The organism is Bacteroides rodentium JCM 16496 (assembly GCF_000614125.1).
GTDB lineage: Bacteria > Bacteroidota > Bacteroidia > Bacteroidales > Bacteroidaceae > Bacteroides > Bacteroides rodentium.
In genome coordinates this window covers 1-57,671 of sequence record NZ_BAKJ01000028.1, presented here as the reverse complement: position 1 = coordinate 57,671, position 57,671 = coordinate 1, and the positions used below count along the sequence as shown (strand labels likewise).

The 57,671-nt window shown below is 47.4% G+C and carries 49 protein-coding genes, 1 tRNA gene and 11 pseudogenes (1 of these 61 running past the window's edge); 40 read left to right on the top strand and 21 right to left on the bottom strand.

The window, feature by feature from the left end:
* From JCM16496_RS21930 to JCM16496_RS13165, 3 genes and pseudogenes are all read left to right on the top strand, one after another.
* Positions 1–699: pseudogene (locus tag JCM16496_RS21930) on the top strand (Na+/H+ antiporter NhaC family protein) (it extends 246 nt beyond the left edge of the window).
* A 66-nt stretch (positions 700–765) separates the two neighbouring features.
* Positions 766–1,356 carry a DUF4251 domain-containing protein gene (locus JCM16496_RS13170; RefSeq protein WP_025834828.1) on the top strand — a complete coding sequence of 197 codons (591 nt, stop codon included), beginning with the start codon at positions 766–768 and terminating at the stop codon, positions 1,354–1,356.
* A gap of 90 nt (positions 1,357–1,446) precedes the next feature.
* On the top strand, positions 1,447–2,109 hold the full coding sequence (locus JCM16496_RS13165; protein ID WP_025834827.1) for a response regulator transcription factor: 663 nt from the start codon (positions 1,447–1,449) through the stop codon (positions 2,107–2,109).
* On the opposite strand, the gene mnmA is transcribed toward JCM16496_RS13165, so the two are convergent.
* On the bottom strand, positions 2,100–3,164 hold the full coding sequence (gene mnmA, locus JCM16496_RS13160) for a tRNA 2-thiouridine(34) synthase MnmA (RefSeq protein ID WP_025834825.1): 1,065 nt from the start codon (positions 3,162–3,164) through the stop codon (positions 2,100–2,102). The genes JCM16496_RS13165 and mnmA overlap by 10 nt on opposite strands.
* 22 nt (positions 3,165–3,186) lie before the next feature.
* On the bottom strand, positions 3,187–4,473 hold the full coding sequence (locus JCM16496_RS13155) for an O-acetylhomoserine aminocarboxypropyltransferase/cysteine synthase family protein (protein ID WP_025834823.1): 1,287 nt from the start codon (positions 4,471–4,473) through the stop codon (positions 3,187–3,189).
* 184 nt (positions 4,474–4,657) lie between these two features.
* On the opposite strand from JCM16496_RS13155, the gene JCM16496_RS13150 reads away from it, so the two are divergent.
* Positions 4,658–6,079, top strand: coding sequence for a S41 family peptidase (locus tag JCM16496_RS13150; RefSeq protein WP_128809600.1), 1,422 nt, complete (start codon positions 4,658–4,660; stop codon positions 6,077–6,079).
* Between the two features lie 13 nt (positions 6,080–6,092).
* Entirely contained in the window at positions 6,093–6,998 is a 906-nt protein-coding gene (locus JCM16496_RS13145; RefSeq protein ID WP_025834820.1) for a DUF4595 domain-containing protein, read from the top strand.
* 8 nt (positions 6,999–7,006) lie between these two features.
* Here JCM16496_RS13145 and JCM16496_RS13140 read toward each other — a convergent pair.
* Positions 7,007–7,818 (bottom strand): annotated as a pseudogene (locus tag JCM16496_RS13140) (alpha/beta hydrolase).
* Between the two features lie 94 nt (positions 7,819–7,912).
* On the opposite strand from JCM16496_RS13140, the gene JCM16496_RS13135 reads away from it, so the two are divergent.
* Together JCM16496_RS13135 and JCM16496_RS13130 are read left to right on the top strand one after the other, a co-directional pair.
* Positions 7,913–9,205, top strand: coding sequence for a hemolysin family protein (locus JCM16496_RS13135; RefSeq protein ID WP_025834819.1), 1,293 nt, complete (start codon positions 7,913–7,915; stop codon positions 9,203–9,205).
* 44 nt (positions 9,206–9,249) lie between these two features.
* On the top strand, positions 9,250–9,729 hold the full coding sequence (locus JCM16496_RS13130; protein WP_025834818.1) for a copper resistance protein NlpE N-terminal domain-containing protein: 480 nt from the start codon (positions 9,250–9,252) through the stop codon (positions 9,727–9,729).
* Positions 9,730–9,804: 75 nt separating this feature from the next.
* On the opposite strand, the gene JCM16496_RS21925 is transcribed toward JCM16496_RS13130, so the two are convergent.
* Genes JCM16496_RS21925 through JCM16496_RS13120 form a run of 3 tightly spaced genes read right to left on the bottom strand, consistent with a single transcriptional unit; the run spans position 9,805 to position 14,589 of the window.
* The gene (locus tag JCM16496_RS21925; protein ID WP_128809599.1) at positions 9,805–11,361 is read right to left on the bottom strand and encodes an HI_1054 family type III restriction endonuclease; all 1,557 of its coding nucleotides are present in this window, start codon (positions 11,359–11,361) and stop codon (positions 9,805–9,807) included.
* Positions 11,362–11,411: 50 nt separating this feature from the next.
* Complete coding sequence (locus tag JCM16496_RS21920) at positions 11,412–12,551, bottom strand: DEAD/DEAH box helicase family protein (RefSeq protein ID WP_128809598.1); 1,140 nt, start codon at positions 12,549–12,551, stop codon at positions 11,412–11,414.
* Positions 12,552–12,555: 4 nt separating this feature from the next.
* Positions 12,556–14,589, bottom strand: a complete 2,034-nt coding sequence (locus JCM16496_RS13120; protein ID WP_025834816.1) for a site-specific DNA-methyltransferase — start codon at positions 14,587–14,589, stop codon at positions 12,556–12,558.
* A 758-nt stretch (positions 14,590–15,347) separates the two neighbouring features.
* On the opposite strand from JCM16496_RS13120, the gene JCM16496_RS13115 reads away from it, so the two are divergent.
* The 8 genes and pseudogenes from JCM16496_RS13115 to aat all read left to right on the top strand — a co-directional run bounded on the left by JCM16496_RS13115 (position 15,348) and on the right by aat (position 21,488).
* Complete coding sequence (locus JCM16496_RS13115) at positions 15,348–15,587, top strand: AAA family ATPase (RefSeq protein WP_025834814.1); 240 nt, start codon at positions 15,348–15,350, stop codon at positions 15,585–15,587.
* A gap of 57 nt (positions 15,588–15,644) precedes the next feature.
* Positions 15,645–15,815 (top strand): annotated as a pseudogene (locus tag JCM16496_RS24950) (DUF4276 family protein); the annotation flags it as partial.
* Position 15,816: 1 nt separating this feature from the next.
* Positions 15,817–16,607 (top strand): annotated as a pseudogene (locus JCM16496_RS13110) (M48 family metallopeptidase).
* 50 nt (positions 16,608–16,657) lie between these two features.
* A complete protein-coding gene (locus JCM16496_RS13105; protein WP_025834812.1) occupies positions 16,658–17,515 on the top strand; it encodes an SDR family NAD(P)-dependent oxidoreductase in 858 nt (285 codons plus the stop codon).
* 42 nt (positions 17,516–17,557) lie between these two features.
* A complete protein-coding gene (locus JCM16496_RS13100; protein ID WP_128809596.1) occupies positions 17,558–18,247 on the top strand; it encodes a glycine zipper 2TM domain-containing protein in 690 nt (229 codons plus the stop codon).
* Positions 18,248–18,279: 32 nt separating this feature from the next.
* Entirely contained in the window at positions 18,280–18,591 is a 312-nt protein-coding gene (locus JCM16496_RS13095; protein ID WP_008663802.1) for an ATP-dependent Clp protease adaptor ClpS, read from the top strand.
* A gap of 15 nt (positions 18,592–18,606) precedes the next feature.
* Positions 18,607–20,846, top strand: a pseudogene (locus tag JCM16496_RS13090) (AAA family ATPase).
* 4 nt (positions 20,847–20,850) lie between these two features.
* Positions 20,851–21,488: pseudogene (aat, locus tag JCM16496_RS13085) on the top strand (leucyl/phenylalanyl-tRNA--protein transferase).
* A gap of 7 nt (positions 21,489–21,495) precedes the next feature.
* On the opposite strand, the gene JCM16496_RS13080 reads toward aat, so the two are convergent.
* Positions 21,496–22,836: a sensor histidine kinase gene (locus JCM16496_RS13080; protein WP_025834808.1), complete on the bottom strand. Its 1,341-nt coding sequence runs from the start codon at positions 22,834–22,836 to the stop codon at positions 21,496–21,498.
* A 348-nt stretch (positions 22,837–23,184) separates the two neighbouring features.
* Here JCM16496_RS13080 and JCM16496_RS13075 point away from each other — a divergent pair, with 348 nt between their 5' ends.
* The 6 genes from JCM16496_RS13075 (at position 23,185) to JCM16496_RS13050 (ending at position 29,079) form a co-directional block, all read left to right on the top strand.
* Positions 23,185–24,396 (top strand): site-specific integrase, encoded by a 1,212-nt coding sequence (locus JCM16496_RS13075; RefSeq protein WP_025834806.1) that lies wholly within the window; start codon positions 23,185–23,187, stop codon positions 24,394–24,396.
* A gap of 13 nt (positions 24,397–24,409) precedes the next feature.
* Complete coding sequence (locus JCM16496_RS13070; protein ID WP_025834804.1) at positions 24,410–24,799, top strand: virulence RhuM family protein; 390 nt, start codon at positions 24,410–24,412, stop codon at positions 24,797–24,799.
* Positions 24,800–25,154: 355 nt separating this feature from the next.
* The gene (locus tag JCM16496_RS13065) at positions 25,155–26,396 is read left to right on the top strand and encodes a primase-helicase family protein (protein WP_128809602.1); all 1,242 of its coding nucleotides are present in this window, start codon (positions 25,155–25,157) and stop codon (positions 26,394–26,396) included.
* A 275-nt stretch (positions 26,397–26,671) separates the two neighbouring features.
* Complete coding sequence (locus tag JCM16496_RS13060) at positions 26,672–27,610, top strand: DUF8464 domain-containing protein (RefSeq protein WP_025834800.1); 939 nt, start codon at positions 26,672–26,674, stop codon at positions 27,608–27,610.
* Between the two features lie 168 nt (positions 27,611–27,778).
* Positions 27,779–28,141: a MobC family plasmid mobilization relaxosome protein gene (locus JCM16496_RS13055; RefSeq protein WP_025834799.1), complete on the top strand. Its 363-nt coding sequence runs from the start codon at positions 27,779–27,781 to the stop codon at positions 28,139–28,141.
* Complete coding sequence (locus JCM16496_RS13050) at positions 28,138–29,079, top strand: relaxase/mobilization nuclease domain-containing protein (protein WP_025834797.1); 942 nt, start codon at positions 28,138–28,140, stop codon at positions 29,077–29,079. The genes JCM16496_RS13055 and JCM16496_RS13050 overlap by 4 nt, the downstream gene beginning before the upstream one ends.
* A gap of 163 nt (positions 29,080–29,242) precedes the next feature.
* On the opposite strand, the gene JCM16496_RS13045 is transcribed toward JCM16496_RS13050, so the two are convergent.
* Together JCM16496_RS13045 and JCM16496_RS13040 are read right to left on the bottom strand one after the other, a co-directional pair.
* A complete protein-coding gene (locus JCM16496_RS13045) occupies positions 29,243–29,644 on the bottom strand; it encodes a GNAT family N-acetyltransferase (protein WP_025834795.1) in 402 nt (133 codons plus the stop codon).
* A 14-nt stretch (positions 29,645–29,658) separates the two neighbouring features.
* Positions 29,659–30,540, bottom strand: coding sequence for a helix-turn-helix domain-containing protein (locus JCM16496_RS13040; RefSeq protein ID WP_025834793.1), 882 nt, complete (start codon positions 30,538–30,540; stop codon positions 29,659–29,661).
* 212 nt (positions 30,541–30,752) lie between these two features.
* Between JCM16496_RS13040 and JCM16496_RS13035 the strand changes: the two genes are divergently transcribed.
* The 3 genes from JCM16496_RS13035 to JCM16496_RS13025 all read left to right on the top strand — a co-directional run bounded on the left by JCM16496_RS13035 (position 30,753) and on the right by JCM16496_RS13025 (position 34,824).
* Positions 30,753–31,058 carry a hypothetical protein gene (locus JCM16496_RS13035; protein WP_128809595.1) on the top strand — a complete coding sequence of 102 codons (306 nt, stop codon included), beginning with the start codon at positions 30,753–30,755 and terminating at the stop codon, positions 31,056–31,058.
* A 138-nt stretch (positions 31,059–31,196) separates the two neighbouring features.
* Positions 31,197–33,503 (top strand): hybrid sensor histidine kinase/response regulator, encoded by a 2,307-nt coding sequence (locus tag JCM16496_RS13030; RefSeq protein WP_025834788.1) that lies wholly within the window; start codon positions 31,197–31,199, stop codon positions 33,501–33,503.
* Positions 33,496–34,824: a sigma-54-dependent transcriptional regulator gene (locus JCM16496_RS13025; RefSeq protein WP_025834787.1), complete on the top strand. Its 1,329-nt coding sequence runs from the start codon at positions 33,496–33,498 to the stop codon at positions 34,822–34,824. The genes JCM16496_RS13030 and JCM16496_RS13025 overlap by 8 nt, the downstream gene beginning before the upstream one ends.
* 189 nt (positions 34,825–35,013) lie before the next feature.
* Here the strand turns inward: JCM16496_RS13025 and JCM16496_RS23880 are convergent.
* A pseudogene (locus JCM16496_RS23880) lies at positions 35,014–35,193 on the bottom strand (hypothetical protein); the annotation flags it as partial.
* A 451-nt stretch (positions 35,194–35,644) separates the two neighbouring features.
* On the opposite strand from JCM16496_RS23880, the gene JCM16496_RS13015 reads away from it, so the two are divergent.
* The 3 genes and pseudogenes from JCM16496_RS13015 to JCM16496_RS24945 all read left to right on the top strand — a co-directional run bounded on the left by JCM16496_RS13015 (position 35,645) and on the right by JCM16496_RS24945 (position 38,192).
* The gene (locus JCM16496_RS13015) at positions 35,645–37,273 is read left to right on the top strand and encodes an RluA family pseudouridine synthase (protein ID WP_167332300.1); all 1,629 of its coding nucleotides are present in this window, start codon (positions 35,645–35,647) and stop codon (positions 37,271–37,273) included.
* A gap of 38 nt (positions 37,274–37,311) precedes the next feature.
* Positions 37,312–37,791: a GNAT family N-acetyltransferase gene (locus JCM16496_RS13010; protein WP_025834781.1), complete on the top strand. Its 480-nt coding sequence runs from the start codon at positions 37,312–37,314 to the stop codon at positions 37,789–37,791.
* Positions 37,792–37,803: 12 nt separating this feature from the next.
* A pseudogene (locus JCM16496_RS24945) lies at positions 37,804–38,192 on the top strand (VOC family protein).
* A gap of 4 nt (positions 38,193–38,196) precedes the next feature.
* Here JCM16496_RS24945 and nfo read toward each other — a convergent pair.
* From nfo to JCM16496_RS12985, 4 genes are all read right to left on the bottom strand, one after another.
* Complete coding sequence (gene nfo, locus JCM16496_RS13000) at positions 38,197–39,039, bottom strand: deoxyribonuclease IV (RefSeq protein ID WP_025834779.1); 843 nt, start codon at positions 39,037–39,039, stop codon at positions 38,197–38,199.
* A gap of 4 nt (positions 39,040–39,043) precedes the next feature.
* Positions 39,044–39,361: an MGMT family protein gene (locus JCM16496_RS12995; RefSeq protein WP_025834777.1), complete on the bottom strand. Its 318-nt coding sequence runs from the start codon at positions 39,359–39,361 to the stop codon at positions 39,044–39,046.
* A 58-nt stretch (positions 39,362–39,419) separates the two neighbouring features.
* Complete coding sequence (locus JCM16496_RS12990) at positions 39,420–39,902, bottom strand: PepSY-like domain-containing protein (RefSeq protein ID WP_005835865.1); 483 nt, start codon at positions 39,900–39,902, stop codon at positions 39,420–39,422.
* 79 nt (positions 39,903–39,981) lie between these two features.
* On the bottom strand, positions 39,982–42,075 hold the full coding sequence (locus JCM16496_RS12985; protein WP_025834773.1) for a sensor histidine kinase: 2,094 nt from the start codon (positions 42,073–42,075) through the stop codon (positions 39,982–39,984).
* 151 nt (positions 42,076–42,226) lie between these two features.
* Here JCM16496_RS12985 and JCM16496_RS12980 point away from each other — a divergent pair, with 151 nt between their 5' ends.
* From JCM16496_RS12980 to JCM16496_RS12970, 3 genes are read left to right on the top strand one after another with little or no spacing between them, the layout of a single operon-like run.
* Entirely contained in the window at positions 42,227–42,685 is a 459-nt protein-coding gene (locus JCM16496_RS12980) for a GNAT family N-acetyltransferase (protein WP_025834771.1), read from the top strand.
* Positions 42,686–42,721: 36 nt separating this feature from the next.
* On the top strand, positions 42,722–43,000 hold the full coding sequence (locus JCM16496_RS12975) for a zinc ribbon domain-containing protein (RefSeq protein WP_005835861.1): 279 nt from the start codon (positions 42,722–42,724) through the stop codon (positions 42,998–43,000).
* Positions 43,001–43,002: 2 nt separating this feature from the next.
* A complete protein-coding gene (locus JCM16496_RS12970; RefSeq protein WP_025834768.1) occupies positions 43,003–43,308 on the top strand; it encodes a nitrous oxide-stimulated promoter family protein in 306 nt (101 codons plus the stop codon).
* A gap of 144 nt (positions 43,309–43,452) precedes the next feature.
* Here the strand turns inward: JCM16496_RS12970 and JCM16496_RS12965 are convergent, their stop codons facing one another.
* The gene (locus JCM16496_RS12965) at positions 43,453–43,917 is read right to left on the bottom strand and encodes a MaoC family dehydratase (RefSeq protein ID WP_025834766.1); all 465 of its coding nucleotides are present in this window, start codon (positions 43,915–43,917) and stop codon (positions 43,453–43,455) included.
* 22 nt (positions 43,918–43,939) lie between these two features.
* Positions 43,940–44,686: an SGNH/GDSL hydrolase family protein gene (locus tag JCM16496_RS12960; protein WP_025834764.1), complete on the bottom strand. Its 747-nt coding sequence runs from the start codon at positions 44,684–44,686 to the stop codon at positions 43,940–43,942.
* Positions 44,687–45,264: 578 nt separating this feature from the next.
* Here JCM16496_RS12960 and JCM16496_RS12955 point away from each other — a divergent pair.
* The 4 genes and pseudogenes from JCM16496_RS12955 (at position 45,265) to JCM16496_RS12940 (ending at position 48,130) form a co-directional block, all read left to right on the top strand.
* Positions 45,265–45,675 (top strand): secondary thiamine-phosphate synthase enzyme YjbQ, encoded by a 411-nt coding sequence (locus JCM16496_RS12955; protein ID WP_025834762.1) that lies wholly within the window; start codon positions 45,265–45,267, stop codon positions 45,673–45,675.
* A 12-nt stretch (positions 45,676–45,687) separates the two neighbouring features.
* Positions 45,688–46,412: pseudogene (locus tag JCM16496_RS12950) on the top strand (SDR family NAD(P)-dependent oxidoreductase).
* A 43-nt stretch (positions 46,413–46,455) separates the two neighbouring features.
* Complete coding sequence (locus JCM16496_RS12945; protein ID WP_025834760.1) at positions 46,456–47,436, top strand: lytic transglycosylase domain-containing protein; 981 nt, start codon at positions 46,456–46,458, stop codon at positions 47,434–47,436.
* 25 nt (positions 47,437–47,461) lie between these two features.
* Positions 47,462–48,130, top strand: a complete 669-nt coding sequence (locus JCM16496_RS12940) for an MgtC/SapB family protein (RefSeq protein WP_025834758.1) — start codon at positions 47,462–47,464, stop codon at positions 48,128–48,130.
* A 6-nt stretch (positions 48,131–48,136) separates the two neighbouring features.
* Here the strand turns inward: JCM16496_RS12940 and JCM16496_RS12935 are convergent, their stop codons facing one another.
* The 3 genes and pseudogenes from JCM16496_RS12935 to JCM16496_RS12925 form a co-directional block, all read right to left on the bottom strand.
* On the bottom strand, positions 48,137–48,910 hold the full coding sequence (locus tag JCM16496_RS12935; RefSeq protein WP_025834756.1) for a TIGR03915 family putative DNA repair protein: 774 nt from the start codon (positions 48,908–48,910) through the stop codon (positions 48,137–48,139).
* Positions 48,907–50,171: pseudogene (locus JCM16496_RS12930) on the bottom strand (putative DNA modification/repair radical SAM protein). Before JCM16496_RS12930 ends, JCM16496_RS12935 begins: the two are co-directional and overlap by 4 nt.
* 94 nt (positions 50,172–50,265) lie before the next feature.
* On the bottom strand, positions 50,266–50,442 hold the full coding sequence (locus JCM16496_RS12925) for a BF3379 family histone-like protein (RefSeq protein WP_005826447.1): 177 nt from the start codon (positions 50,440–50,442) through the stop codon (positions 50,266–50,268).
* A 148-nt stretch (positions 50,443–50,590) separates the two neighbouring features.
* Between JCM16496_RS12925 and JCM16496_RS12920 the strand changes: the two genes are divergently transcribed.
* The 6 genes and pseudogenes from JCM16496_RS12920 to JCM16496_RS12895 all read left to right on the top strand — a co-directional run bounded on the left by JCM16496_RS12920 (position 50,591) and on the right by JCM16496_RS12895 (position 56,613).
* Positions 50,591–51,232, top strand: a complete 642-nt coding sequence (locus tag JCM16496_RS12920) for an AlbA family DNA-binding domain-containing protein (RefSeq protein WP_025834754.1) — start codon at positions 50,591–50,593, stop codon at positions 51,230–51,232.
* Positions 51,233–51,476: 244 nt separating this feature from the next.
* A complete protein-coding gene (locus tag JCM16496_RS12915) occupies positions 51,477–52,865 on the top strand; it encodes an alanine/glycine:cation symporter family protein (protein WP_025834753.1) in 1,389 nt (462 codons plus the stop codon).
* An 86-nt stretch (positions 52,866–52,951) separates the two neighbouring features.
* Positions 52,952–53,578 carry a DUF8491 family protein gene (locus tag JCM16496_RS12910; protein ID WP_005826441.1) on the top strand — a complete coding sequence of 209 codons (627 nt, stop codon included), beginning with the start codon at positions 52,952–52,954 and terminating at the stop codon, positions 53,576–53,578.
* A 162-nt stretch (positions 53,579–53,740) separates the two neighbouring features.
* Positions 53,741–55,835: pseudogene (locus JCM16496_RS12905) on the top strand (KamA family radical SAM protein).
* Positions 55,836–55,889: 54 nt separating this feature from the next.
* The gene (locus JCM16496_RS12900; protein ID WP_025834751.1) at positions 55,890–56,465 is read left to right on the top strand and encodes a uracil-DNA glycosylase family protein; all 576 of its coding nucleotides are present in this window, start codon (positions 55,890–55,892) and stop codon (positions 56,463–56,465) included.
* A 75-nt stretch (positions 56,466–56,540) separates the two neighbouring features.
* Positions 56,541–56,613: transfer RNA gene (locus tag JCM16496_RS12895), tRNA-Trp, on the top strand.
* Between the two features lie 57 nt (positions 56,614–56,670).
* Here the strand turns inward: JCM16496_RS12895 and JCM16496_RS12890 are convergent.
* Together JCM16496_RS12890 and queD are read right to left on the bottom strand one after the other, a co-directional pair.
* Positions 56,671–57,216, bottom strand: a complete 546-nt coding sequence (locus JCM16496_RS12890; protein ID WP_025834749.1) for a 7-carboxy-7-deazaguanine synthase QueE — start codon at positions 57,214–57,216, stop codon at positions 56,671–56,673.
* Positions 57,203–57,535, bottom strand: coding sequence for a 6-carboxytetrahydropterin synthase QueD (gene queD, locus JCM16496_RS12885; protein WP_005826426.1), 333 nt, complete (start codon positions 57,533–57,535; stop codon positions 57,203–57,205). The genes JCM16496_RS12890 and queD overlap by 14 nt, the downstream gene beginning before the upstream one ends.
* Positions 57,536–57,671: the final 136 nt, after the last annotated feature.

Genomic DNA, 57,671 nt, shown 5'->3' with positions numbered 1-57,671 from the left:
TGATCGTTCCCGTGGCAACGGGAATACTGATTGCACGAAGAATCCCCTCCGTCATTACACTTTTTCTCTCCACTCTGCTGGCGGGTATATTTGCATTCATCTGCCAGCCGGAACTGCTGAATGAAATAGCGGAAGGTGGAAATATGTTCAAAGGGATAATGATGACATGCTATGGCAGTACCAGTCTGCAAACCGACAGTGACATGTTGACAGAACTGATTGCCACACGAGGTATGGCAGGAATGATGAATACCATCTGGCTCATCATCTGCGCCATGTGTTTCGGCGGAGCATGACGGCAAGCGGCATGCTGGGAAGCATCACTTCCCTATTCGTCCGCTTTATGAAGAACACAGCCAGTATGGTAGCATCCACCGTATGTTCCGGATTGTTTCTGAACCTTGCCACGGCAGACCAGTACATCAGCATTATCCTCACCGGAAACATGTTCAGCAACGTTTACGCAAAGAAAGGCTACGAAAGCCGGCTACTTAGCCGTACCACGGAAGATGCCGTCACCGTCACCTCCCCGCTTATCCCATGGAATACCTGCGGCATGACGCAAGCCACCATCTTGAGTGTACCCACACTGACCTACCTTCCTATTGCTTCTTCAACCTTATCAGTCCGGTAATGAGCATCTTTATTGCTGCTATCGGATATAAAATAATTAAAAAACCGGTGAACAATCCTGGATAGGCATTGTTCTTGCAATAAACTTATAACGAACAATTTATTTAAACCTAAACAAAAAAAGATTCGATTATGAAAAAGTTTATTGCATTAGCAGCAGTAGTATTGGTAAGCATGGCAACAACGACCATGTATGCACAAGAGAGTAGAGCAGAAAAGCGCGCAGACCGTAAAGCCCAAAGAGACGCAGAACGTGCACGCCTGAAAGCTGAAGAACAAGCACAGGATGCCATTTCGTACGATGACGCAATGGCGGCCTTGAAAGCTCACCAGTTCGTAATGGAGGCAGACCAAGTGATGTTCCGCAACGGACAGACCGCATTTGTAAATTCCAACACCAACTTCGTATTGGTCAACCAAGGACGTGGCACCGTGCAGGTAGCCTTCAACACCGTATACCCGGGTCCTAACGGCATTGGCGGTGTAACAGTAGACGGAACCGTATCGGACATCCAAATGACTACCGACAAACGGGGCAACGTGAATTGCAACTTCAGCATCCAGGGTATCGGCATTTCCGCCCAGATATTCCTTACGCTGACCAATGGCGGGAACAACGCAACCGTAACCATCAGCCCGAACTTCAACTCCAACACCATGACTTTGAGCGGGAACCTGGTTCCACTGGAACAATCCAACATATTCAAGGGACGTTCCTGGTAAAACCCTTATATAAATATATATATTCCCACTCCGCCACAAATCACACTAAAAAGTGTACATTTGTAGCGGAGTTTTTTATATACCAATGTCATGAGAGAATTTATCATTGCAGACAATCAAGATATCACCAAAGCAGGCATGATGTTCCTATTGGGCAGACAGAAAGACACCTCCCTGCTGCTGGAAGCCGACAACAAGGCAGAACTGATACAGCAACTACGCCTGCACCCCGCTGCCGTTGTCATTTTGGACTATACCCTTTTTGATTTTTCGGGAGCCGAAGAGCTGATAGTACTCCACGAACGCTTCAAGGAAACCGATTGGCTCCTCTTTTCCGACGAATTGAGCCTACCGTTCCTGCGCCAGGTATTGTTCAGCAGCATGGCATTCGGCGTAGTGCTGAAGGATAATTCCAAAGAAGAGATACTGACCGCACTCCAATGCGCCTCACGCAAGGAGCGATTCATCTGTAATCACGTCAGTAACCTGCTGCTCGCAAGCAACGGTTCCTCCTCCCCCACTCATCCTACCATCAAAGATGATTTACTGACTACTGCCGAACGGAGTATCCTGAAAGAGATAGCTCTGGGGAAAACAACCAAAGAAATAGCCGCCGAACGAAACCTCAGCTTCCATACGGTAAACAGCCACCGGAAGAATATCTTCCGGAAACTGGGTGTAAACAATGCGCACGAAGCCACCAAATATGCCATGAAGGCAGGCATCGTAGACTTGGTGGAGTATTATATATAAATCTCCCCGCTCCCGACACACAGCCGGGCATCAGCATCATACACCACTCCGAACTGGCCCGGAGCAATGCCTTGCAGCTTTTCTTCCGAAACAATGCGGTAACCCTCCGCCTCCTTTTGCAACCTGCCTTTGACAAACTCCGGCGCATGGCGTATCTTGAAAGTCACCTCCACCTCTTCCTGCGCTCCCTTCCAGGGATTATCCGTAATGAAATGAAAATCGTGCATACGGAATTCATAGCCGTATTGCAATGCCGTATCACATCCGCGGGACACGTAAATCACATTCTCCTCCACATCCTTACGGACAACAAACCACGGTCCTCCACCCAACCCCAATCCTTTACGCTGGCCGATGGTATGAAACCAATAGCCCCGATGCTTGCCCAACTTCCTACCCGTTTCCAACTCCACAATATCCCCTTCCCTTTCGCCAAGGAAACGACGCACAAAATCATTATAATCAATCTTTCCCAGAAAGCAGATACCCTGACTGTCACGACGTTTGGCGCTGGGCAATCCGGCACGCAGGGCTATGTCACGAACCTCATTCTTCATCAGTCCGCCCAATGGAAACCTCAGTTTGGAAACTTGCAGATAATCTATCTGTGCCAGAAAGTCGGTCTGGTCTTTCACAGAATCGGCGGCGGTACCGAGCCATGTCTTTCCATCCCTCAACACCGTAGTGGCGTAGTGCCCGGTTGCCGTTACATCGAAATCCTTCCCCACACGTTGTTCAAAGCATCCGAACTTTATCAGCTTGTTGCACATCACATCCGGATTGGGAGTCAAGCCACGTCTTATTTTATCAATGGCATAAGCCGCCACCCGGTCCCAATACTCCCGGTGCAGGTCCACTACTTCCAACGATAATCCATAACGCCGGGCAATGGCAGAAGCCATCTCCATATCCTCTTCCGCAGAGCAGTCCATATAATCGGCATCGTCCCTCCCTATTTTGATATAAAATAGAGAAGGACGGTAACCTTGTTCGCAAAGGAGATGTACCACCACGGAGCTGTCTACACCTCCCGACAATAATACAGCAATATTCATTCTATCGTATACTGTTATTCTTTTAAACTCTGTCAAACGCCTGGGACAAGTCGTCCAGCAAATCATCGATATGTTCTGTCCCGATGGAGAGGCGGACCGTGCCCGGTTTGATGCCTTGCTCCTCCAATTCCCGTGCACTCAATTGGGAGTGGGTAGTGGTGGCAGGATGGATAACCAGGGATTTCACATCGGCCACATTGGCAAGCAACGAGAATATCTGCAAACTGTCAATAAACGTCTGCGCTTCCTTCACACCGCCCCGCACCTCAAACGTAAAGATAGAGCCGCCTCCATTCGGAAAATATTTCCCGTAAAGCGCGTGGTCAGGATGCTCAGGCAGGGACGGGTGGTTCACGGCTGCCACTTTGGGATGCTTCTTCAGGAATTCAACCACTTTCAAGGCATTCTCCACATGACGTTCCACGCGAAGTGACAACGTCTCCAATCCCTGCAACAGAATGAAAGCATTGAAAGGACTGATTGTGGCACCGGTATCACGCAACAATACGGCACGGATACGGATGGCATAGGCAGCAGGACCGGCAACGTCAACGAAACGTACTCCATGATAACTCGGGTCCGGCTCCGTCAGTTGGGGAAACTTCCCCGAAGCCACCCAGTCGAACTTGCCGCTATCTACAATAACACCACCCAAGGAGGTACCATGCCCTCCGATGAACTTCGTTGCCGAATGGACTACAATATCCGCCCCATGCTCTATGGGACGAATCAAGTAAGGAGTACCGAAGGTGTTATCTATAATCAGAGGAATCCGGTGACGGTGTGCTATTTCAGCAACGGCATCAATGTCAATGATGTTGCAATTCGGATTGCCCAGCGTTTCAATGAATACCGCCTTGGTATTCTCCTGAATCGCTTTCTCGAAATTGTCCGGATTCTCCGGGTCCACAAAAGTAACGGTAACCCCGTAGGCAGGCAATGTGTGGGCCAGTAGATTATACGTTCCGCCGTAGATGGTCTTAGCCGCCACGATATGGTCGCCTGCACGGGTGATATTCTCAAAGGCATAAGTGATGGCTGCCGCACCCGAGGCTACGGCCAATCCGGCAACACCGCCTTCCAAAGCCGCCACACGTTTCTCGAACACATCCTGTGTGGAATTCGTCAACCGCCCGTAAATATTCCCCGGGTCCTGCAAGCCAAAGCGGGCTGCCGCATGGGCCGAATTACGGAATACATACGAAGTTGTCTGATAGATAGGTACGGCGCGGGCATCAGTTGCCGGGTCGGGTTGTTCTTGTCCAACGTGAAGTTGTAGAGTCTCAAAGTGCAATTTCTTTGTTTCCATTGTCGTTTGTATTTTAGATGAATAAACCGTTTCTCATTCGGATGTTGCAAAGATAGAGCGATAAGCCGGGGCAGACAATGACACAGATTAGGGAATTTTATACCACAATTGTGGTAGATAAGCAAGCTATTTTCTATTTTTAGATAAGACAGGCTGCATTTCGGCAAAACTTTTTCATGCAAGCATGAAAGTTCTGCACTCAATTTGCACTATCTTTGCCCCCATGAAAGCAAGAAATACACTGATACTCATATTGGGAATCTTTATTCTTCCCATCTATCTGACTTCCTGCGGGGTGGACCGCTGGAAGGAGTATGCCGGACAGACCCAGACAGACCGCTGGATTGACGATACCATGCGTGTGTGGTACTATTGGGTAGACGACATTCCCCATACCAACGACCTGAACTATTTCCAGGCCCCTTTCACTTTCTTTGCCTCGCTCAAATCCAAAGAGGACAAGTTCTCCACCATCGACAGCCTGGTCAGCGTCACCACTACCCGCAGCATCCCCTATACGGATTACAGCTACGGATTCCAGTTCACCACCAACCGGATAGAAGTAGAAGGAGAAGATAATGCCATTGTTGCACAGATTCTTTACGTTGCCGACGGAAGCCCGGCCTCGGAAATCGGGCTGAAACGGGGTGACTGGATTATGAAGATGGACGGGAACTTCATTACCGAACAGAATTATAAGAAACTGTATGGAAGTAGTGCCATGGAGCTGACAGTAGGTTATTACGACGTGGAGAAAAATGCCATTGTTGCTTACGACAAACCCAAGCAGATAGCATCGGCGCGTCCCGTCAACGACAACCCGGTGCACTATAAGAATGTATATACATCGGGCAGCAAGAAAATAGGTTATCTGGTCTACAACCATTTCAGTTCCGGCCCCACGGACAACAGCAATGAATATGACAACGACCTGCGCAGCGCATTCCAATATTTCGCATCACAGCAAGTCAACGAATTCATCCTTGACTTGCGCTACAACAACGGTGGATTATTGAGTTGCGCAGAATTGCTGTGTACCATGCTTGCACCTTCCTCCGCCTTGGGGCAAGAGTTGGGATACCTGGAATTCAGCAACCGCTTCAACCCGCAGATAGTGCCGTTCACCCTGAACTCCGGACTCATCGGAAACGGAGCAAACCTGAACCTGAACACTCTCTACGTACTTACCAGCAGCCAGACTGCCTCTGCCTCCGAAATGGTGATTAACTGTCTCGACCCGTATATGGATGTTGTCATCATCGGCGGCACTACCGTAGGCAAGAATGTAGGTTCCAGGAATTTCTCCAGCCCCGAACTGATGATAACGATGAATCCCATCGTCTGCAAGATATACAATTCGGAAGGGAAATCTGATTATGAATCCGGATTCCAACCGGCCTACTCGGGATATGTAGTGAATGAGATGAGCGACATGTCACGTTTCCTGCCCTTTGGAGATACCAACGAAGCCTTATTGAGCACTGCACTCGGTGCCATTGACGGAAGCATACAACCGCCCGCACAAGAAGATACCCGTTCTTTAAAAGTGACCACCCTCGCAAACTCCATTGAACGCCGGGCAAGCCATGCCGTACGTATCCAATAAAAAGACAAACAGGATGAAACTAAACAGAAGAGTTACAATCACCACCCGATTTTCGGGAATCATCTTCAGCCTGCTGCTTCTCTGTGGACTGGCAGCTTGCAGCGATGATAACAATGGCAGTGATACGCCAGAACCGGAGCCGTCAACCTACCCCACCACTCCTTTCTCCAAAATCGAGCTAAAAGAAGTGATAGAGAGCGATGCGCAACCGGTTACTGCCACCCACACCTACCTTTACAACAGTGCAGGCAGGCTGACCGGCTACACCGGCAAACAGAGCTTTACAGCAGGAGATGAACTCTTCGAGATAGAAAATACCACTACCGTCGAATACAAGGACCATCAAGCCGTGATAACCGACGAAGCGGGTACAGTATCAACCTACACACTGAATGACAAAGGCTATGCCACCACTTGTACCAGTCAGGATATGGCAGGAAATACCCGTACTTACACCTTCTCCTACCTCATCAACACCGAAGACAAATACTATCTGGAAAACATCACAGAAAAGCTGGACGACGGAAAAGAATACTCATCCATCACAATAGACTACAGCAACTTCCGGGCATTGCGCATACAGCAAAAGGTAGACACTTTTGAGCACAATAGTACGGCTACCACACCATCAGGCGATGAAATTGCAAATATCTCCGAAATACCAAGCCTATTCATTACGGACATGTATCCGCTTTCCATGCATGCGGTTGCCATATACGGGAAGATATTGGGAGAACCTACAAACTATCTGATTACCCAACTCATCCCGGACAGCAACGGAGAAAGTGAAGAGACCACCACCTATACTTATACGTTGGATAACCGGGGTATCGTCACTTCCTGCCATGCAGTCGTCAGGCATATAAGGAACGGCTACGAGCAGAACTACACGCGCACCGTGAACTATACCATCGAATAATAAGTTACTTACTTCTTGAAGAACTTGTCGAAGAAAAGGACGTGATAGTCTATGGAGTTGTTCCAATACGTTCCGGAATGTCCACCGGGACGGGTAATGAAGTCATGGTCTATCTTGTGTTCCAATAGGCGCTTGTGCAGGTCCTTGTTCACTTCAAGAAAGAAATCGGCCTCACCGCAGTCGATGATTAGCGCCAAGTCTCCATTTACAATCTTATCCAGCTGGTTGACCACCGTATGCGCATCCCAAGATGCCTTGTTGGCAGCAAACTCTCCCAACTGCTTGCTCATTTCCCAATTCTGGGGGAACGGCCGTATATCCACTCCTCCACTCATACTGCCCGCCGCACCGAACACATCCTTATGGCGGATAGCACTCCACAAAGCACCGTGGCCGCCCATACTGAGGCCACTGATGGCACGTGCCTTTCTATCGGGAATGGTAGCATAATGTCCGTCAGTATACTTCACCAGTTCCGAGGTGACAAAAGTCTCATAACGGTAGGCAGGATTCTTCGGACTGTCCCAATACCAACTGTTCTTGCCGTCCGGACATACAAATATGATTCCTTTCTCATCCGCCATCTGCGGCAATTCCGGTTTCAGCTGTACCCAGCTCCGCGCATTGCCGCTATAACCATGCAACAGATAAACCACCGGACAAGCCTGCTTGCCGATACCTTATCAGGCAATACATACACAACTTTTACATCCTTATTCATGGCTGCACTTCTCACCAGTACCGTGTCTACACGTGCCGCCTGCAACATTACGGCAGACAGACACCACAAAAGCCCCAAGGCAATAATTCTTTTTTTCATCTATTTATTGTTTATTTTTTCTAACGGATGGCAATATTAACAATAAATACTGAAAAATCATTATCTTTGCCTCACAAACTATTCAAAATCCACTATGGAATTTATTATCATTTTACTTTTACTTATTTTGAACGGCATTTTTGCCATGTATGAAATCGCCTTAGTCTCCTCAAGTAAAGCACGTCTTGAAACTCTTGTCGGAAAAGGAAACAAAAGAGCCAAAGGAGTATTGAAACAACTGGAAGAGCCCGAAAAGTTCCTCTCTACCATCCAAATCGGTATTACCCTTATCGGTATCGTATCCGGTGCCTATGGTGGTGCCACCATCGCTGATGACGTAGAACCGCTGTTCCTCCTCATTCCGGGAGCAGCCGCCTATGCCAAGACTCTCGCCATGATTACCGTAGTAGCCATCATCACCTATCTGTCGCTCATCATAGGCGAGCTGGTGCCCAAGTCCATCGCCTTGAACAATCCGGAACGATGGGCCACCATGCTCAGCCCCTTCATGATTGTGCTGACCAAGATTTCCTATCCGTTTGTATGCCTGCTGAGCGCTTCCACCAAACTGATGAACAAACTCATCGGACTGAACAGCGGCGAGGAACGCCAAATGACACAAGACGAACTGAAGATGATTCTGCACCAAAGCTCGGAACAAGGCGTCATCGACAAAGACGAAACGGAAATGTTGCGTGACGTGTTCCGCTTCTCGGACAAAAGAGCGAATGACCTGATGACCTATCGCCGCGACATCGTTGTACTCCATCCCACAGACACACCGGAAGAGGTGCTGCGTATCATCCACGAAGAACACTTCAGCAAATATCTCCTGGTGGAGCGAGGAAAAGACGAGATTATCGGTGTGGTTTCCGTAAAGGATATCATCTTGATGATGGGCGGCGAACAACCCTTCAACTTACGTAGTATTGCACGCCCTGCTTTGTTTATTCCGGAAAGTTTGTATGCAAAGAAAGTTTTAGAGCTGTTTAAGAAGAACAAAAACAAGTTCGGAGTTGTTGTAGACGAGTATGGAAATACAGAAGGTATCATCACCCTGCACGATTTGACGGAAAGTATCTTCGGAGACATCCTCGAAGAGAATGAAACGGAAGAAGAGGAAATCGTTGTCCGTCAGGACGGTTCCATGCTGGTGGAAGCTTCCATGAATCTGGATGACTTTATGGAGGTGATGGGCATTATGAATTATGATGACCTGAAAGAAGAAGACTTCACCACCTTGAGCGGTCTTGCCATGTTCCTGATAGGACGGGTGCCGAAAGCCGGAGACTTGTTCAGCTACAAAAACCTGGACTTCGAAGTGGTGGATATGGACCGCGGACGGGTGGACAAGCTGCTCGTCATCAAGAAAGAAGAAGATGAATAACAAACGCTATTGCGTCTTTATAATTAACTTAAACCATTAAAGCAATGAAAAAAGTAATGATGATTGCAGCCCTTGCCGCTGCATTGGTATCCTGCCAATCAAAAGGAACTCAGAACAATGACGCCGTCGCCATGGACGAAAGTGTAATGGCTGTTGCCGGCAATGACTCGTCTGCCGTAGCCGTATACGAAGGAATCCTTCCTGCCGCCGACGGTCCGGGCATCCAGTATGTATTGAGCGTAGACAGTGTAGGTCCCGACGGAGAAAGCGGCTACACGCTGGTAACAACTTATCTGGATGCCGAAGGCCCCGGAAAGAACAAGAGCTTTACTTCCAAAGGGAAGAAAGAAGTTATCCAGAAAGACGTCGACAACAAGAAGAAAACAGCCATCAAGCTGACCCCGAACGACGGGGACACTCCGGTGTACTTCGTAGTAGTGAACGACACGACCCTGCGCCTTGTCAACGACAGCCTGCAGGAGGCAGTGAGTGACTTGAATTATGACATCATCCAGGTGAAATAGTCCATCCTTACTTATAAGAAAGAACGGTACAGCCGGAATTACTGGATTCAGTGGTTCCGGCTTTACCTCACGAATCTACAAAAAGCCTAATGTTTGTTCAAACTCTCTTGTAAACTCCTCTTTCTTATGGTTTGCATTATAAAAAGGTAACCCTATCAGCACATAGTCGTTGTTGCTTTCCACTACAACATGCTTCATTCCATATCTGGCGGTGATGTCGGCCAAGAACCGTTCTTTCCACGCATCCTTTTCCAGCAATCCGTCACCCTTCGGTTCTATGAACACCTGCATATAGAGTTTGCGCCCGTCCAGTTTGTTGAGCAGCAAGAGGAAGTCCGGCTCGAAAGCTTCTCCCCGGTCGTTGTAAATCTTATAGACTTCCTCATTGCGCAACAAAGTCACATGGTCGTAGCTGCTCTTCAAATTGCCTATATAGCCTTTGATGAGTTCTATTAACGAACGCTCCTCACTGGTACCCCAAAAGTTGTCCAAAGCATACCACTCTTTTTCTTTCAAGTCTTGGGCCAACCGAAGGTTCTCCTCTCTTCCCTCCTTGTTCTCGTCTATCAGCTTCTCTTTTGTATCGGGAAAACAATCACTGAGCCGTTTTAGATGGAATTTGCTCCCCACATAAGGCTGGTCGAAAACGTCTATCTCCGCCTCCACCTTTTGGAAGAACCGGATAAGGATTTTCAGTTTGTCCTTGTTCGATATTTGATGGAGGGACGATGTCTCTTTTCCGCATACGATGCTGATGCTCAGGTTGCCTAGGTATTGCCCGAAGAACTCTTTCATGCCTTGCACCCGGAATCGTTGGCGCAGATGGTCGAACTTCAGCAGGGAATCGGCTTTCATCGTTGCCACCCGCCAAGCCTTGTAGGCGATGTGCCGCTCAAATTGGGAAAATGCGCGGGTAATCGTAGTGCTGTCGGTTGTAGTGACCATGCGTATTTCGCGCTCGTCACTTTCCGATTCAAAGTCAGGTTTCGACTCTTCCACGGTATCAGAATCCAACCGATAGACAAACGACCAGTTATCTGATGGAAACTCTGCCCGTTTTCGATTGGGATTTTCTATGCGTTCGTTTACGAATAGGAGAGTGTTCTCCAAATCTTTCTTCACATCAGGCTTGATGCTGAAGCGGTAGTTCTTGCGTCGGTCTGTCACGATGCCTTTTTCCTTCAGTCCCCTTATCAACTCGCTGATGTAGCGGTGCTCGTTTTCGCTATGGAAATAAAACTCTTCGAGCACACGAAGCTCGTTCGTCAAGTCATCATCAAACCTACGCCTATTACCCGTCACCCCATTTACCGGAAACGGGAAATAGCGCACGCCACGACCTATGAGCTGTATCTCCGAAGTGGTGTTGCTGCCGCTTTTCCGCGCTCCGGTCTTGGTGGTGGTCTCATCGCGCCCGTTGTAGAGGCGCACTATGTCGTAGAGGTTCTTCACATCCCATCCCTCGGTGAGGCGTTGCACGGTGAAGATGCCCCGGATGGGATTGGTTCGCTCCTCCAGACTGTTGAGCAGGCGGTTGATGTCCTCATCGGTTTTCTCCGTCTTGGTCTTGTTGCTCTTGCTGTTGGTCACCAGCACATTACGTCCAGTAAAGTTGTCTTGCAGATATTCCACTATCTCCTGCTTGGAGATGCCCTCCTCCCTTATGAAGCGGCGAATGTCTATCAGCTACTGGCACCGCGCCTGTAGGTTTCTTCGCCATCAAAGAGGTCAGCCTTCACGATAGGCTCGTCCACAAAGCAGAAATCCTGCGGCTGAAGTTCCTTTATCAGTTTCAAGAAATCGGTGTATGCTTGGTTGGACTCCTCGATGGTGCGGCTACGGAAAAGCATTACGGGTTTGAAATTTTCTATCCCGTATTTCAATGCGATGCGGTGGCGATACCAGTTGAAAAGCAATGCCTGCAAGATGCGTTTCCTCACATCGTAGGAAGAGGAAATCAAGTTCAGCTCCTTGGTACCCTTCTTCAGTACGAAGTCTTTGAGGTCGAACTTGGCAATCAACTTGTCCTCGTATTTCTTTCGGACGGCTTCATCGGCAGGGATGGTGGCGGTAAATTCGAGCAGCACATTGCGGTTGCCGTGTTGTTGTTCCTTTTCTTGTCCTTTCCAGCCTTTGTACAGCAGATGCCAGCTCACGGTGGCCTCCCACGAACGCTCCACGTCACCGGCGGCACTCCGGTCGGTCAGTTCCTTTTCAAAAGCATCGCTCAAAACATTTGCCCTCGTCAGGCTGTTCAGGTGGTGGGCTTCATCGCCCATCAGCACAATGTCCCTACGCTGGAGGTCACTGAGGATCAAAGCGTTTTCTCCCTCCTTATAGATTTCGTTGTGGAGTTTCTGAATGGAAGTGAACTTTATTTGCAAATCATCGGTATAACTGCTGAACACGTCCACCCCGCGGATGTTCACCACCTGTCCGTCTATGTGAATCGTATCGCTGAACAAATACTTGGGATGAGACTTCTGTATGAAGTTCTCCTGCGTTTTGCCCACTATCACCGTTTGGTTCACAAAGAAGATGAAGTTGCGGTAGCCCTGCTTGTAGTAATAGAGCAGTAAGGCGGCCATCAGCAAGGTTTTTCCCGAACCGGTGGCCATGTTGAACATCAGATGATTGGGCGTGTCCGCCTCGCCTTTCTGCTTGCGGATTTGCTCATTGAGCAGAAAGTTTTCCAAAGCCGTGCGTTGCCATTCAAAGAGAGGATAACGCAGGTTGTCGGTGATATAGGCGTAATCCTTGGGGTGCGGCTTGGTGAGTCCCAAGTCGAATGCCTTTTCCTTCAAGGTTTGATAGAGTACCATACGCTTATAATTGTTTGTAGAAGTTATCTGTCAACACGATGTCTTCGGAGGTAAGCCCGAATTGCTCATCATTCATCTCGTCACGGTTCACCCACATTTGGTTGAGGTCGAGCATACGGGCAAAGATTTCTTTCTGCCGTTCCAAAGGCAAGGCTTTGAAGGTATCTTCGCGCATCACCCGTTCTTCAAACTCTTTCACGTTGAGGTTGTAGTGCAGGAAATAGCGTTGACTCAGGGTGGTGAACAACGCAACCAGTTCATCGTAGCTCCGTGTGGCGGTAATCAGTTCCATGGCCTGCTCGTTCTTCTTGGCAAGTTCCAGATAGACAAAGGAACCGCCGCCTTGCCAATGGACGGATTTGGAAATGCCGCCCTGCTCGCCAGAGATGACTTTTTGGAGACGGGTAAGACATAGGCTTTCAATATAGTCCATTTGTTCAATTCCGATATATTGTCGGTTGAGCTTGTGGGCAACGGCGGCGGTGGTGCCGCTGCCTAAGTGATAATCCAGTATTATATCATTTTCTTCTGACATTGAAAGAATGATATTACCGATTAATAACTCTGGTTTTGGATTATCAAATGCCTTTTCATCATTATCGATGTTGAACAATTTTCGCAATTCATCTGTTGCATCTTGATTTTGCCCCCAATCCAATAACAAATCCGTGATGGTCTTTCCTGACAATTCCTCTTCCTTTGTTTTGAATCGCCTAAAAGAGCATCTTTCTGTTATGTACATCAAATCATTAGAACAAAATTTATCAATTTCTTTCTGACTGACCCGATATTTTGCCTTTGCACGAAATGAGTTGATAGTCCTACCATTTTTAATTACTACATCATCCAAAAATGTGGTAGTCATTGTTTTGTTTTTATAATCTCCTGATTTGATGAAGTAGTTATCAACACCCATAAACCGGATTCCAGCAGGTATTTCTCGTATTGATATATTATTGTCCGCATTATCTATACGTTTAGTACTATCTGAAGTCTGTCCTAATTGTAATTTGTCGACACATGATTCATCTTTTGCATAAATAAGAATAGATTCCATTACTCCTGCAATTCTAGATAAAAAAGAAGGCTGTTTCTTTTTCTTCCAATGCAAGTTTCCTATAAAATTCTTACGACCAAACACCTCATCTAGTAAGATATGCAGATATGGCATCTCTGGTGTACCAACAATCCCATTGGCGTTACTTCTACTTGTATCAATAGACAATACTATCAACCCATCATTACTTAATAAGTTTTTGGCTATTTCAAGTCTGTTCTTCATGAAGGATAACCATGAAGAATGGCTAAAGGAATCATTATATTTAAAACCATCTTTCCCCGTATTGTACGGCGGGTCAATATAAATCAGCTTCACCCTCCCCGCAAACTCCTTTTGCAGGGAGTGCAGAGCCAGCAGGTTGTTCCCTTTGATAAGCAAATTGTCGGTAATCATCCCGTTTTCATCCCGATGAAAATCCGTTACGGGATGCTCGCCCTCGCTATCATAACACCGGGCATGGGTAAACGCTTTGGGAGCAAAGAGCTGGTCTATCTCATCGCGAGCCAGCACTTCGTTGTAAAACACTTCACGCCGTTTGTTCAACGTCTCTTTGTAATCCTTGCTACCGGCATCGAAACCGAATGAAGCATCCGTGCCCTCCTCGGTGCTTTGACCGCCTTCGAGTACGCAATCTTTGAAAGGGAAGTTCAGCACCACTTCTCCCCTATCCATCAGGGAGCTGTCGCCCAGATACAACCCGATTTGTTGACCCAAATATGCAGAATAAGAGTTATGGGATGAACTGTAGTTGATGAATTCCTTGAAGGCGCGTTCGTTGAACACCGTTGCTTCGCCTATCTGTTTGAAGAAGGCGGCGCGAGTTTTTTCGTCTGCCAAGAGCTTGGCAATCAGTTCGGGCTTCAAGGCGTTGACATCTTCCAGCAATTGGGGGATGCGCAGACCGTAGCCGTCTTCGGTGGCATAGCCGCCCTGCTTGAGCAACTCTTCGGTGTAGGCTTTCAATCCGTTGTTTTCCATGTGGGACTGTTGTTTATCATGGAGCAGCAGCCATCAAATCCCATACACGCTTCTTATGCCCCGCATCTGTCTATACTATAAGATATAAGAAGGGTGTGAGCCTTCTTATTGCGTTCTGCGAGGTAGCGTAGGAAATGAAACCTCTCCACTCTAAATAAGATACCCACACCCAATCCAGGTTGTGAGCACTTCTATAATTAGAGTGGACGGTTCATCCTATACGGAATGTCCCTTACCTATTATCTTCGGTTGTTCTTATATCTCTTAAAAGTTTCCTACGCTTTTAGCAGAACGCGAAATAATAGCTAATGCTTCACTATGTTACTAATACGTTGTTTTTAAATTCACTAATTTATGGAAGGCGGGCGTTGCCGCCAGCCTTCACTCCAGCGGCAAAGATAATGCTTTTTGGGATAAACTTCATATAAATCACCCGTCAAACTATGGCAAAAAACTTCTGAAGTATCAATGAAAAACATTCCAAGTGCAGGGGATAAAGTTGGAGAAGATAGGGAAATAGTTCTGTTTTAGCCCTTGGTTTTTCTATCCCAAGGCTTGGGATAGAAAACCAAGGCTTGGGACGCATATCCCCAACCTTGGGACACACTTTGTGCAACGACCGTCTATTCCTACGACTCTAACTACCACTAATTCAAAGGATATTAGGCAAGAAATCTTCCGAAGGGCTTGACTTTTTATCACAACTAACGTAAAAATCGAAGATTTTTATCTATGTTTGTGGAATAAAAGCATTGAGTATGATAGAACAAATCTTTATAGAAAACTACAAATCTATCCGTAAAGCAAAGATTAAGTTAAACAACCTGAACGTATTGATAGGCTCCAACGGTGTAGGAAAGAGTAACTTCGTCTCTTTCTTTGAGTTGGTGCAAGCCATGCTGAACCAGCGTTTGGGGAGCTACATTCTCAGCCGAGGAGGCATCGAACGTATGCTATACCAAGGAAGAAAACAAGCAAACCGTATTCCACAGACTTGATACAGAAGAACTGGCAGCTTGGATTGATGAGCACAATATCGACGACATCTCAATACAACTCCCAAAGGTGCGCCTTCCAAACGAATCATAACAATCAAGGATGATTATGACAAGGTATTGGAGGGTAACTTAATTGCATTGGAAGTCGGATTTGCCAAGATAATAGAGAAATGTCCACGGTTCAAAGCATGGATAGAAAGACTGGTTGAATCGTGTAAAAACAATTGATATGAAGAAACAAATTGCAGTATTGGCCGCTTCACTGCTTATGCTGGCAGGATGTGGCTCCGTACCCGTCACCGGACGGAAACAAGTGCTTTTAGTGTCGGACCAGGAAGTATTGACCTCCAGCCTGACGCAGTATAAGGACTATATGAAGAGTGCTCCCAAGTCAAACTCCGCGGCACAATCGGCTATGGTGACACGCGTTGGAAAAAGGATTGCAGCCGCCACCGAGCAATACCTGAAACAGAACGGACTGGCCGATGAAGTGAAAAACTTCTCATGGGAATTCAATCTGGTAAAGGATAATCAGGTAAACGCTTTCTGCATGCCCGGTGGAAAAATCGTAGTATATGAAGGACTGATGAAATTGGTTTCCTCGGACGACGAACTGGCGGTAGTCATCGGCCACGAAGTGGCACACGCCGTAGCTAAACATAGCAATGAACGCATGAGCCAACAAATACTGGCACAATACGGTGCACAAATATTGAACCAATCGCTGTCACAAAAAAGTGCCGCTATGCAGACCATTGCCAATCAAGTATATGGCGTCGGTGCACAATACGGAGTAATGCTGCCTTTCTCCCGCAAACACGAAACGGAAGCCGACTACATGGGACTCATTTTCATGCGCATGGCAGGATATAATCCAGACGTAGCAATCAAGTTCTGGCAGAAGATGTCGGCAGGCAGCAGCGCCAAAGTGCCCGAACTGATGAGCACACACCCCAGCGACACACGCCGCATCAGCGATATACAGAAGCATTGCCGGAGATTAAGGCTAAATACAGATAGCAGTTACAAAGGATATATGGAAACGTTAAACAATAAAACCGGAAACATATATGGCCGATAATTATCTTGAAAATCAGTACGAACAATACCAGGCACGCAAAGCAGCTTGGGAGAAAGCGAAAAAATCCGGTAAGGCACAAACGCTACATAAGCCGACACTTCCCCTCAAAAAAGACGGAAAGAAAGTTTTCGTTACCGGAGGTGCAGGGGGTATTGGCAAAGCCATTGTAGAAGCCTTCTGCAAGCTTAATTACCAAGTAGCCTTTTGTGACAAGAATGAACTGAAAGGGCAGCAAACCGCCCAAGCCACCGGAGCACAATTCTATCCCGTCGACCTAAACAGCAAAGAAGCATTGGAACTGTGCCTGCAAAATATTTTCAAGGAATGGGGAGATATTGACATTATTATAAACAATGCCGGCATCAGTGAATTCTCTCCCATCACAGAAACGAGTGTGGAGACGTTCGATAAAATATTGTCTGTGAATTTACGTCCGGTATTCATTACTTCACATGCGTTGGCAGTACACCGCAAAAGTCAAAACAACACGAATACCTACGGAAGAATCATTAATCTCTGTTCTACGCGCTATCTGATGAGTGAACCGGGCAGTGAAGGATATGCAGCTTCCAAAGGAGGCATCTATTCGTTGACGCATGCGTTGGCTTTATCGCTTGCAGAGTGGCATATCACGGTCAACTCCATCTCTCCGGGCTGGATTCAGACACACGATTATGAACAATTACGGGCAGAAGACCATTCGCAACACCCCTCCGGACGGGTTGGCAAACCGGAAGATATTGCCCGTATGTGCGTATTCCTATGTCAAGACGAAAACGACTTCATCAATGGCGAAAACATAACCATTGACGGAGGCATGACCAAAAAGATGATTTACTGGGAATAGCCCTTTTATAAAACAATCTGTCCAACATAATAATTATAGGATATGCACATGAAAAAGTCTTTTATAGGAATCCTGGCAGCAACCATCATCCTCAGCGGATGCGGCACAAGCCAGATGGCTGCAGGCGACCCTAACGCAGTGCTCGCAGGAGCTGCCATCGGAAGTAATGTAGGCGGTGCCATCGGCGGGCTGATAGGTGACAGTAACGGAGGCTGGCGAGGAGGATACCGGGGTTCCGCCATCGGCACCATCATAGGAACTATTGCGGGAGCTGCCATTGCCAATGCAGCCACAGCCCCCAAAAAGCAGGAGGAGTACAGCTACCGGATAGAAAGGACACAGCCCTATCCCCCGCAATCCGGAAGACAGCCGCAAGCATCGGCCATCGACCACCTGAGGATACGGAATATACGTTTCATTGACGACAGCCGCGACCACGTCATCAATTCGGGCGAAAACTGTAAAGTGATTTTTGAAATCATGAACGAAGGAAACAAAACAGCCTACAACGTAGTGCCGGTGGTGGCGGAAACCACGGGCATGAAGCGTATTTACATATCGCCGTCGGTCATGATAGAGCAAATAACTCCGCACAACGGTGTGAAATACACCGCCAACATCAGTGCCGGAGAACGGATAAAGACGGGTAACGTCACCATACGCATAGCCATAGCCGACGAGTACGGAGACGAATATGACTGGCAAGAGTTTTCGTTGCCCACACAACGGTAGAACAATGTCTTAATAGTAGTTTTTAAAAAGAAATGGAACAACAGCAATCTTCTTTCAAAGAAAAAGAACGCATAGAATTACGGGAACCCCGACGCTTCAAAGTCACCATCTACAATGATGACTTCACCACCATGGAGTTTGTGGTAAAGGTACTCACCACCGTCTTTTACAAATCATCGGTAGAAGCGGAAACACTGATGCTGCAGGTGCACAAGAGCAACTCCGCGGTAGTGGGCATCTACTCATACGACATCGCCCACTCCAAAGTACAGAAAGCCACCCGCATGGCACGCAATGAAGGTTTCCCCCTCCGGCTCACCGTCACCCCGGAGGAAGAAGAATAAGAAGAAAGAAACAATATGGATATAAAAAATACGATATTCGTAAACCAAGCATTCGCTTCCGCACAAAGAAAAGCCGAGTCTTACCGGCACGAGTTCATCATGCCCGAACATCTGCTGAGCGCATCATAGAGCAAGACCCATTCATCCACACCCTGCAAGATACCTTCTACAATTATGTGGAGCTCAGCATCTCGCTGGAAAACTATCTGACGGAAGAAGTGGAAACTATCCCCGATAATGTGGAATACGAGTTGGGACTTTCCGCCCAGCTCAGCTCACTCCTGCAACATGCCTACATGGTGACAGAGTATTCCAGCGCCGAAGAGCTGGGTGTTCCCCATCTGATACAAGGCTTGCTGCAACTGGAAGATTCCTGGGCATGCCATTTCCTGAAGGAAGCAGTCGGCGGCGACCTGCCCGAATTCCTCAGTCTGCTCATTACCCACTACGAGGAAGCTGAGCTGGCAGAAGAAGCAGGCGGTGTACAATCCCCCGATGAACAAGAGAAAACAGAACCGTGGCGTAACTACGTGACCTGCCTCAACGACCGCCTGGCAGACCACAACCCGCTTATCGGCAGGGAGATGGAGTTGGAGCGAACCATACAAGTGCTCTGCCGCAAAGAAAAGAACAACCCGTTGCATGTGGGCGAACCCGGCGTAGGCAAAACAGCCCTTGCCTATGGGCTTGCCGCCCGTATCGAAGCGGGCAACGTTCCCGAACGGCTTGCCGGCTTCCGCATTTATGAGCTGGACTTGGGCAGTCTACTGGCAGGCACACAATATCGCGGCGATTTCGAGAAGCGGCTGAAAAGTATCATGGAAGGCATCGGTCGTGAGGGAAATGCCATCGTCTACATCGACGAGATACACAACCTGATAGGCGCCGGACGCACGGGCGAAGGCTCCATGGATGCCTCCAACATGCTGAAGCCCTATCTGGAAACCGGGGCAATACGTTTCATCGGCTCCACCACCTACGACGAGTACAACCGCTACTTCGCACGCAGCAAGGGACTGGTACGCCGCTTCCAGCAGATAGACATACTGGAACCGAGCATTGAAGAAGCCATACATATCGTAGAAGGTCTGAAAGAGAAATACGAAACCTACCACGGCGTCACCTACGAGCTCGACGTCATCCCCTACGCCGTAAAGGCAAGCGCCCGCTACATCAGCGACCGTTTCCTGCCCGACAAAGCCATCGACCTGGTGGACGAAGCAGGAGCTTACCGGGAAATACATCCCACAGACTCCGGAGAACAGACCGTGGACAAGGCACTGATAACCGACATACTGGCACGTACCTGCAAAGTCAATGCCCTTGCCATGAAAGAGGACGACACCGTCGCCTTGGAAAGCCTGCACGAACGCATCAGCTCCCGCATCTACGGGCAGGAAGAAGCCGTCCGTCAGGTGGTGGAAGCTGTACAAATGTCCAAAGCAGGACTGCTGGACGAAAACAAACCGCTGGCAAGCCTGCTCTTTGTAGGCCCCACCGGAGTAGGAAAAACCGAAGTAGCCAAAGTGCTCGCCGCCGAGCTGGGCATCGCCCTACAACGTTTCGACATGAGCGAATATACCGAAAAGCATACCGTAGCCAAACTGATTGGCTCGCCTGCCGGCTACGTGGGTTACGAGGACGGCGGCCTGCTGACCGACGCCATACGCAAGACCCCAAACTGCGTGTTACTGCTCGATGAAATAGAAAAAGCGCATCCCGACGTATTCAACATCCTGCTGCAAGTAATGGACTATGCCGTACTGACCGACAACAAAGGGCGGAAAGCCGACTGCCGCCACGTAGTCCTCATCATGACCTCCAATGCCGGAGCACAATATGCCCGCCAAGCGTCCATCGGCTTCAACAGTCAGGTCACCGCCGGAGAAGCCATGCTGAAACAAGTAAAGAAAACCTTTAAGCCCGAATTCATCAACCGCCTCTCTGCCACGGTAGTCTTCCATGACATGGACCGCCCGATGGCATCACTTATCCTCGACAAGAAACTCGGAGAACTAGGCAGCAAGCTGTCTTCCCGCCAGGTGGAAATGGAATTGAGCCAGGAAGCACACGAATGGCTGCTCCAACGGGGATTTATCCCCGAATACGGCGCCCGGGAGATGGACCGCGTGATAGCTGCTCACCTGAAACCCTTGTTGATGCGAGAAATTCTGTTCGGCACATTGAAGGCAGGAGGAAAAGTCCGCGTGCAAGTGGAAAACGGAGCATTGAAACTACAACCCGCAACCGAATAACGATATGGTCTTTCAACTGACGGATAAACTTGCTTTCCCCGACCCTCACTACGGCGACCCCGACGGATTGCTCGCCGTGGGCGGTGACCTATCCATCGACCGCCTTATCCTGGCGTACTCCAACGGCATATTCCCCTGGTACGCCTTTCGGGAAGAACTGATACAATGGTGGTGCCCGATGGACCGTTTCGTCATCTTTCCGGACGAAATCCATATCTCCCACTCCATGCGTACGCTCATCAACAAAGGAAAGTACGAGGTCACCTTTAACGAAGCTTTCAGTGACGTCATACAAGCCTGCGGGGAGTTACGGATGGAACAAGAAGGCGCCTGGCTCGGAAAGGAGATGATGAAAGCCTATACACACCTGCACGAACAAGGATTCGCCGCCAGCGTGGAAGTATGGGAAGAAGAGCAATTGGTAGGTGGGCTGTACGGAGTGACCCTGGGACGTTGTTTCTTTGGAGAGAGCATGTTCTCACTCGTTCCCAGCGCCTCGAAGCTGGCCCTCATCCATCTGGCCCAATTCTTCAGGGAACATGGAGCGTCATGATAGATTGCCAGTTCGAAACCCCTCACCTCAAAACAATGGGAGGCAGGCATATCAGTTACGACGAATATATGACATACATCGAACAATAAAACAAAATCATTCGGCACACGGATGCCTGAACCAAAAACGGCTGCCGACTCCCAATTCCGACTCAGCACCGATAGTCCCGCCAAGATGCTCAATGATACTTTTACAGATAGACAAGCCTAAACCCGTGCCCTTCGCAAAGGTATTGAGCTTTACAAAGCGGTCGAACACAGTAGCCACGGCATCCGGAGCAATACCCATACCGGTGTCCGTCACAGAAAACTCTATCTGACCGGTACCTTCCACCGGATGATATTCCAAAAGGATTTGCCCTTCACTGGTGAACTTCAAAGCGTTGTTTATAAAATTGGTGACCACCTGCATCAGACGTTTCTTGTCGGTATAGATACGGTAATCGGGCAAGTCGGGAGCCAACAGAACCGGCACAGCCTTGTCTTCCTTTATATCATAGTTGCGCATCACATCCTTACAGAAGTCACTGACATCCACATACCCCATATTATAATCGAGTGTTCCCGCTTCTATCTTTGCCAAATCCAGAATGTCGGATATCAGTTGCAAGAGCAGTTCCGTATTCTCCTGCATGATGGCAAGGTATTCCTGGCGTTCTTCCCTATCGTCCAGTTCGGCAATGATGCTTGCAAAACCGACAATGGAATTGAGCGGAGTACGGATTTCATGACTCATATTGGCCAGGAAAGCAGACTTCAAGCGGTCCAGATGTTCGGCCTTATCCTTGGCGATCCGCAATTCCTCCTCTATCTTTTTCTGATGGTCGATATCCACACTGGTAATGACATGCGCCATCTGCCCGTCCACCCAAGCAAAGGCTGCACTGAACACGCGAAACCAACACTTGTCAAATGGCCGTTGATAATCCCACGAATAGACTTTGGTAGGGTGTCCGTTTTCATCTATCAAATGCCTCTTTGGGCAGAACTCACACTCCCCCGTCTTATCCGAGTAGAGGGCCTCCCAGCATTTTTTCCCCCAGAAATGCTCGATACCGCCATATGGTTCCGCCATAGACCTATTGGCATACAACATATCGTGGGAATCGAAAGAGTTGACGTAAATATCAACGCCCATATTATTCATGATACTGCCTAATGTATTGCTGGCCCTCACTTCTCTTTCCTTATATTCCCTGACCGCAATTTCCTTAGAGAACGAGCCCAGCAAGAGATGAATGATTTGCAACTCCTCTTCCGTGAGACAGGTCTCTTCCTCCCTGCCTGCAAAACCTATGAATCCGATGATTTTACCCTCAGTATCTTCAAAATGCCTGATTAACAAAGAATCCTCACCGTAGAAATCAAGAATGTCAATATCGTCCCATGAAGCATCCGCATTTCTGTTTCCATAGAAAGGTTTATCCCGGGCTTTCATGGCATCGACATGCTCCTTTTTCAACTCTCCCATATCGAAACGAGGTTTCATAGTCCCACCTTCATTTCCAATCGTTTCTTTCAATAAAATAAAACTCGATTTATGCCAACAAAAGTCACTGATAGACAAATAATTCTTTGTCAGTGGTTTATGCTACATTCTTCATTGCTTTGCAGAATTGGTAAAACGTAAAGTTATGCATATCGCAGAAACGGTTAGGTTTCCAAATCGTAACCCTGCAATTTTGCATATTTGATAACCTTGTGTTTGTTTTGCGCCGTTTTGCGTAGGTTTGCTTTCAGCCATTTAGCGCATGTGAAACTAAATTTGCAACCAAAAAAGAACGGTATGAGAGCAACATTCAAAATCCTGTTCTTCGTGAACAGAAGCAAGGAGAAAAACGGCATTGTCCCCATCATGGGACGAGTGACAATCAACGGGACACAGGCACAGTTCAGTTGTAAGTATTCCATTGCGGTTGAGCAGTGGGACACCAAGGCGAACAAGGTGAAGGGCAAAAGCAAGGAAGCCCGTGACATCAACTATGCCCTCGACAACATCAAGGCGCAAATCATCAAGCATTACCAACGCATATCGGACAAGGAGGCGTATGTGACGGCAGAGATGGTTCGGAACGCCTATCAGGGTATCGGCACGGAATATGAAACCGTGCTTCGTGCCTTTGACAAGCATAACGAGGACTTCGCCAAGCGCATAGGTAAGGACAGGGTCAAGGAGACATACTACAAGCACACGATAGCCCGTACCCATGTTGCCAATTTCATCAAGTATTACTACAAGCGCAATGACCTCGGCATGAACGAGCTGACAGAAGATTTCATGAACCAGTATTGCATCTATCTCCGTAACGAAGTGGGAGTCCAACAGTCCACCGTCAAACTATATTGCACGACATTGAAGTCCATCGTTTCCCATGCGCACAAGAACGGGATGATACCGAGAGACCCTTTCGCCAACTGCCGTGTCAGCGGAGGGACGAAAGAACGTGAGTTCTTGACGGAGGATGAAGTACAGACGCTGATGTCACACCGTTTCAACGATCCTGCCCTGACGCAGGTACGGGATATTTTTGTCTTCGGGTGTCTGACGGGAATCTCGTTCATTGATATAAAGAACCTGACCACCGACAACCTTGTCACCATAAACGACAGCCTTTGGATTTCATCGGCACGTCAGAAAACGAAGATACCGTTCCGTGTGAAACTGATGGAGAGTGCCCGTAAAATCATTGACCGTTACGAACCGTTCCGTTGTGGCAACCGTCTGTTCAATGTTTACCGTAACGGCTGGACAAATGTCCTGCTGAAACAGATTGCGGAAGAATGTGGGATAAACAAGCGGTTGACCTTCCACATGAGCCGCCATTCGTATGCGGTGATGGCTATCTCAAACGGTATGCCGATTGAAAGCGTAAGCAAGATTTTGGGACATACCAAAATCACCACCACCCAGCATTACGCAAAGATAACTACCGAAAAACTGGATAAGGACTTGTCCGTTCTTGAAAGAAAAATCGGTGATAAGATGAAACTGGTATAAAATATAGATAGAGATGAATATGATAAGAGGTATCATAATAATGGGTGAATCCGGCAACATCATTATGCCGGATAATGTCGCTGACATTTGGATGAACGAGCCTGAATTGGTGGAACTGTTCGGGGTGATTGCCCCGACACTTCGTGCTGCCATCAGAGCCATATATAAAAGCGGTGTCCTGAAAGAATACGAGGTTCAGAAGTATATCCGATTGGAGAACGGTTATCATGCCGATGTGTTCAGGTTCCCGATGGTGATTGCACTCGCTTTCCGCATCAATACTTTTGGTGCGGAACAAGTGCGCAATGCCGTTCTTGAAAGACTGTACTTGCGAAAAGAGAAAACAAGCATCTTCTTTTCGCTGGGTGTCAATGGCATGAACGCATCACAGTATCAGGCATGAATTATGTTGTGATTGTAACCGCAAAATCTACAAACATCTATATGCCAATCTATTGCCGATAAAAGGTATTATCAGTAATACGTATTGCTGATAAAACGTATTAGTGGTAAGTTGAACAAACGTCTTACCGTATTACCATTAATACGTATAACACAAAAACCCGAAGAAACAGCCATTGAAATGGTGCTTCTTCGGGCTTGTTTTTGCTTTTTCACTCGTTTTTTATCCACGGATTGCTCACTTTTTGATTGCAAAGTATTTTTTGCTGCGTTCTGCTGCGATTTGCGTATCAGCCTATCCGATAAATGCCTATACTTTTGTGGCTGACATTTTACCAAACTAAAATCGAATGAAAATGACAGCTAAAGAATCGAAAGGCAGCCACCGACCGCCTACGAACAGCGGCATGGCAAAGGAGGAGTTCATCCGAGTGGGTACAACCCTCTACAAATTGGTGAACCAGCCCCGCCTGAACGGGGGCTATGTGAAGAAACGCATCGTGTGGAACAACGAGACGCTCCGGCAGGACTACGGCAAACACTATCTTGCCAACGTGCCGAAGTATGACGGCTTCTGCACCGTACCCGAACACGTGAGCTATCAGTCAGTAATCGGCAAGTTCCTCAACCTCTACGAACCGATAGACCACAAGCCGATGGAGGGCGATTTTCCCTCTATCCGCTCATTGGTGGAACACATCTTCGGGGAGCAATACGAGTTGGGGATGGACTATCTGCAACTGCTCTACTTGCAGCCCATACAGAAACTACCCATTCTGCTGTTGGTATCGGAGGAACGGAACACGGGTAAAAGCACATTTCTGAACTTCTTGAAAGCCCTGTTTCAGAACAACGTGACGTTCAACACCAACGAGGATTTCCGTAGCCAGTTCAATTCCGACTGGGCAGGGAAGCTCCTTATCGTGGTGGATGAAGTGCTGCTGAGCCGCAGGGAGGACAGCGAGAGGTTGAAGAACCTGAGCACGACACTCTCATACAAGGTGGAAGCCAAAGGCAAAGACCGTGACGAGATAGCCTTCTTCGCCAAGTTCGTGCTGTGTTCAAACAACGAGTACCTGCCCGTCATCATTGAGGCAGGGGAAACACGCTATTGGGTGCGCAGGATAGACCACTTGCAGTCGGATGATACCGACTTCCTGCAAAAGCTAAAAGCCGAGATACCTGCTTTTCTCCACCATTTGCAGTATAGGCAGTTATCCACCGAAAAGAAAAGCCGTATGTGGTTCGCTCCCTCACTGCTGCATACCGAAGCCTTGCAGCGCATCATCCGCAGCAACCGCAACAGATTGGAGATAGAGATGCACGAACTTATCCTTGACATTATGGACAGGGTCGGTATGGATACTTTCTCGTTCTGCCCCGATGACATTCTTGTCTTGTTGGCAAATTCGCATGTCAAGGTAGAAAAGTATCAAGTGCGGAGGGTCTTGCAGGAGCGTTGGAAGCTGAAACCAGCCCACAATACCCTCACATATACCACCTATCAGGTGGATTACACGAGAGAGTGCCGCTATGCGCCCAAACGTACGACAGGGCGGTTCTACACAGTGACAAGAGAGTTTTTGGAAACACTATGATTCTTTTTTGATGAATTGATGAATAAGAATATAATAGTATTGAATATCAGTAGAATATATCATCATCAAACCTTAATCAAGAATAAGATGCTGATGAAAAGAGAAAACAGTACGGACAGCCCATGCCGACATCGCAAATGATGATTTTCTCTTTTCGCAAGCAATTTGATGAATGTATGATGAGAGTATATAATTCTATATATCAATACATTAAATATGCGAATCATCAAAACATCGTTTTATCAACTATCATCAAATCCGTAGGAATATACATTATGACCATACAAGAAGCAAAACAAATCAACATTGCAGACTATCTGCAAAGTCTGGGCTATTCGCCCGTAAAACAGCAAGGCGAAAGCCTGTGGTACAAATCACCTTTCCGGCAGGAGAAAGAAGCGTCATTCAAGGTGAACACTAACCGCAACCTGTGGTTCGACTATGGGCTGGGTAAAGGTGGCAACATCATCGCACTGGCGCAGGAACTCTATTTTTCCGACCATGTGTCTTATCTGCTCCGTAAGATAGCGGAACAGGCTCCACACGTCCGCCCCGTTTCTTTTTCCTTTCACCAACAGGCATCCGAACCATCCTTCCAACAGCTGGAGGTCAGGGAACTCACGCATCCGGCATTGCTCCGCTACTTGCAGGAACGTGGGATAGACACCGTACTGGCGAAGCCGGAATGTAAGGAACTGCACTTCATCCATAACGGCAAACCTTATTTCGCCATCGGCTTCCCAAATGTGGCAGGAGGGTTTGAAGTGCGTAACCAATTTTTCAAGGGATGCATCGCACCGAAAGACATCAGCCACATCCGGCAGTCGGGAGAACCGAGGGAGAAATGTCTGGTATTCGAGGGCATGACGGATTATCTCTCTTTCCTCACGCTCCGCACGAGAAACTGCCCGACCATGCCCAATCTTGACGGGCAGGATTATGTCATTCTCAACTCCACCGCCAACGTGCCGAAAGCCATAGACGTGCTGCACGGGTACGGGCGCATCCACTGCCTGCTCGACAATGACAAGGCTGGGAGAAAAGCGTACCAAGAGCTGACAATCGAGTTTGACGGATGCATCCGAGATTTCTCGCACAACTATCACGGGCATAAAGACCTGAACGATTTTCTGTGCGGCAAGCGGCAGAATTTAACCGTTAATCCACCGCCCCGAAACATCGTTAAACCGAAGAAAAAAGGGTTCGGATTATAAAGCATCAAACGAGAAAAAACGGGAGTTGCTCAAAATTGATTCGGTTAGAATCGTGGGGTAGCAAGTTTGTGTTTCGGGACACCCGAAACCGCTTGTCACCCGTCCCCCGAATATCAGGGGGCGGCATCCCGTTGGTCTATTCATTAACTATACTGACAATACTTAGAAATGGAACATAAGGAAGACAAGAAACACAACAAAGGCGGTCGCCCGAAGAAAGGGGCAACCGAGAAACTGACATACCGTGTGGCGGTGAAGCTGGCGGCTGCCGACTACTTCCGTCTGATGACACGGGCGTATGAAGCCGGAGTGTCATCGAGCGAATACATGAGGGAGTGTTTCCGAAACGGTCATGTGAAGGGACGGCTGTCGGAGGAACATGCCGCCCATGTGCGTAACCTGTGCGGCATGGCTAACAACCTGAACCAGCTTGCACGCAAGGCGAATGCAGGGGGCTTCTATGAGGAACGTGACGACTGCAAGGTTGCAGTGGCAAGAATCCATGAACTCTTAACCAAGATAGGGATATGATGGCGAAAATCGTACACGGCAGCAATTTCAAGGGTGTGGTGGACTACATCCTTGACAAGAACAAGGGAGTGCAGTTAGTGGCTCATGAGGGCTTGTTCATGGAAAACAAGGATACCATCGCAATGAGTTTCAACATCCAGTCGCAGATGAACGTCAAGGTGGCGAAGCCTGTCGGACATATCGCCCTGAGTTTCTCCAAAGAGGACGAACCTCGGCTAACAAACCGTGTTATGGCAGGGATAGCACTTGAATACATGGAGAAGATGGGCATGCGCGACACGCAGTTCTTCATCGCCCGCCACTTCGACAAGGAGCATCCGCACGTGCATATCGCCTTCAACCGCATAGGCAATGACGGCAGTACAATATCGGACAGAAACGAACGGTTGCGCAGCACCCGTATCTGCAAAGAACTTACCTTGAAATACGGTCTGCATATGGCTGGTGGCAAGGAAAACGTCAAGCGCAACCGGCTGAAAGAGCCTGACAGGACGAAGTACAGGCTGTACGACATACTGAAAACGGAAGTCGGCAGGTGCGGCAACTGGGACGTGCTTGTCGCCAACCTGCACCGTCAGGGCGTGAAAGTCCGCTTCAAGCACAAGGGGCAGACAAATGAAGTGCAGGGCGTGATTTTCACCATGAACGGTTACCACTTCAACGGCTCCAAAGTGGACAGGCGTTTCAGCTATTCCAAGATTGATGCAGCCTTACAGCGCAACCGGCATGAGGAACGCATGAACCTAAAGCCGAAAACCTATACAGCAGATACGCCAAGCGTAACTTCCAACACTGTAAGAGGTGAGCTTTTCAGCGGCTCATTGGGATTGCTGAATGGTTACGGTTCATCCGGCAACGCTACCGATGTGGAAGCCAATCAGGAAATGGCGGAGATATTGCGCAGGAAGAAGAAGCGCAAACGGGGGATGAGGTTGTAATCACCCTTACTACCTGTCTTTATAATAGAACATAGTTCATATCAATAGCCAAACATATTAGCCCTTACCCGAGGATGAGGGCTGACCAAAAAAACTGAAAATAAAATGCTGGTGTCCATCAATAATTAATTGCAATGGACACCAGCATTTAAGAAGTCTGTTATTATAGATGTCTTATTTGCATGGCTGCGCCATCCTCTAAAATACTAAAACCGTGTTTTTTATAGAATGAAATATTCTTACTTTCATCTGGCATTAGGTTGATGTATAAAAAATCTTTATATTTATCTTTTACCTTGTTTAATAGTTTGGATGCAATGCCATTTCCTTGATAGTCAGGATGAACTAAAAGATAATGGAGGTATGCAACCATTCCTCCGTCATCTAAAGCACGAATCAGTCCGACAAGTTTATTTTCATCCCACGCCGTGATTACTGTCTGTGACTTCTTCAGAGCATTTGTCAAACGATGTGGATATTTTCCTGATAACCAATTAACAGACAAGAACAATTCTTCAATCTGTTCTTCTGTGAAATCTTTAGAATTTTTATAAATGATATTCATGGATATATATGTTTTTAATAAATCTCTCTGAACTCGACAGGTAATGTTCCCGTTTGACGTTTGAAGAATTTCACAAAATATGAAGGATCTTCAAACCCCAGTAAAAATGCAATTTCTTTGACTTTAAGATCTGAGTAAAACAATTGCCTTTTCGCCTCCAATATAATTCTATCATTAATGATTTTCAGAGGCGTGGAATGAGAACTTTCGTACACACTGTTTGTTAGGGTTTTTACAGAAACATTCAAATGGTTCGCATACTCCTTTACTGTGTGCATTTGTTTATAATGATGTTCCAGCATTTGACGAAATCTAATAAAAGTGCGATTAGATGAATTATTAACACACAATGTATTTCCTTTCCCTCTATTTCCTGCACGTTGTATTTCAATCAGAAATAGTTTTACCAAATATTTCAAATAATCTCTATGAGCAAACACCTCCCCGTTTGCAACCTCGTTGTCCATCATTCTAACGATACAATCAAGGCTTTCCGCAACAGTTTCCGAAATGTCAAAATATGGAACCATATCAAATGCGTTGAATATATTATATTTCAGAAATACATTTTCGCTACTGCCTTCATCCGAAAGAAAACTTTCATTAAAATGCAAAATTATACCTTTTTGCCTGTTCTCTTTGTCGAAAAAATGTATTTGACCAGGTGATATAAAAAACATTGAATTGTTGCGTATAGGGTATTCTTTGAAATCAACAGAATGTATACCATAACCATCCTTAAACCATAAAATCTGATAAAATCCATGCAAATGTGCTTCAAACGGGTGGTTCCCGTTGGTAGCAAAGAATTCTGTCATATCCAATAGTTCGAATTGGATATTGGATTTTTCTGTTTCATTCAGCCGATATAAAGGCAACGATTCGTTTTTTTTCATAACAAAGAGAATGTTATTCTTAATTTGAATACAAAGATAGCTCATTCTTAATGAAAATCAGTGGTAAATTCAAGTAGTGTAATGGTAAATTCATATACCAATACACATCATCTTTTGCCGATTTCTTAAATTTACCATTCTTTCTCCTTTTTCTACAGTTAGTGTGGTTTAAGAATACCCTAATTTTGCATCGTCTAAAATTAAAAATAAATATGGCAACAGAAAAAAAGATTGGAGCTTTCCTTGAAATCACAATGAAGGTGAATGAAAGCGACCGTACTGCCGCAGCAGCAGTGTACACTAAGTATCGTCAACCATTCCTCGACAACATTGCCGGGGCAGTAAGCAAGCAGTTGCTTGTGCGCGAAGATGACGTACAGGTTCTTCATGGATTTACCTCTTTAGCAGAGGCAGAAGGTTACCTTACTTCCGACCTCTTTAATCAAGACGTCGTGATAGAATTGAAACCCTATTTCCAAGCAGCACCAGATGTTAGAATCTACAGTGTGGTAGGATAAAGTGTGGTTTCATCAAGATAATAATGTAGATAGTCTTGTTGAACACGTTTGTTCTCTACTAAAAATGGAGGCTCCTTTCCTATTTTGCAAATTGGGAATGGAGCCTTTTTTAAGACGGATAAATATTCAATTGAATAGATGCGATATTTTCACAATATAGTCGTATTTGGCAACTTCTTGATTATGTTACTAATCGGAGGTATAATCTATATATGGTATCAAGAATGGCAAGAAATTGAAATATTAGAAATTAGCAATCAACAGATAGATAAATTTAGAAATGAGGTAAATTATATTCATATTCGGCTGATAGAATTTTCTTTGTTGGGAGAAACGGTTTTGGATTGGGATGAAACGGATTTGGAAAATTATCATGCCCAGCGTATTGCATTGGACAGCACATTATGCCTTTTCAATAAAATTCATTCGATTGAGCGTATTGACTGTGTGCGCTGTCTTTTGGAGGATAAGGAACGACAGATGTTCCAAATAGTTCGGTTAATAGATGAACAGCAATCCATCAGCAATAAAATTTCCAATCAAGTACCTGCCATTGTGCAGGAAAGTGTAAAGAAACAACCCAAGAAACCAAGACGAAAAGGTTTCTTAGGCATCTTTGGTAAGAAGGATGAAGCAAAGCCAACGACAACAACTATGATGCTTCATTCGCTCAATCGAAACATGGTCAGCGAACAGAAAGTACAAAGCCGTCGATTGTCGGAACAAGCCGACAGTCTTGCGGCTCGTAATGCAGAACTTAACAGACAGTTGAGAGGGCTAATCTGCCAAATAGAAGATAAGGTACAAGCCGACCTGCAAAATCGGGAAGACGAAATAGTAACCATGAGAAAAAAATCATTTATGCAGGTAGGCGGTTTGATGGGATTCATTCTTTTTTTGTTGGTCGTTTCCTATATTATCATACATCGTGATGACAAACATATCAAGCGATATAAACGTGAAACGGAGGGCTTGGTTTCCCAACTGAAAGAATATGTCAGTCAGAATAAAGAGTTGATAGATTCACGCAAGAAAGCCATGCACACCATTATCCATGAATTACGAACACCGCTTGCCGCAATTCACGGGTATGCCGAACTGATACAGAAAAATAACGCTGAAACGAAGATAGACCGATATTCAGAACATATCCGCCTGTCCTCCCAACGGATGCTTGCCATGCTAAACTCGTTGTTGGAGTTCTTCCGTTTAGACAACAGCAAGGAACAGACAGTTTCCATTCCTTTCAGACTGGAAGACATTGCCAAAACCTTAAAAGTCGAATTTCAGAACATGGCTGAAAGCAAGAACTTGTGTCTTGCCATTGAAAACAATACGGATATTGTGCTGACGGGTGATAAAAACCGCATCCTGCAAATCGGGAACAATCTGCTTTCCAACGCAATCAAGTTCACGGAGCATGGCGGTATTGCTATGATATCCGACTATAGCAACGGAGTTCTGACGCTTGTCGTTGAAGATACGGGTACAGGCATGACAGAGGATGAACAGCGATGTGTATTCAACGCATTTGAACGTCTTTCCAATGCCACGACACAAGACGGTTTCGGCCTTGGGTTGTCTGTCGTGAAACGGGTTGTTAATATGCTGGACGGTACAATAGACTTGCAGAGCGAGAAAGGAAAAGGCAGCCGATTCACGGTCAGATTGCCGATGTCTGCTGACGATACGGTATTGGAAGAAAAATTACAGGATATGACAAACTGCCATATTTCAAACTCGTGTTCCGTCCTGGTGCTTGATGACAATGAAACGCTGCTATCCATGATAAAGGAGATGTATGCCTATGCAGGTGTCCGTTGTGATACACTTGATAACGTAAGCGACATGATGGAAGCCATGCGCAAGCGTAATTATGACCTGCTTGTCACCGACATGAAGATGCCGGAGATGAACGGCTACGAGGTATTGGAACTGTTACGTTCCTCGAACATAGGCAATTCAAAGGACATTCCCGTAATAGTGGCTACCGCTTCCGGCAGTTGCGATACGGAGGAACTTATGGCAAAAGGATTTGCCGGATGCCTGTTCAAGCCTTTTACTTTGGAGGAACTGATTGATGTCACAGAAAATGCACGGAAAATAAAGCCCGATGCTGATTCCCCCGATTTGAACTCTCTGCTGGCTTATGGTGACAGTCGGGCAATGCTTGACAGGTTGATTGCTGAAACGGAAAAGGATATGCAGGAATTCAGCAAGGCAGGAACAGACCTTGATAGAAAGGCATTGGAAGGTTTGTCACACCGTCTGCGGAGTTCGTGGGCAGTTATCCGTGTTGACAATTCCTTATGGCATTTATACAGCTGCATACAATCCGAATGTTCCGATAAAGAACTGCAACAGGCGGTTAAAGCCGTATTGGAAAAAGGAGATCTGATTATAGAACTGGCTAAGGAAGAAAGGAGAAAATGCGACAATGGATAAAATGAAGATAATCGTGGTGGAAGACAACCCCGTATATAATACTTTTGTATGCAGACTATTGGCTAATAACGGCTTCAAGACAGAACAGGCATACCACCTGTCATCCGCAAGGAAAACTTTAATGAATGCAGACAATGACGATATAGTCCTTGCCGACCTGCGTCTGCCTGACGGGGAAAGCATCGAACTGTTGAAATGGATGCGTGTCAATGACAAACGGCAGGCGTTCATCATCATGACCGACTACGCAGCAGTGCATACGGCTGTGGAAAGTATGAAACTCGGTTCATTGGACTACCTCCCCAAACAATTGGTGGAGGACAAACTCATTCCGCTTCTTCATTCCATTATCAAGGAACGTGAACAGAAAAGGCAACGCCAAGTCCCGATATTCATACGGCAGGGAGAAGCGTACCGCAACATTATGAAACGGGTACACCTTGTTGCACCCACCCGTATGAACGTCTTGATATTGGGTGAGAACGGCACGGGCAAGGAGCATATTGCCCAAGCCATCTATGCACAAAGCCGCTTTTCCGACAAACCTTTCGTGGCGGTGGATTGCGGTTCACTTGCTCCTGCACTTGCCCCATCCGCATTTTTCGGTCATGTCAAAGGAGCGTTCACTGGTGCGGACTGCAACAGGACGGGATATTTTCAGGAAGCCGAGGGAGGTACATTGTTTCTTGACGAGGTGGGCAACCTGACAATAGAGATGCAACAGATGCTCCTTCGTGCCATACAGGAAAGAAGCTACCGTCCTGTCGGGGCAAAAGGAGAAAAGACCGCCAACGTGCGGATAATCGCCGCCACCAACGAGAATCTGCATGATGCCGTCAGGGAAAAGCGTTTCCGGCAGGACTTGTTATACAGGTTGCAGGAATATGTTATCACCATACCTCCGTTGCGTGATTGTCAGGAAGACATCATGCCGTTGGCTGAATTCTTCCGTGAGATAGCCAATGAAGAACTTGGACGGAGCGTCAGAGGTTTTGACGCTTCCGCCCGTAAAGCCCTGCTCACCCATACATGGTCGGGCAACGTGCGTGAATTGAAACAGAAGATACAGGCGGCAGTCCTGCACACGGAAAGCGACATGATAACCGATGCAGACTTGGAACTAAGTTATGAATCCGTATCTTCTTCCACGGTTAGTTTCGCCTTGCGGACGGCAGAAGAGGAAAAGGAGCGAATCATACGGGCTTTAAAACAGGCAAACGGCAACAAGATACTTGCCGCCAAACTTCTCTCTATCAGCAGGTCAATGCTGTATACCAAGATTGAGGAATACGGGATAAAGGTTGAGAAGACTTTCAAATGAAGCAAAGAAAAATACGCCAACTTGATGGTTTTCGGATTTTTATTGCTAATTTTGCATTGACTAAAAGCGTTATTTGAAAAAGCAAATCCAAGCAAACCGAAGAAATCAGCAAGTTGGCAAATCGTAACCCGTCAAAACGTAAAATTTACACAAGTTATTGATTACCAATTTAGAACTTAGGTTAAAGTTCTTTTGAAGTAAGAAATAACGGAATCCGTCAGTCTGATAAATAAACCCTTTCGTAAAGTCATAGTAGTTGCAGAAATCGGTCAACGATTCAATAACTTTCCTTTCATTGGGTTCATTGCTATTCAACCGTTCTAAAAAATGAAGCAAGAATATGTTTAAGTTCTCTTTGTTTTTGCCCATATAATCTTTTGAAAAACTTTAAGGCGCTAATATACAACTTTTTAAAGAGAAATAAGTTTCTTTTATATATCCAGGAAGTTTAAAAAACAACCATTCCCCAATAAAACAAAAAAGGCAATAACTTAATTTATTTTACAAGTATCACTAAGACAAAAGCTCTTCATCCGTATTCATACGACGGCATAACATCTAAAGTATACAAAAAGAAGTCTATGGAAGAAGAAAATATCCGAGACAGATTAATAGTCATTTTTTAAGGATAGCAGAGTTGCCAATTTATCAAAAACAAAGTTAATTCACACATATATACATATTTGTATAAACGGAGAATAAGTAAAACTTTCCCAAAGATGTTTTTTTCTTCATAAACGCTACAACCTATATACAACGAAATAAAGATTTGCAGTACAAACGGTCTGTTATGAGAGAAATATAGTATCTTTGCAACATCATGTTGCACCGTTTTACTACTTCCATAACCGACATTCCGCTTCCGGAAAGGTTCACCTATCCTTTCTGCTATACTCCGCACCCATTATGTATATTGGCAGCCAAAGAAGTACAAAGCTATCTTACCCGACAAACTGCATGGAAGGACGAACTGCGCCAAGGCAAAATGTTCGGGGTACTGATTGTACAAACCGAGCATGGAGAAACCGGATATTTAGCTGCATTCTCAGGCATATTGGCTGGAAAGAACCTACATCCCTTTTTTGTTCCTCCCGTATATGACTTGCTACAGCCACAAGGCTTTTTCAAGATAGAAGAAGAGAACATCTCTTCCATCAACCGCAACATCCGGCAACTGGAAAATGACAAAGCATATGCCGCCTTATCAGCAGAGCTTGCCCAGACCATTCAGTCAGCAGAAGACATACTGGCAACAGCCAAAGCACAGTTGAAAGAAGCCAAAACAGCCAGAGAACAGCGCAGAAAAGAAAAAGAACTCAATGCGCAGGAAGAAGCCGAACTGATACGGGAAAGCCAGTTCCAAAAGGCGGAATATAAACGCCTGGAACGTTCATGGAAAGCAAGGATTACCACACTGCAAACGCAGACAGAAGACTGGGAAAGACGGATTTCAGCATTGAAGTCTGAACGTAAAACCCGCTCTGCAGCATTGCAGCAAAAGCTATTCGAACAGTTCGGGATGCTGAATTACCGGGGAGAAGTCAAGAATCTTTGTGAGATATTCGGGCAGACCGTGCACAAGACACCTCCTGCCGGTGCGGGTGAATGTGCGGCCCCCAAACTGCTGCAGCAAGCTTATCTGCACGGATGGAAACCTATTGCCATGGCCGAGTTCTGGTGGGGTGATTCCCCCAAGACAGAGATACGCCATCATGGCCACTATTATCCGGCTTGCAAAGGAAAGTGCGAACCTATACTGCAACACATGCTGCAAGGCCTGCAAGTAGAGGAAAACCCCATGCTGAAAAGAATGCAGGTACCCTCCCAAAATCTGGAGATTGTTTATGAGGACCCATGGCTTTCGGTCATCAACAAACCGGCAGGAATGCTGTCTGTTCCCGGCAAGGAAGATGCAGTCTCCGTCTATAGCCTGATGCGCGGGCAATATCCCGAAGCTGACGGTCCCCTGACGGTACATCGTCTCGACATGGCCACTTCCGGTTTGATGCTCATTGCCAAGACCAAGCGTGCACACCAGAACCTGCAGGCCCAGTTCAAGAACCGCCTGGTCAGGAAACGTTATGTAGCACTGCTCGAGGGCATCGTCCCAGAGGACAAAGGTACGGTCGACCTCCCGCTTTGCCTGAATCCACTTGACCGCCCACGGCAAATGGTACATACCGAACACGGGAAGCCCGCCATCACCGATTATCAAGTTCTGGAACGTCTGGACGGAAAACGGACCCGTATCGCTTTCTATCCGCGCACGGGAAGAACCCATCAGCTACGTATACATGCAGCACACCCGCTTGGCTTGCACTGCCCCATCATCGGTGATGAACTTTACGGGGAGAAAGCAGACCGGCTTTATCTGCATGCCGAATACTTAGAATTTATCCATCCTATAACGGGAGAAACCGTAAGGATTACCAAAGAAGCCGAATTCTGACTGTCTACTGATTAATAACCAGCAAAGTAATGCAATAAATGATGATACTCCGACCTACCCCACAAGATTATGACGAACTGTTGACCGTTTGGGAAGCCTCTGTCCGCAGCACACACCACTTCCTGACAGAAAACGATATACAGTTTTACAAACCGCTGATAAGAGAGCAATACTTTCTTGCCGTAGAGCTTTACATCATCCGCAACGAAAAAGAAGAAATTGCCGCCTTTATGGGACTGAGCGATGAACTCATCGAGATGTTGTTTGTCCGTCCCGACCAACAAGGTAAGGGATACGGAAAACGGCTCATGGAGTACGCCGTCCACCAAAAACACATCCATAAAGTGGATGTAAACGAGCAGAACGGACAAGCTTGCCGATTTTACAAACATCTGGGATTCCAAGTGGCCGGTCGGGACGAAACCGACCCGACGGGAAAGCCTTTCCCTATTCTGCACCTGGCATTGCCGGGAGTACCGCAATCACCACAGATTACTCAGATTGAACACAGATTATAATTTAGCAAACTTATGAAGATACATCACATCGCCATCTGGACCTTCCGACTGGAAGAGATGAAAGAGTTCTACACCCGTTACTTCAACGGGAGCAGCAATGAAAAGTACATCAACCCCAAAAAGGATTCGAATCTTATTTCCTTCACTTCGATGAAGGAACGGATTTGGAACTGATGAGCCGTACGGACATACAGAATACCCCTATTGAGGAAAACAGACTGGGACTGACCCACTTTGCCTTTGCCTTCGACAGCCAAGAAGCTGTCCTCCGACAGACAGAACGGCTACGTACAGCGGGATATACCATCGCAGGAAAGCCCCGTACCTCCGGCGACGGATATTTTGAAAGTGTCGTCCTCGACCCGGACGGCAACCGTATAGAATGTGTATTCAGGGCATAGTCTCTCAATCAGAGGAGACAAAGCTTCTCAACAGTTTTATCTCCTCTGCCCAAAGCGATTCATCGGGCGTTTCCAAAATAATAGGTATACCGTCAAAACGCACATCTTGTATGAAGCGCCGGAAGAAATCCATACCTATCAGCCCCTTGCCGATGCTGTCGTGACGGTCTACTCTGGAGCCGAGTGCTTTCTTGGAGTCATTCAGGTGTATACCGCGCAGATAGCCGAAACCTACCGCTGTGTCGAACTCCTCAAACACCTTGTCATACTCATTCACTATATCATAGCCTGCTGTATACGTGTGGCAGGTATCAAGGCAAACTCCAACGCGAGACTTGTCATCCACCCGGTCAATGATATGTCCCAACTGCCAGAACTCGTTTCCCACATTGCTACCCTGCCCGGCAGTGTTCTCTATGACAGCCACCACATCGTGCGTCTTGCCCAATATAAGATTAATGGATTCAGCGACCTTGTCCAGACACTCTTCCACGGAAATCTTATTCAGATGGCTGCCCGGATGAAAATTCAGTAACTTCAGCCCTAATTGTTCGCAGCGCTGCATCTCATCCAGAAAAGCGGCACGGCTTTTCTGTAACCCTTCTTCTTCGGGATGCCCTAAATTTATCAGATAACTGTCGTGAGGCAGAATATAGTGGGAATCGAAGCCAAGCTTCCCGCAATTTTCCTTAAACACCCTGATACTCTCCTCCGTCAGAGGCTTTGCCACCCACTGACGCTGGTTCTTGGTAAACAAGGCAAAAGCATTTGCCCCTATCTCACTGGCATTGACGGGAGCCGCTTCCACTCCCCCACTGGCCGATACATGTGCACCTATAAATTTCATAATCTTATTGTATTTGCTCTTTCATGAATTCCCACTGGCATTTTTTCATGTCCACACACCCATTCTTTCTGAACGTCACGCCCTCTGCCTCCAGCAAAGCCCGCTGTTCCGTCCAAAACGGTGCCAGCCTGCCCTGGCTGTTCACTACCCGATGGCAGGGCAGACGCATGCCGTCGGGCACATCGTGCATGGCATGTCCCACCATGCGCGAACATTGGGGTCTTCCGACAAGATAGGCTATCTGTCCGTACGTCACCACCCGTCCCGGAGGGATTGCGGCCACTACATTATAAACCTCCTGCAGAAAAGTGTCTTTGTCCATAAAAGTCTGATTTGGGAAGGCAAAGATATGATAAATTCAGCAGGTATGCGAACAGACGTTACAAGAAAGTGGCTGCGCCGAGCGGATTGTATGTGTAGGTGACATTACGGGCACGGATGATTTCGCCCGTCGGGGTAAACAATATCTGATATTTCGTCTGGAGATTTGCCATCCCTACCTCTACCGCCACGATGGACTGCCATTTGGGGAACTGTACCCAAGTGACATTCTGCACCATCCCTCCGGAATATTCACTGGCGGCAAAAGCATTGTAAACGGCAGGGGGCACTTCGTCCATTGTCTCCCAATCCGTCTGTTGCATTACCCATTGCGCCTGCCCGTCAAACCAGACTTTCGTATCAAAACCGTTCATCAGGAAATCTGCCACATAATAAGATTCATCATGCGACCAAGCAACATCATCCGCCGTAGGATACATTTTCTTTAGCGCAGCTTGTACATCAGCAGGCGCCCAATCGGCAGAAGCCGAGACTGATACCATCAGCATCAGAACCAAAAAAGAGAATTTCAACTTACTCATAACTTCATCAGATTATCATGTTATGAGAAGAACGGCGTACAGTAGATTTTGTTCACCGGCAATTCCCGGCTGTCAACTCTCAACCATTCAGTGGCAATATCAGCAAGAAACGTGACCCGCCGGTATAGTTTCTATCCAGCCTTACCTCCCCATTCAGCCTTTCAGCGATAATGCGGCAGATATTCAATCCCAATCCCGTACCTTGCTTGAACGCATCCAACTTATTGAAACGTTCGAAGATGCTGTCGGCCTTATCTTCGGGAACGCCCGAACCCGTATCGGCAACAGAAAAGGTAATCTTTCCCGCAATCTCCGAGAGAGAACAATGCAGGTGGATCTCACCCTGCTCGGTATATTTCTCTGCATTGGTCAAGAAATTGATAAGCACTTGCTCCAGACGCTTCTCATCCGTTACAATCAGATAATCATCCGCCACATCCGAAGTGAAATATAGCTTCACATTTTCCGGTTTACGATGTTCCACGGTAGCAATGGCTGATTGACAAACGGCATTACAACTGTGAGGTTCCAAACGCATGGTATACTTACCGCTTTCCAAACTGGCAAGATCAAGAAGGTCGTCTACCAGCGTGGTGAGCAAATCGGAGTTCTGCTGAATGCGGAGACTGAACTCGCTCTTCTCCTCTTCAGTAAACTCCATTTCGGGCAAAGACAGCATCTGGGAGAATCCGACAATGGCATTGAGCGGTGTCCGGATTTCGTGACTCATGTTCTGTATAAAGAACATTTTCATCTTATCCGACTGTTCGGCACGGTCGCGGGCCACTGTCAGTTCCAGGTTCTTCTCTTTCAAGGCAGCCATCGACTTGCGGCGTTTGTACAGATAGAATATAAGAAAACAAGTAAACAACAATAGAATCAAGGCTACCAGGCTTAGTACAACAATTTGGTGTTGCGACACAACCTGCTGTTCCTTCAGAATGGCTTTCTGCCGTTCGGCTTCCACATTGAGGCGGGCCAGTTCCAGATTACGGTTCTCCAGCACCAGCCTACTGTTCTCGGCATTGATTTTCTCCAATTCGGCATGCGACCGGCTCTGTTCCAATGCCAACTGTGTATTGGTCAGGCTCAACTTCGTATTTTTGTATTCCAGCACTTTGGCTTCCAGTTTCATACGCTCGTTATCCAATTGGGCTGTCAATTCGGCCAAATCTGAAGACTGCACCAGCCTGCTCAACGAGTCTTTATAATTATTGTATACAGAGGCATACAAATAAGCCCTCTCATAGTTTCCGGACTTCACATATATTTCCCTGCGCAAACGGTACACCTCCATTCTACCACCCACAGAGTCAGCTGCCTTCAGAGCCTGCTCATAGTCCTTATCCACAACCAACCTGTATACCCGGAGTCTCCTCGCCGTTTCATTCCATCCAATCCCATATTGTTTCATCTGACGCAGACATTCGTCATAGCAAGTCCTGAATTCATCATCACGGTGCATCCAGTATAAGACTTGACACTTCTCCTGCATGACCCCAATACGGCTTCCTGACGTTTTTGCCTCTCTTATTCCTTTCTCCGCCAGTTCCAATGCCTTATCATATCCTTCCTCCTTTTTACCACGATAATATCTGATGAGATCCTGGTAAAGCGTTGTAGGGTCCTGCTCCGGAAGATGCTCCTGCATATACACCAAAGCTTCCTGATAGTATTCCGCAGCCAATGCTTCATTTCCACGAACACGATAAATGTTTCCCAAGGTACGAATACAAGAAAAGATTCCATAATCATGTTTATCCTCAAAGGCTTGCTTCTTCATATCTTCAGCCTTTTGTAGCGCACGCAGCGTACGGCCATTATTCAATAGCCTATTAATCTCAATTGTACAGGCAAAATAATAATACTGTAAATAGTCATTTTTCCTCGACTCAAGCCTCAACCTTTCGGCAGACTGTTCCAACATTTCATAATTATTGGCGGCAGCATAATAATATACGGGAATGGTCAGTGCCAGACATTGGGCTTTCTTATCTTTCTTCCTGGTAGCTTCAGTATATAGAGTATCAGCTATAAGCAGCCCTTGCGGACGGGTATTCCATCTTGTTGCCCTCTGATAAATAATATATAAGGAATCATCAATCTTATACGGATTGTTCTGTGCCCGAGCAGGTAAAGAAAATCCTGCAAGGAGTAGACACAGCAAAATCATTATATATTTTATTGTCGACACGATGCAAAGATACTCTTTAAAATCCAAATAGCATAGAATATAGAAAAAAAGTTCATTTTCTACAAGTTAAAATAATATTCTATTGTAATCCAAGGGCAAATGACTAACTTTACACAAGAAAATCAGAAGTATGATAAGAATACATCCCATATCCGGCAACAAAAAGCAATATCTTGACCTGCTGCTGCTTGCCGACGAACAAGAATCTATGATTGACCGTTATCTGGAACGGGGAGAGATGTTCATCCTATCCGATAATGATACAGTCAAAGCCTCTTGTGTAGTTACCTGCGAGGACAAAGGAATCTACGAAATAAAGAGCATAGCTGTCTATCCGGAATACCAGCGCCAGGGATATGGAAGACAACTGATAGCATTCGTTCTTGAACATTATAAAGACCGGTGCCATACCATGCTTGTCGGCACTGGAGACAGCCCGCTGACCATCCCTTTCTATGAAAGTTGCGGATTTGCATATTCACACCGGGTATCCGATTTCTTTATCGATAATTACGACCACCCCATGTTTGAAGGAGGCAAGCAACTGAAAGACATGATTTATCTGAAAAGGACGCTTCAACCAAAATAATATCCTATATTTGCATATCACTTAACTCCACACATTATGGAAGCCAAACTTTGCCAAAGCTGCGGAATGCCCTTGTCATCTGCAGAAGTACTCGGAACCAATGCCGACGGTAGCCTCAACGAGGAATATTGCACCTATTGCTACCAGCACGGCAATTTTGCACAAGACTGCACTATGGACGAAATGATAGAACACTGTGCACAGTTCACCGACGAATTCAACAAGGATTCCGGAATGAATTTCACTAAAGAGGAAGCCATTGCCGGTATGAAAGAATTCTTCCCGACCTTGAAACGCTGGCAGTCCAAACAATAAACATGCCGTCCCGTATCGAGCTGGAAAAACAGACAGTAGAACGGATGATCCGCCTCTACTGCCGGAAAAAGGAAGGTAACAAGCAATTGTGTCCCCGATGCGAGGAACTGCTGGGGTATGCCCGCATTCGTCTTTCACGCTGTCCTTTCGGTGAGAATAAATCCACCTGCAGGCAATGCAGCATTCACTGCTACAAGCCCGAAATGAAAGAACGGATGCGTGAAGTCATGCGGTATGCCGGACCACGGATGCTGTTATACCATCCCGTGGCGGCACTCTGCCATTTGTGGCAAGAATATATGCACTAAAAGATGGTATGTCAAAACTGGTATTCACCACAGATTACACAGATTTGCACAGATAAGCATCTTTGATTATCAGTAGATTAAGTTCATTCTGTGTTAATCCGTGTAATCTGTGGTGAATTTTGCCCCCTGCCATCTTACGCACAATCAATTGAAATAATACAAAAATATAGCCACCCCTTCCAGTGCCTTCTTCTTTTCACCTTGTATTTCGATGGCAAACTTTATTTCCGCCTTTGCCACGCCGCGCAGATTCGACAGAGATTGCAAATGGGCAACCAACCGGATGCTCTGCCCGGACAATACCGCCTGACCGAACTTCATCTTGTCCATACCATAATTAATCATCATCTTCAAGTTGTTCACTTCAATAATCTGGTTCCACAGATACGGCAACATGGACAAGGTGAGATACCCATGTGCAATGGTGCTCTTAAAAGGGCTTTCCACTTTGGCACGTTCCGTATCGACGTGTATCCACTGATGGTCCAATGTCGCATCAGCAAACAGATTGATACGCTCCTGAGGAAGCCCTACATATTCCGAAACACCGATTTGCTGGCCTACCAGCTTTTCAAAATCCTCGTACGAGTTGATAATCACTTTTTCCATTACTCTCTATTTTATTGATAAATTATAAATTCACGCGCTTTATCCACATATCCGCCATTCGTTTATGCCCTGCAGGAGTGGGGTGGATACCGTCCCAAATCCAATAGGTTTCTTGAGAAGCCGGAGCAGTGCCGAGAATTTCATCGAACATCGCATTATAAGGAAGAAATACCGTCCGATAGTCCTTCGCTATCCTCTCTACGATGGCGGCACAGCGACGCACCAGACTATCACGTTCTGCAAAGTCCTCGCTCTTACGCATATTGCCGACATTGGCAACAAAAGGAGTACCCAGCACTATCTTCAATTCCGGATTGGCCTGCAAAGAACGGTCAAGCAAGGAACGGTAACACTTTTCCCAGCCTTCAAAATCAAAAGGCTCTTTTTTGTCACCCTGCAGATAATAATGTACATCGTTTGTCCCCACCAAGACGGAAAGCACATCCGGTTTCATTCCAATGACATCCTCTTCCCAGCGTTTCTCCAAATCCCGGAGAGTGTTTCCACTGATGCCGCGGTTAAAAAATGCATATTCCTTTTCCGGGAAATCCCCTTGATAATGACTTGCACACAAATACATATAGCCGCTACCGTAAATATGGTTCATATCCCAAAGGCTTCGCTCCGCAGCCGGTTTGGGCATCCCGCAGGCATTTCCCCAGTTACCGTCCGTGATAGAATCTCCGATAAACAAGACACGCGGGCCGCTTGCATGAAGTAAGAGTGATACACAGAAAGAAACGATTACAAAGAGTCCGATACGCTTCATGGCATTTTCTTGTTAAGATGTAAAAATTGCAACAAATATACGTCTTATTCCGGCAAGTACAAAAACTCGGGTATCTTTTTCCCATTCCCCAAAAACAGATATACCTCTATAGCCTGTTTAAATTATGCCTTTAAAACCCGTTGTCGGAATTAAATGATGTGGAAAAACCGAAAAACAGAACATTTTCCTACCTGCCCCCTACCCGCTCCCTACCTGGTCCCTACCTGCGCCCTATCCGGTCCCTCTATATATACACGGAGCAGATAGGGGGAAAATAGGAAGCAGGCAGGCAGAAAACCGAAAAACAGAACAAAATGAAGACTGTGCATACCTCTAAGAAGGGGATATAAAAGCGGTTAATTAGGCCAACGGGGGTTAAAAGCAAAATTTAAACAGGCTCTTATTTTTATTTCCGTTCATCACAGATTAATTTGGAAATAATGTATCTTTGTCAATATCTTAATTGTTGTGACAGAACAAAAACATCACTATTAAAGGTTCGGGTATGAATTCTAAATTTGATTATAACTGCCCTGCCGGACAAGAGCATTCTGACAACAAACGAAAAACAATGATTTATGACCACACAGAAAGAATTTACCCTGACCCCTCGCCGGCGTGGCTTTCACCTGGTGACAGAGGAGATTATACGCAACCTTCCACCGCTTCCGTCTGCCGGAATCCTGCATCTGTTCATCAAGCATACAAGTGCGGGCCTCACCATCAACGAAAATGCAGACCCTGACGTACAGACAGATATGGAAGCCATCTTCAACCGTCTCGTAAAAGAACGGGAACCTTATTACCAACATACATGCGAAGGCGATGACGACATGCCCGCCCATGCCAAGGCAACCCTCAGCGGAACCAGCCTCACCATCCCCATCACCGATGGGCGTCTGAACATGGGTATCTGGCAAGGCATCTATCTCTGCGAGTTCCGCAACCGGGGTGGAGGAAGAAGAATTGTAGCAACCGTCATCGGATAATCCCCTATCATCATGCAGAAAGCCATCATTATCGGTGCCACTTCAGGCATCGGACAAGAAGTAGCCAGAATACTCGTGCAACAAGGCTGGCATATAGGTATTGCCGGCAGAAGAGAGGAAGCATTGCATGCCCTGCAAGCCAGCGCACCCGACCGGATAGTCACGGAACAGCTGGACGTTACAGAAGAGACCGCGGCCCTACACCTCCATAACCTGATAGAAAAGCTGGGAGGTATGGACTTGTTTTTCCTCAGTTCCGGAGTGGGACATCAAAACCGGGACCTACAGCCGGACATCGAACTGAACACAGCCCGTACCAATGTGGAAGGGTTTACCCGCATGGTGACCGCCGCCTTCAACTATTTCAAGACAAAAGGCTCCGGGCATATTGCCGTCATCAGCTCCATTGCAGGTACCAAGGGACTGGGTGTTGCACCGGCCTACTCTGCCACCAAACGCTTTCAGAACACCTATATCGAAGCACTGGCGCAACTTGCCCGGATGCAGCATCTCGACATACACTTCACCGACATCCGTCCGGGATTTGTTGCCACCGATTTACTGAAAAGCGGGAAATATCCGATGCTGATGAAAGCGGACCGCGTAGCACAGCACATAATCAAGGCTTTAAGAAGAAAGAGACGGATAGTTGTCATTGACGGACGCTACCGGGTAGTGGTGTTTTTTGGCGTATGATTCCACGATGGCTATGGGAAAGGTTGCCTATAACGAATTGATTTCGTATCTTCACGTCTCCAAACAGAAAAAAACATCCAAGTTATGAAGAGAAATTCAAAATATATTGTGCTTACGGCTGCCATTGCATTGTGTGCAGGTTCCAGCCTCCCCTTCCTTGCGGGCAGCAGTACGCTGAATCCCGAACGTGATTCCGTAAAATCCGAAGTTCCCTACTGCGTGACCTCCCCCAGCGTACCGGACAAGATTACTTTTGCCGGGCAGGATATTGACCTGCTGCGCTACGACCATCGCGAACGCATGGACCGCGAACTGATGTCCTTCACCTACATGCACTCCACCACCATGCTCATGGTGAAGCGTGCCAACCGCTACTTCCCCGTCATAGAACCCATACTAAAGGCCAACGGCCTGCCCGACGACTTCAAGTATCTGGCTGTGATAGAAAGCAATCTGAATCCGCTTGCCAAGTCGCCTGCGGGTGCTGCGGGCCTATGGCAATTCATGCCTGCCACCGGACGCGAATTCGGACTGGAGGTAAACAGCAACATCGACGAACGATACCATATCGAGAAGGAGACCAAGGCAGCCTGCAAATACCTGAAAGACGCCTATCAGAAATACGGAAACTGGCTGTGCGTAGCTGCCGCCTACAATGCCGGACAAGGCCGCATCTCCACACAGCTGCAAAAACAAATGGTGGACCAAGCCGTCGACTTGTGGCTGGTAGAAGAAACTTCGCGCTACATGTTCCGCCTGCTGGCAGCCAAAGCCGTCATCAGCAATCCGCAACAGTACGGTTTTCTGTTGAAACGGGAACATCTTTATCCACCCATCCCCTACACGGAAGTGACCGTCACAACGGACATTGCCAACCTGGCACAGTTCGCCAAAGGGAAAGGCATCACTTATGCCCAACTGAAAGACGCCAACCCCTGGCTGCGGGATACCTCGCTGATGAATAAAAGCGGACGTACTTATACACTGAAGATACCTACGCAAGCAGGAATGCATTACGACCCCAAGAAAACAGTACCCCACGACAAGAATTGGGTTATCAACTAATAAAAAAGAAAGAGAGTATATCATGATGATGTTAAACTTTGATTTTGTACTTAGGCTATTGGTAGCCGGAATATTGGGGGCCATTATCGGGCTAGACCGGGAATACCGTGCCAAAGAAGCGGGCTACCGTACCCACTTCCTGGTGTCATTAGGAAGTGCACTCATCATGATTGTATCCCAATATGGTTTTCAGGAAATTATTAAGGAAAGCAGTGTGACTCTAGATCCCAGCCGTGTTGCCGCGCAAGTAGTCAGCGGCATCGGATTCATCGGTGCGGGCACCATCATTTTCCAAAAACAGATAGTCCGGGGACTGACAACTGCCGCAGGAATATGGGCAACAGCAGGTATCGGACTAGCTGTAGGTGCAGGAATGTACACCATCAGTATTGCCGCCACCTTGCTGACACTGGCCGGACTCGAACTGCTGAGCCTTATTTTCAAAAGTATTGGCATGAAAAGTTCTGTGATAACCTTTTCCACTTCCAGCAAAGAGATACTACCGCAAGTGTCCCAACGCTTTAACTCCAAAGACTATCTGGTGGTGTCCTATAACCTGGACCGGCAAGTGGAGGGAGAGTACACCAACTATCAGGTGACCATGGTTATCAAATCCAAGAAAAGTTATAATGAGGGATATCTGCTGCAACTAATGCAGGAATTTCCGGAAGTGACAGTGGAAAAAATCGAATAAAGGGAATCACTGCTGTTTCTCCGTCAGATATTTCCAATAGCGCACGGGCATGTCCTGCTTGTGCTTCCGGGGATTGAGGCGTTCCTTGATGCAGATTGCCTTAAAATAGGTTTTCCAGAGAGATTGGAAAAGCCGTTCGTCTTTGTCCATCAGACTTTCGTCGAGCATGCCGGTGACAAGATGCCCTTCGCGGCTGTCCTCACCAAAAGTCACCTGGCGCACCTCCTTCAAGTCATAATAGTATCCATAGGCGCGTTTGATGTCATAAATCAGCCAACGCTGGTCGGAAAAACGGTCCTTGAAATGCCCCGTCACCAGGGGAAGGGCATTCTTCTCAGGCTCGACAGCCGCAAAAAAAGTACCGTCCGCAGCTTTCTGGAAACGGACAAACTGAAGCAGGCGTATACGCTCCCAATCCACCCGCTTCCACATACGGGAGAATTCCAGTACATCAGGGTCGGCAAAGTTCGTCTCAATAGAGCGCGGAGCATCTACTGCCTTGCGAATATAGCGGAAAAGGAGCATGGGAGTTTCCGGCTCCTCGGCCAGCCAGCACTGGGCCAGACAAGCAAGTGCCGTAGACGACAGCTTCTTCTGCAACCCCCGCCAGACACGTCCTGCTTTCTCCTCATCGGTCACCACCGTAAACAGCCCGTCGTAGAACAAAGGAAGCGGCTCTCCTTCCAGAAGCAGCGCATCGGGAAAGGTACGGCGGGAATAGGCTTCGAACACGGAAGTCAGCAATCCCTCAAACGTATGGTCATACAGAAAAATATTCATTCCTCAAAATTAAGTACCAACTGTCTCTCATCCATCTTCTTACGGTTAGGCTTGGGCAGCAGCAGACTGCGTACCCCCTGCGGGGTCAGCTCGTTGACCGTGTGCATAGGCAACTCGCAGCAAGTAATGAAATACTGTGCCTTCTTCATCACCACCCCTATCTTCTTCAACTGGTAGAAGCCTATCTTGGAGAAACGCCGGGAAGCCACTATCAGCCGTGCAGACTTCACGCCGATGCCCGGCACGCGGAGCAACATCTCATAATCTGCCTTGTTCACATCGACCGGGAACTGCTCGGGATGGCGCAAAGCCCAGGACAGCTTGGGGTCAATCTCCAAATCAAGGTCCGGGTAGGCATCATCCACTATTTCCTCCACCTTGAACTGATAAAAACGCATTAACCAATCGGCTTGGTAGAGCCGGTTTTCACGTACCAAAGGGGGCTGCTTCAATGCCGGCAGGCGCTTGTCGTAGGTATTGACGGAGATATAGCCCGAATAGTAAACACGCCGCATCGTAGGTCCTTTGTATAGGGCCGACGAAAGATACAGAATATCCTTATCCGTTTCGGCAGTGGCGCCCACTATCATCTGGGTACTTTGTCCGGCAGGAGCAAAACGGGGGGCATGGCGGTGTTTCTTGCGTTCTTCCGAACTTTCCAGCACCCCCTGCTGGATGTAGCGCATCGGCGCATATACACTCTTATGGTCTTTCTCCGGCGCAAGCAGTTTCAGATTCTCCTCTTTCGGTATTTCTACATTGACGCTGAGACGGTCGGCATAGAGCCCCGCCTCATTCACCAGTTCGCGCTGGCGCCGGGAATGCTTTTCAGATGGATATATCCGTTGAAACGATGGATAGTACGGAGGTCCTTGGCGACACGCACCAGACGCTCCATCGTGTAATCGGGATTGCGCACCACCCCACTGCTCAGGAAAAGCCCTTCGATGTAGTTGCGGCGATAAAACTCCATGGTGAGGTCCACAAGTTCGGTCACCGACAGCGTGGCACGCGGCAGGTCGTTGCTGCGGCGGTTGATGCAGTAGGCGCAGTCGTAGATGCAATAATTGGTAAGCATCACTTTGAGCAGGGAAATGCACCGGCCATCTTCGGCAAAGCTGTGACAGATACCCCAACCGCCCACAGTGTTCCCCAGCATACCCGCCTTGCCGGAGCGCACCGTACCACTGGAGGAACAAGAGACGTCATACTTTGCCGACTCTGCCAGTATCTTCAATTTATTGAGAACGTTTTCATCCATAATACCTGCGTCAAAAGTAGCAATAATACTTTTCAAAAACAAAAAAGACCGCCAGTAGTGGCAGTCTTTCGCAGCATGAAATATGCTTTTTTTCTTACTTCTTAGAAGCTTCCAAAGATGCTTTGCGGAATTCCTTCATAGCTTTTTCGATTTCCAAAGAAGCCTTACGAGCGCGAGTTCCTGCTGCCTTGTTACCGTTTTCCAACTGAGCGTTTGCATCTTTTGAGAAGTCTGCATACAATGCAGCTACTTTTTCAACTAATTCTTTCATAATCCTTTTTAAATTACTTCGTTAATAATGTCTGGCAAAAATACATTCTTTCTTGAAATAAATGCAGAAAAACGATATTTTTTTGAAATATTCGGTAAAATCGCCGCAAAAAGGGACTCTTACGCGTTTTTTATCTACTTTTGCAAGCATGAAAACGCTTACTGACACCGAATATATACACGCTCTCATAGCCGAAGGAGAGCACCAACAGCAGGATTTCAAGTTCGAAATATCCGACGCCCGCAAGATAGCCAAAACCCTTTCAGCTTTTGCCAATACAGACGGTGGAAAACTGCTCATCGGAGTGAAAGATAACGGGAAAATTGCCGGTGTCCGTTCGGACGAAGAACAATATATGATAGAAGCGGCTGCCGGACTTTATTGCAGCCCCGAAGTGAACTACACCATGCAGACCTATCTGGTGGAAGGTCGCAGTGTGCTGGTGGTACAAATCGAGGAAAGTGACCGGAAGCCGGTATATGCCAAGGACGAAACAGGAAAATACTTGGCCTATCTCCGCATCAAGGATGAAAACATCCTGGCTACTCCCGTCCATCTGCGCGTCTGGCAGCAAAGCGGAAGTCCGAAAGGAGAACTGATAGAATATACCGAACGGGAACAACTGCTGCTCAATCTGCTGGAAGAAAACGACCGCCTTTCACTGAACCGTTACTGCCGCCTGGCGCATCTTTCCCGACGCGCCGCCGAACATCTGCTGGCAAAGTTTGTTCGTTATGACATAGTGGAACCGGTGTTTGAAGGACACAAGTTTCACTTCAGGCTGAAATAGGCAAGGAGATTCCGTCAGGTTTGTCCAGATTTGTCCATGGTGCAAATTGCAGCACACGAGTTCATACCACGTTGATTATCATCAACTTGCAAGGAGCCTATCTCAGTTAACGACAGAGGTAGCCTTGAATAACGACAGAGGCAGCCTAAAGTAACGACAGAGGGCACCTTAGATAACGACAGAGGGTAGCACTTGTTTTGTGTGAGTTTTTTTTACTACAAATAGATAACTGTACATATACATTATGGGAATAATAAATCTGATAAACGACCTGCTCTGGACCTACATCCTCGTTGCCCTGCTGTTGGGATGCGCCGTATGGTTTACGCTGAGAACCCGCTTTGTACAGTTCCGGATGATAAAGGAAATGGTACGTCTGCTGGGAGACTCGGGCGGGAAAGGCGATGCCAAGGAAAAGCATATCTCATCGTTCCAGGCATTTGCCATCTCCATTGCCAGCCGTGTAGGTACGGGCAATCTTGCAGGGGTTGCCACCGCCATTGCAGTAGGCGGTCCGGGCGCTGTATTCTGGATGTGGGTGATTGCCCTCCTGGGTGCTTCCAGCTCGTTTGTAGAGTCTACACTGGCCCAATTGTATAAGATAAAGGGCAAAGACTCCTTTATCGGCGGCCCGGCCTACTATATGCGTAAGGGACTGAAACAGCCGTGGATGGGGGCACTGTTTGCCGTACTTATCACCATTACCTTCGGATTTGCATTCAACTCGGTACAGAGCAATACACTGTGTGCCGCTTTCGAAGGCGCTTTCGGGTTCGACCATGCCGTTGTGGGAGGCATCATCACCGCACTCACGCTGACAATCATCTTTGGAGGCGTACAGCGCATAGCCAAAGTCAGCAGCATCATCGTCCCCATCATGGCGTTGGGATACATTGCGCTGGCACTTATCATCGTTCTGTTGAACATCAAAGAACTGCCGGGAGTCCTGGCACTCATTGTCGGCCACGCCTTCGGATGGGAGCAGGCTTTGGGAGGGGGTGTCGGCATGGCGCTGATGCAGGGCATCAAACGCGGGCTGTTCAGCAACGAGGCCGGTATGGGGTCCGCTCCCAATGTGGCGGCAACCGCACACGTCAGCCACCCCGTGAAGCAAGGCTTGATTCAGACGCTGGGAGTATTTACCGATACGCTGATTATATGTACCTGCACCGCTTTCATCATTCTGTTCAGCGGTGCTCCACTGGATGGTTCCACAAACGGCGTACAGCTTACCCAGCATGCACTGACCAACGAGATAGGACCTTCGGGAGCCATCTTCGTTGCGGTAGCCTTGTTCTTCTTCGCATTCAGCAGCATTCTGGGAAATTATTATTACGGAGAAGCCAATGTGCGCTACCTTACCCGCCGTAAATGGGTGCTCAACATCTACCGTATACTGGTGGGCGGCATGGTCATGTTCGGTGCTGTTGCCACCCTCGACCTGGCATGGAGCCTTGCCGACGTCACTATGGGACTCATGGCGCTCTGCAATCTCATCGCCATCAGCCTGCTCGGAAAATACGCTTTCAGGCTGCTTGAAGACTACCGCGCACAGAAAAGCGCCGGTATCAAAGACCCCGTTTTCACCAAGAACCGCCTGAAAGAGGTAGAAAAAGACATAGAGTGCTGGTGATAACCAACTTATTTCGTACTTTTGCAGCCGGAACCGCCGGATGACCTGCGGTCTTGTAATTTGTAATCAGTAATTCGTAATTTGATATGAGTTTATTTGCCAAACTATTCAACAAGAATACCGGAGAAGTATCTTCGAAGAATGTGGAAGACTTCGTGTCACTGACACGCGTCTACTTCCAGTCTGTAATAGCCGCCAACCTGGGCATCACCAATATCCGCTTTGTGCCGGATGTAGCCAACTTCAAGCGTCTGTTCAAAATCCCCACGCAGGGAGGCCGCCTGGGACAAGCGGAAAAGGCCGCTTCGCGTAAGATGCTGATGCAGGACTACGGCATCAGTGAAAACTTCTTCAAGGAAATTGACACTTCCGTCAAGAAGCACTGCCGTACGCAGAACGACGTACAAGGTTATCTCTTTATGTATCAAGGCTTCTCCAATGACTTGATGATGCTGATGGGAAACCTGATGCAGTGGAAATTCCGCATGCCTTCCATCTTCAAGGGAGCACTGCGCAGCATGACCGAAAAAACCGTACACGACGTCTGTACAAAAACCGTATGGAAAAAGGACGATGTACACAAGACGGCAGCGGCAGTACGCCAGTACAAAGAGCGTCTGGGATATTCGGAACAATGGATGACCGAGTACGTTTACAACGTAGTGATGCTGGCCAAAAAGGAACCGAAACAGAAAGCCAACGAAGAGAAATAAAAGAAAAAGAATTCTAAAGAACTTTAGAAACAAGAAGGCGGGAAAGAAATTTCCCGCTTTTTTTGTTATTTTTAGCAAATGAAATCATTTTCCCCTCACGGAACACAAGGACGCACCCCGCGTCAACCATCATAAATATTAACTTCAAAAAAACAACCGCTTATGAAACAAAAGAAAATGCTTGCACTCACTCTATCACAACTGGAACAACTTTATCGGCACGAACTCCCTGAATTGGTCAGCATCGCCGTTCAAAGCGACGATGCGGAAGCCTTCAAAGCCAATCTGGCGGAGTACATTGCCGGACATCCGGAAGTGGACAGCGAGGCCGGTAAGCAAATTCGACTCTTGATTGAATTTGACGGGCAGGAAGTACACGAGCTCTCCATCGGAGAACAGCTGCCCATATCAACTTTATCAATGCTGCATTCCTTCCTCACGGGACAATGGGAAGAGGAAACGGAGACGGACCTGTTCATCGACTTGTTCCAGCAGTTCAAACGCCTCCACCAGCCAGCCCCCGCCCTCCCCTCCGCACAGAAAATCAAAACCCTGACCGAACGCTGGCCCAGCGGACTGGATGAAGACGTGCAGCATATCCGTGCAAAGAACAAGGAACGCATCCTACATGCACTGGTGCAGAAGATTGAGCACCGCAAGAACCCGGCTTCCCGCTTCCATTTCGAAGAGGGACTCAGCTACGAGGAGAAGTTCAACCTCGTCAGCGAATGGTGGAATGACTTCCGTTTCCATCTTGCCATGGCCGTCAAAAGCCCTACGGAGCTAAACCGTCTTCTCGGCAACTCCCTTTCTGCCGAAACCATGTACCTGCTCTCAAAAGCCCGTAAGAAGGGAATGCCTTTCTTCGCCACCCCCTATTATCTGTCACTGCTGAACTGCACCGGCAGCGGATACGACGACGAGGCCCTGCGCAGCTATATACTCTATTCACCCCAACTGGTGGAAACTTACGGACAGATACGTGCCTGGGAACGGGAGGATATCGTAGAACCAGGTAAACCCAACGCCGCCGGCTGGCTGCTGCCCGACGGGCATAACATCCACCGCCGTTATCCGGAAGTGGCCATCCTCATCCCCGACACCATGGGACGCGCCTGCGGAGGACTCTGCGCATCTTGTCAGCGTATGTACGACTTTCAAAGCAAACGGCTCAATTTTGAGTTTGACACCCTGCGTCCCAAGGAGACATGGGAAAAGAAACTGCGCCGGCTGATGGCCTATTTTGAGGAAGACACACAACTGCGGACATTCTCATCACCGGCGGTGACGCACTGATGAGCCAGAACAAGACGCTGGGCAATATTCTGGATGCCGTCTACCGCATGGCAGTCCGCAAGCGGAAAGCCAATCAGGAACGGCCCGAAGGAGAAAAGTATGCAGAGTTGCAACGCGTACGCCTCGGCTCACGCCTCCCCGCCTACCTGCCCATGCGCATCAATGACGGGCTGGTGGAGATTCTAAGGGAATTCAAGGAAAAGGCGTCTACCATCGGCATCCGCCAGTTCATTATCCAGACACATTTCCAGACCCCGCTCGAAGTCACTCCGGAAGCTGCCGAAGGAATACGCAAACTGCTGGCGGCAGGCTGGCTCATTGACAACCAACTGGTATACAACGTAGCTGCCTCCCGCCGGGGGCATACCACCCGCCTGCGCCAAGTGCTCAATCAGTTGGGAGTGGTTTGCTACTACACCTTCTCCGTAAAAGGTTTTGAAGAAAACAATGCCGTGTTTACCCCCAACAGCCGTTCCGTACAAGAGCAACGGGAAGAAAAGCGCTTCGGAAAGCTGACCAAGGAAGATGCCCATAATCTGTCCGTACTGCTTGGAACCGTCCATGACCCGGCAGCCTGCATCCGGCGTTTCCTGAAAACGCACCACCTGCCTTTCCTCGCCACCGACCGCAATGTGCTCAACCTGCCCGCCATCGGCAAGAGCATGACCTTCAACATGGTAGGCATCACTCCCGAAGGCAAGCGCATCCTGCGTTTCGACCATGACGGCACCCGGCGCCACAGCCTATAATAGACCGGCTGGGACAAATATATATCGTAGAGAACAAGTCCATAGCCTCCTACCTCCGCCAGCTGCAAGCCATGGGAGAAGACGCCGAAGAATATGCCACCATCTGGAATTATACGGAAGGCAAGACAGAATCCCGGTTCAGCCTCTACGAATATCCTGATTTCCCCTTCCAAATCACCGACAGAATGAGCAATCAGGACATTGCAGGATAGCATATCCAAGATATATTCCGTACTTTTGCAGGCAGAACAATGAAATTGGAAAGTATGGAAATAGAACAACACCCTTTAGAACCCTTCCTTCCCGGCAACGCCCGTCTGCTGATGCTGGGAAGCTTTCCTCCGCAGAAAAAGCGGTGGTCCATGGAGTTTTACTACCCCAACTGGAACAATGACATGTGGAGGATTACCGGATTCCTTTTCTTCAATGACAAGGATTATTTTGTAGACAAAACGAAGAAGGCTTTCTGCAAAGAACGCCTCATCAGTTTCCTGCAGGAAAAGGGTATTGCCTTGTTCGACACAGCCTCTGCCATACGGCGCCTGCAAGACAACGCCTCGGATAAGTTTCTGGAAGTGGTGCAACCCACGGACGTCCCTGCCCTGCTACACCGGATACCGCAATGCAAGGCTATCGTCACCACCGGCGAGAAGGCAACGGGCACGCTGTGCACGCAGTTTTCCATCGACAAGCCCAAAGTAGGCGACTTCACGGAGTTTCTTTTCGAAAACCATCCGATGCGCCTCTACCGGATGCCTTCTTCCTCAAGAGCCTACCCGCTGGCACTGGAAAAAAAAGCAGCAGCGTATCGCATTATGTATCAGGACTTACAGATGTTGTAAGCAACTTTCTTTATAAAATAAGTACGTCTGTTACTTGTATATTTGAAAGTTTACATTACCTTTGCAGCCGCAAACACGGGAGTAGCTCAGTTGGTAGAGCACCGGTCTCCAAAACCGGGTGTCGGGAGTTCGAGCCTCTCCTCCCGTGCATGAACGAATAATGGCTGTAAGCATTGCTTACAGCCATTATTCGTTTTATAAAAGCCTACCGGATATCTATCAGCTTATGTGTCTGCAAACTAAGCCTCCACTTAGGATGCTTCATCACACAATCCACCGTTTCGACCGTATTGCTGCAAGAGCAAGGCTGAAGAAAGAAATGCCCGGCGGGCAGCTGCTCATAAACAGTAATATCCTGCCCCTCATACACCACCTTCACTTCATTCATACGCGTAATTTCCAGCTTTGCCCCCTGCTTGGGAGAGCAGGTCACCCAATCTATATTATCCGGCAGCGGACGAGTACCGTTTGTTTCAATGCAGACATACTTTCCCGCCTGATGCAGACAATCCACAAATTCACGGTCAATCCAAAGGGAGGGTTCTCCGCCGGTCAGTATCACGGTAGCGGCAGGGTATTTACTGACTTCTGTTACGATATCTTCATCGGACATCAGTATGCCGTCCTCATGCTGCGTATCACAGAAGGGGCACTTCAGGTTGCAACCGGAAAAACGGATAAAGACAGCCGGAGTACCCGTATGGTATCCTTCTCCCTGCAAACTGTAGAATATCTCATTAATCTTCCTCATAGACGGCAATGTTTGATTCCGACTCCTGCACCTCTACCTTGAAGCAAGTGGGTATCTGGTCGCATATCCAACGGGCTATGTTCTCGGCTGTGGGATTGAAGGACAGCACTTCATTAAGATTGTGGTGGTCCAGCTGTTCCTTTACCACCTGCTTGATGTGACTGAAGTCTACCACCATTCCGTCCGCATTCAGCTCTTTGGAACGGCAATAGACAGTGATAATCCAGTTGTGACCGTGCAGATTCTCACACTTACTGCGATAAGAAAGTTTCAGGCTATGGGCAGCCGACACTTCCATGCGTTTGATGACTGTGTACATATTGTTAATACGCTAATTAATATAATAAGTTGCCGCATCTAATGTCACCTCGATGCGACGGCAAAATTACAAAAAACTTAAGATTTATCCATTTACTTCCCTAACTTATTCGTATACACAAAGAGAATTGAAGAGT

What these genes read in the sequence shown, in the direction of transcription:
- JCM16496_RS13170 (WP_025834828.1), top strand. Translation starts at nt 766, where the DNA reads ATGAAAAAGTTTATTGCATTAGCAGCAGTAGTATTGGTAAGCATGGCA.
- JCM16496_RS13165 (WP_025834827.1), top strand. Translation starts at nt 1,447, where the DNA reads ATGAGAGAATTTATCATTGCAGACAATCAAGATATCACCAAAGCAGGC.
- mnmA (WP_025834825.1), bottom strand. Translation starts at nt 3,164, where the DNA reads ATGAATATTGCTGTATTATTGTCGGGAGGTGTAGACAGCTCCGTGGTG.
- JCM16496_RS13155 (WP_025834823.1), bottom strand. Translation starts at nt 4,473, where the DNA reads ATGGAAACAAAGAAATTGCACTTTGAGACTCTACAACTTCACGTTGGA.
- JCM16496_RS13150 (WP_128809600.1), top strand. Translation starts at nt 4,658, where the DNA reads ATGAAAGTTCTGCACTCAATTTGCACTATCTTTGCCCCCATGAAAGCA.
- JCM16496_RS13145 (WP_025834820.1), top strand. Translation starts at nt 6,093, where the DNA reads ATGAAACTAAACAGAAGAGTTACAATCACCACCCGATTTTCGGGAATC.
- JCM16496_RS13135 (WP_025834819.1), top strand. Translation starts at nt 7,913, where the DNA reads ATGGAATTTATTATCATTTTACTTTTACTTATTTTGAACGGCATTTTT.
- JCM16496_RS13130 (WP_025834818.1), top strand. Translation starts at nt 9,250, where the DNA reads ATGAAAAAAGTAATGATGATTGCAGCCCTTGCCGCTGCATTGGTATCC.
- JCM16496_RS21920 (WP_128809598.1), bottom strand. Translation starts at nt 12,551, where the DNA reads ATGGTACTCTATCAAACCTTGAAGGAAAAGGCATTCGACTTGGGACTC.
- JCM16496_RS13120 (WP_025834816.1), bottom strand. Translation starts at nt 14,589, where the DNA reads ATGGAAAACAACGGATTGAAAGCCTACACCGAAGAGTTGCTCAAGCAG.
- JCM16496_RS13115 (WP_025834814.1), top strand. Translation starts at nt 15,348, where the DNA reads ATGATAGAACAAATCTTTATAGAAAACTACAAATCTATCCGTAAAGCA.
- JCM16496_RS13105 (WP_025834812.1), top strand. Translation starts at nt 16,658, where the DNA reads ATGGCCGATAATTATCTTGAAAATCAGTACGAACAATACCAGGCACGC.
- JCM16496_RS13100 (WP_128809596.1), top strand. Translation starts at nt 17,558, where the DNA reads ATGCACATGAAAAAGTCTTTTATAGGAATCCTGGCAGCAACCATCATC.
- JCM16496_RS13095 (WP_008663802.1), top strand. Translation starts at nt 18,280, where the DNA reads ATGGAACAACAGCAATCTTCTTTCAAAGAAAAAGAACGCATAGAATTA.
- JCM16496_RS13080 (WP_025834808.1), bottom strand. Translation starts at nt 22,836, where the DNA reads ATGAAAGCCCGGGATAAACCTTTCTATGGAAACAGAAATGCGGATGCT.
- JCM16496_RS13075 (WP_025834806.1), top strand. Translation starts at nt 23,185, where the DNA reads ATGAGAGCAACATTCAAAATCCTGTTCTTCGTGAACAGAAGCAAGGAG.
- JCM16496_RS13070 (WP_025834804.1), top strand. Translation starts at nt 24,410, where the DNA reads ATGAATATGATAAGAGGTATCATAATAATGGGTGAATCCGGCAACATC.
- JCM16496_RS13065 (WP_128809602.1), top strand. Translation starts at nt 25,155, where the DNA reads ATGACAGCTAAAGAATCGAAAGGCAGCCACCGACCGCCTACGAACAGC.
- JCM16496_RS13060 (WP_025834800.1), top strand. Translation starts at nt 26,672, where the DNA reads ATGACCATACAAGAAGCAAAACAAATCAACATTGCAGACTATCTGCAA.
- JCM16496_RS13055 (WP_025834799.1), top strand. Translation starts at nt 27,779, where the DNA reads ATGGAACATAAGGAAGACAAGAAACACAACAAAGGCGGTCGCCCGAAG.
- JCM16496_RS13050 (WP_025834797.1), top strand. Translation starts at nt 28,138, where the DNA reads ATGATGGCGAAAATCGTACACGGCAGCAATTTCAAGGGTGTGGTGGAC.
- JCM16496_RS13045 (WP_025834795.1), bottom strand. Translation starts at nt 29,644, where the DNA reads ATGAATATCATTTATAAAAATTCTAAAGATTTCACAGAAGAACAGATT.
- JCM16496_RS13040 (WP_025834793.1), bottom strand. Translation starts at nt 30,540, where the DNA reads ATGAAAAAAAACGAATCGTTGCCTTTATATCGGCTGAATGAAACAGAA.
- JCM16496_RS13035 (WP_128809595.1), top strand. Translation starts at nt 30,753, where the DNA reads ATGGCAACAGAAAAAAAGATTGGAGCTTTCCTTGAAATCACAATGAAG.
- JCM16496_RS13030 (WP_025834788.1), top strand. Translation starts at nt 31,197, where the DNA reads ATGCGATATTTTCACAATATAGTCGTATTTGGCAACTTCTTGATTATG.
- JCM16496_RS13025 (WP_025834787.1), top strand. Translation starts at nt 33,496, where the DNA reads ATGGATAAAATGAAGATAATCGTGGTGGAAGACAACCCCGTATATAAT.
- JCM16496_RS13015 (WP_167332300.1), top strand. Translation starts at nt 35,645, where the DNA reads ATGTTGCACCGTTTTACTACTTCCATAACCGACATTCCGCTTCCGGAA.
- JCM16496_RS13010 (WP_025834781.1), top strand. Translation starts at nt 37,312, where the DNA reads ATGATGATACTCCGACCTACCCCACAAGATTATGACGAACTGTTGACC.
- nfo (WP_025834779.1), bottom strand. Translation starts at nt 39,039, where the DNA reads ATGAAATTTATAGGTGCACATGTATCGGCCAGTGGGGGAGTGGAAGCG.
- JCM16496_RS12995 (WP_025834777.1), bottom strand. Translation starts at nt 39,361, where the DNA reads ATGGACAAAGACACTTTTCTGCAGGAGGTTTATAATGTAGTGGCCGCA.
- JCM16496_RS12990 (WP_005835865.1), bottom strand. Translation starts at nt 39,902, where the DNA reads ATGAGTAAGTTGAAATTCTCTTTTTTGGTTCTGATGCTGATGGTATCA.
- JCM16496_RS12985 (WP_025834773.1), bottom strand. Translation starts at nt 42,075, where the DNA reads ATGATTTTGCTGTGTCTACTCCTTGCAGGATTTTCTTTACCTGCTCGG.
- JCM16496_RS12980 (WP_025834771.1), top strand. Translation starts at nt 42,227, where the DNA reads ATGATAAGAATACATCCCATATCCGGCAACAAAAAGCAATATCTTGAC.
- JCM16496_RS12975 (WP_005835861.1), top strand. Translation starts at nt 42,722, where the DNA reads ATGGAAGCCAAACTTTGCCAAAGCTGCGGAATGCCCTTGTCATCTGCA.
- JCM16496_RS12970 (WP_025834768.1), top strand. Translation starts at nt 43,003, where the DNA reads ATGCCGTCCCGTATCGAGCTGGAAAAACAGACAGTAGAACGGATGATC.
- JCM16496_RS12965 (WP_025834766.1), bottom strand. Translation starts at nt 43,917, where the DNA reads ATGGAAAAAGTGATTATCAACTCGTACGAGGATTTTGAAAAGCTGGTA.
- JCM16496_RS12960 (WP_025834764.1), bottom strand. Translation starts at nt 44,686, where the DNA reads ATGAAGCGTATCGGACTCTTTGTAATCGTTTCTTTCTGTGTATCACTC.
- JCM16496_RS12955 (WP_025834762.1), top strand. Translation starts at nt 45,265, where the DNA reads ATGACCACACAGAAAGAATTTACCCTGACCCCTCGCCGGCGTGGCTTT.
- JCM16496_RS12945 (WP_025834760.1), top strand. Translation starts at nt 46,456, where the DNA reads ATGAAGAGAAATTCAAAATATATTGTGCTTACGGCTGCCATTGCATTG.
- JCM16496_RS12940 (WP_025834758.1), top strand. Translation starts at nt 47,462, where the DNA reads ATGATGTTAAACTTTGATTTTGTACTTAGGCTATTGGTAGCCGGAATA.
- JCM16496_RS12935 (WP_025834756.1), bottom strand. Translation starts at nt 48,910, where the DNA reads ATGAATATTTTTCTGTATGACCATACGTTTGAGGGATTGCTGACTTCC.
- JCM16496_RS12925 (WP_005826447.1), bottom strand. Translation starts at nt 50,442, where the DNA reads ATGAAAGAATTAGTTGAAAAAGTAGCTGCATTGTATGCAGACTTCTCA.
- JCM16496_RS12920 (WP_025834754.1), top strand. Translation starts at nt 50,591, where the DNA reads ATGAAAACGCTTACTGACACCGAATATATACACGCTCTCATAGCCGAA.
- JCM16496_RS12915 (WP_025834753.1), top strand. Translation starts at nt 51,477, where the DNA reads ATGGGAATAATAAATCTGATAAACGACCTGCTCTGGACCTACATCCTC.
- JCM16496_RS12910 (WP_005826441.1), top strand. Translation starts at nt 52,952, where the DNA reads ATGAGTTTATTTGCCAAACTATTCAACAAGAATACCGGAGAAGTATCT.
- JCM16496_RS12900 (WP_025834751.1), top strand. Translation starts at nt 55,890, where the DNA reads ATGGAAATAGAACAACACCCTTTAGAACCCTTCCTTCCCGGCAACGCC.
- JCM16496_RS12890 (WP_025834749.1), bottom strand. Translation starts at nt 57,216, where the DNA reads ATGAGGAAGATTAATGAGATATTCTACAGTTTGCAGGGAGAAGGATAC.
- queD (WP_005826426.1), bottom strand. Translation starts at nt 57,535, where the DNA reads ATGTACACAGTCATCAAACGCATGGAAGTGTCGGCTGCCCATAGCCTG.